Here is a 41,075-nt window from a genome sequence, read left to right on the forward strand (position 1 = left end):
ACATCCTATGGCATGGCAAGGGATAATATAATATTTCCAAAAAGGTATTTTGCGGTAACGCATCCAAAATATAAAACACCTCATAGAATAATAATTTTAATCACAGTATTTGGGTTCTTCTTTGCACTTATAAATGGTCTCATCTTCGGGCCGTTTAACGGCGGTGTCTATCCTTTCATAATGATAGGATTAATGCTAATACTAACACATATGATCAATAATTTCGCACTCATAAGATACGTTAGGGCCAATAAAATAAAAATGAAGATTCTTCAGCACATAATAATACCGGTAATAGGGTCTGCATTTCTAATACTGGCAATATATTATTCATTTGTACCGCTTCCATCTTATCCCTATTCAATATATGCAATAGCTGCAGGTGTATGGATTATACTCGGAATAATATACGCATTAATAAAATCAAGAAATGTGGAGGAAATTGCAACAGTAAATGTTGATTAAAAAATATATTTTTAAAAATAGCATGCTGCATAATTATTAACCTCATTTACATGCCTCCTTTAATTTAAAATTATTATAAAAATATACCCTCAACATCATTTCTTGTATTTATGTTTAAAGACCTTATTACCTTACAAGATAATCTCTTTATTCCAGAGAAGCATTGTATTTATGTATTTTTTATAATACTAAAATATCATATTTTCCATTGATATCTGGATACGCATATGTTGCCATCCAGTTATTAAGAACCAGTGTAACTCATTGAATTATTATACAGATTTTAATAGTTAATATGTCTATGATGGCTATTTTTATGATTATTTGATCTATATAACCATAATGCATTATCTTGGTAACAAATTAACCTTTGATGAGATCATCTGGATAATAAAAAAGAATAGAAATTTTGAAGATGCGATATCTGCCGGTGAAGCTTTTTTGAATATGCCTGGACTGAATTTAGTTGATATAAATCAGGATTTGCTGGCACTTTCAATGGTTATCATGAAACTGTATAAAACCAGTCCAAGAGATTCAATTCATGCAGCAACTGCAATAACACAAAAGGCAAACATCATTATATCTGAAGACTCCGATTTCGATAAAATAAAGGAATTAAAAAGAAAAAGCATAATAGATTTTAAAATGCATTAGGTTATTCATTTAGATTCATTCAAAACAAATTACACCTTTCATTATTTTATATCCAAATTTTGTTGAGTCTTAACTACAATAGTTCAGATAGTTATTTAATGAGCGTTGAATAATTATACTGCTGGATCGTATATTTTAAATGCCATTAAATTTTTTATTTGTATCTATTAAATCAATAATCAATATTGTAAGCCTTATTATTGAATATTATAAATTGTATACCTTATATTTTATCATAAATATTATCCATGAATTTTTTAAATTCTTTCCTAAAATTAATTTTTGCCTATGGATATATTTTATTTGCCTTTGTTTTAAATTTATTTTTTGAATTCCTCTATTCTTAAATTTTTATTTATTATATTATTTTTAGTTTCTCTTTGACTGTCTTTTCTATTATGTCCTCCACATACGATATGTTTATATTGTCATATTCCATATTTTATTACCTCCTTGGTTCAGAAGAGGTATTTCTCCCTGTTATTTAATGATCATTTCATTATTAATAGAGGGTTTATATTTACACAAAATATGGTACACAACTCATAAAATTTCCTGATATATTCAAGGTTTTTTATATTTACCATAAAATCTCTATTTAAAAATATATTTAGAATAAATATTTATTCATTATAAGATAAATAATAAGTTAGAAAATTCAAATTATTAAAAAAATTATTTTATTCAGCAGAAAGCTTATCCCTTAAATCCATGGCTTTCTTCCACGTTTTCTTTCTTATTAGGCCAACATATCCGCCTATGAATACCGCCATGAATATTATTGAGCTGGTGAAACCCACAACAGCGCCATATTTTATAAATAGAACACCCTCTATTATTGAATTGAATGCACCAACAAGGTTTAACATGCCATTATAGAAGCCATATACAGTGCCTGCGGTACCTGATGGTGAAAGGTCTATTGCATTAACAGCCCATGAACCAACTGTGAGGTTCATCATCCCGGCGCCGGCCGCCAGTAAAAGCACTGTTGGAACTAAAAGGTGTGCTGTTCCTGTGAAGTATGATAGGCCTATCATTACAATCATTATGCTCATTGGAAGCAGTGATCCTATTCTTCTGGCATTTACCTTTGAAAATTTCTTTAGGAGCCCATCATTTAAAGGACCGGATCCAAGGAAGCCCGCAATTAGGGCAGTATCAACCGCTGCTGTGTATATTCCGCTGGTGGTTACTGAATGAACAAATGTAGAGAACAGCAGTGTTGGCAGCCAGTATAGGAATGTGTATAAAATATATCCAAATGATAGGAAGATTAAAAGTGTGCCGATGCCTGCCTGTGTTGTAAAAACCATTCTAAGTGTTTTTCTCCATGCATCCTTTGGGCCAACCTTCTTTTCATTGACCTGCTCCTGATTTTTTCCCTCATTTATGTAGTCAAGCTCTGCCTGATTTACACCCTTATGCTCAGCCGGTGTATCCCTAACATAAAAATACCATATAAGTGCAAATACTATGCCAAGTGCACCAAAGAATATGAAAGGTGCGGGCCATCCAAATAATGCGTATATCGCAACGCCGATGGTGGCTGCGACAACCGGTCCAACTGCCTGGCCTGCACCAGCCCATGTATATGCCTTTGACTCATCGTACCTGTTTGTCCATGTTTTCGCACTTTTTGCGTTTACCGGCCAGACAGGTCCCTCTCCTGCACCCATGAAAAGCCTGACAATCAGCATTGAAATAAAATTAAAGGTTGCAGCTGTCAGCACCGTGAAAACAGACCATATGGCATAAAATGTGGCCATGGATTTCCTCAGGCCAAGCTTATCAACAATTGATCCCCCAGGAAAATTAAAGAGTGCATACGCAAGTGACCAGCCAAATAAAATTAATGAATACTCTGATATTCCTGCTCCCGCAACACCGTATGAGGAAATTGACTTCGTCCAGCCGAAGGCGAAGGCATATGCCGGTGCTGTTATTGTCCATATTTCCCTGTCAGCGTAATTGAACATTATTGCAATGAATAGCATTATTGGAATTATCCACCGAACATTGCTTTTTTTCTGTACGTTTACATTCTCTCTTTTGGTTTCTTCTATCATAAAAACACCATCTATATAACATATATAAACTATATATATTATTTAAATTTATTCATAAAGACTTATATAATATAATTATTAATAAAAGAAATCTACTACTTTTTATAAAATATAAAAATACTAATACTTTTTCATAAAATATTCAAACTCGCCGATCATATTATTGTCCCTTTTTTCCTTTTCAATTTCCCTGAGATTATTCCTCCTGATTTTGCCGCTAATTGTTTTTGGGAGGTCATTAACAAACTCTATTATTTCCGGCAATTTATATGATGGCAGCAACTTTTTAACACCATTAAATATGGTTCTGGCAGTCTCCTCATTCTTCTCATGCCCATCCTTTAATACAATAAATGCCTTTACCTTCTGGTATTTAAGCCTATCAGGACTTCCAACAACAGCGGATTCCAAAACAATACCGGTGGCAATTATTGCACTCTCCACCTCAAATGGTCCAATACGGTAGTCTGATGATTTTATAACATCATCTGACCTGCTGACAAAATAAAAGTTCCCATCGTCATCCCTGTATGCCCTGTCGCCGGTAAGATAATAATCTCCTATGAAGACCTCCCTGTTTTTCTCATCATCAGAGTATCCTAAAAATAAACCGTATGTGCCTTTATAATTTTTTACAGCCATGAGGCCGGGCTCGAAGCTTTTGTTAATTTCGTTCATTTCTTCATCAAGCAAAACAATATTGTATGTGGGCAGCGGCCTTCCCATTGATCCTGGAATTACAGATTTTCCGGGGAGGTTTGCAACCATTGCAGTGCTCTCTGTCTGCCCGTAATAATCCCTGACTGTTGTTCCGAATTTCTCACGCCATTTATTTATAATCTCGGCATTTAAAGGTTCACCGGCACTTACAGTTTCCCTTAAATCCTTAAGTTCAATTCCGTCAAGATTTGCAGAGATAAACTGCCTCCAGGCCGTTGGCGGGGCACAGAAGGAATTAACATGGTATGAACCCAGCACCTCAAGGTATTTTCTAACATTCAGCTTACCGGAATAATCTATTGATAACACTGTGGCACCAGCTGTCAGTGGGGAAAAAACAGAACTCCATGAAAATTTTGCCCATCCCGGTGAGCTTAAATTAACATGTATGTAATTCTCCCTGATGCCTATTGCGGTGGCTGTTGATAATTGTCCTATTGGATAAAGCACTGCGCTGTGGTTCACAGTTTTTGGCATTCCGGTCGTTCCCGATGTGAAGTATTTTATAAAGACATCATTAATGAATAATTTCTCGCCTTCAGCTGTGTTATTTTCATTATTTATCTCCTTAATGTTAATGGCATCATCATAGTTTCCTATTGATATCTTCAATGGCCTATTTTTCAATGACCTTGATATCTTTTTCATATTCTCTGAATCGGCAATTATTACATCAGGTACTATGCTTGAGAACCTGAATTTTAGCTCAAATTCTGTAAGATTTGGGGCCAGTGGAATTAATGTGTATCCAGCCTTAAGGGCGGCCAGCATTATGTACCACTGCTCTGTTAATGCTGGTGACATTAAGTAAATTACAGCAGATTTTTTTATGCCATGTTTCCTTAATAAATTAATTAATTTATTATAATTTGAAATCAACCGGTTATATGAAACCTTAATTTCTATTTCATTTTCCATATTGTAGTATATCACTGCATTTTTATCAGAACCATAAAATTTTTCAAAAATTTCTTGAACCCAGTTGAATGGTTCTGGCGGTTTCATATTTCTTAAATCCTCAAGAATCCTATACCTTTCATCATAATTTTTTTTAACTTTTTCATACAATTCAGTAATGTTCATAAAAAAGAATATATATGGTTAAATAAAAAGTTTTTTATATATTCATTTTTCTTCATTATAAAATAAATGTCTTTATAGGGTTATTCATGAATAAAATATTAAAAATAAATATTTATTAAATATAGTCATCTCTTCTTACAATGTTTTTTGGACTTCCATTAAGGAAGTTTTTTATATTCTTGCAGGCATAAATAAACTGCTGTTCAATGTTATCTGACATGCCACCTATATGCGGTGTTATGATCACATTATCAGGTATTTTTTCATTTATTTTTGGTTCATCCCACCAGACATCAGTGAGATAATATGCGCTGCTATTATTTAAAAAATCAATCATGTCACTATGATTCACTATTTCAGCCCTGCCGACATTTATTATTGCATAGCCATTGAACTTTGAAAGCAAACTTTTATCAACAAAATTCCTTGTATATTTATTTAAAGGCAGTGATATTAATACAAAATCGGATAATTTCATTAATTCATCTGGCATCTTAAACTCAGATATATCATCAGGTTTATAGGTTCTTGTATATGCTATTATTTTCATGCCAAATGCATTTGCAAGTCCTGCAACATGTCTTCCAATTCCACCATATCCAAGTATGCCCAGGGTTTTGCCGTTTAAAACAATGTATGATTTATCATCAAGCCTTTTATAAATGCCATTGTGCAGCTCTGTATTTGACTGACAGATTTTTCTGGTAAATGCAAGCAAAAGTGCCATAACATGCTCTGATACCGGCACAGACCATGCATCGGCATTGCTTGCCATCTTTATGTTTTCTGGTATTAATGAGAAATCCACATGGTTCACACCAGCAGATAGGCTCTGCATAAATACTGTTTTCTTTGATGGTTTGGGCTGCCCTATGAAGAGCACTATGTCGGCATCATCAGAATATCCAGAAACGGTTTCGCATCCTGTAATTTTTCTGCATATTTCATTCATTTTTTCTTTTATTGAATTACCCAATATTGGGGTGTTAACCTGTACCGAGATTTTCATTATTGCATAGTTTATTATTGTTTTAAAAGTTTTTGAGGCAGGAAAATATTTTGGGGTTTTTATGGTTAAAGCAGGAAAACATAGCTTAATCCATAGAAAATTCAGATATTATCATGCAATAATTAATGTTTTGTTAATCCCTGTTCAGTGAACATGTCATGCAGTGCGCCCCGCCATACCCGCCGGTAATCTCGCTTAAATCTATTTTAATGACATCTATGCCGGCATCAAAAACCTTTTTGCTGTCCGGAAACATTCTCCCTGAATTCTCCATGTCGTGAATTGCAATATTTTTTGTATAACTGTCAAGGGCATTTGTTTCAATTAATTTTTTTAGAACCTTTCTTGAATCCACGGCAATTATTTTTCTGTCATTCAGTGTTAAAAAATTTGATGAGTATGCAATTTGCTCGCCAACATCAAGGTCTATAACATTAAATTCCTTGGATTTTATGTAATCATATAAATTTGTTTCATGGTCCTTTTTATAACCATCCCCGGTTTTTACATAAACATCTCCATGTGCAAGTTTTGCAAGGTGCACCGATGTTATCGCAAGGCCATCACCGGCAATGTTGAAATACGTATCAAGGTGCATGTTTATCATGACATTGCTGGCATCAGAGAACTCATATGCAGGATTCCTGACAATCATAATCTCATCGAAATCAATAACGCCAGACCCAATGGCCTCAATGGCACCTGTAATGTCCGTTCTATTCCCTGTGCCTATGAGGGCAAAATCGCCGGCAGGGATAAAATCACCACCCTCGAAAAAACCATCATTAATTTTATTTACATTTTCATTGTATATATCCTTAAAGATAAACTCCATAATTTCAGGTTCAGCATCCCTCTGGCGCATTCGCATTCTTCCCATCAATATGCCGCTGGAAACTGCCTGCTGGTCTCTCATAAAATAGAGATTGGCCAGTGGAAGATTGGAATCGACAGTCGGATACTTGAGGGAATTAATATAATTATCCAGATTAATTGAAAATTTCATTAAAATTGCATTAAAAAGTGATTCTGAATCAATATGATCTATGTTTTTTTCCAGATAATTCCTTGCTTCAAGTGCGGCCCGCTGGTTGCCTGAAAAGTTTATTTTAGACAGTGCAATATCCTCCAGTTTTTTCCTGAAATTCTTATCATCCTCTGATTTTTTAATTACAATATCCTTTAAAATGTCCACATGGACACCATTTTCCCTGAGCACATTAACAAGATTCTCATGCTCTCTTACAGCCATTGAATATTTAAAAGGCCTCTCAAAAAGAAAGTGTTTTGGGGCAAAAAGCGCATATGTTACCTCATTGCCCGGGGAGTGCATAACCACATTTTTTAAACGTCCCCATTCCCTGTCTATTTTCATGTGCTAAAATAATATATTGTCTATTAAAATTTTGGTATGAAAAATAATATTTAATAATCTTTTATTTTAAATATGGATTATTTTTTATTTCTCAGGTATGCATCATCCCCTGTTATCCAGTCTGTTCTTATCGGTGAAAATATATCAATATCAAGTGTGTCCTCAATGGCGACTGCCTCGTGCTTAACATTTGAAGGTATTCTTAAAATTTCACCCTCTCCGACGGTAATTTCAGAGCCATTTATCCTGAATTTTAATGCACCCTTCATAATCCATGTCATCTGCTCATTTTCATGGCTGTGTTCAGGCACAACAGCACCCTTTTTTATCTCAAGCCGGGCTATCATTACTTTATCGCCGTAAATCATCTGCCTTGATAACAGGTCGGTAAGGTTTTCCTTTTTAACACCATCCCATGTAAATTTTGTTAATTCAGTCATTATTAATTGTAAACCATATCATTATAAAAACTTTATGAGAAAAACTTTTTCATTTATTTACCAATTTTTGGACTAAATAAAATTATTAATACACCTTATAACATTAAACATCATGATATCTTTAAAAAACAAAAATGGTATAGTATGTGCTGGAAGCAGCGGCATAGGTGCGGGTATTGTATCGGTTCTTGCATCATATGGTGCAAATATAACCACATTTTCAAGAAACACTGATAAATTATTAATGGTAAAGAACGAAATACTTAATAAAACCGGAAATGAGATTAACATAATAAAGGCTGATCTTTCCAGTAAAAATGACTTATTAAATGTTATAAAATCCTCAAGGGAAAGGTATGGAAGCATAGACTTTCTGGTAATGAACTATGGAGACCCAAAGGTGGATGAATTTTTAAATCTTTCTGATGATGACTGGGAATACAATATAAACATGATGTTAATGTCAACGATTAATCTCACAAAATGGGCCCTTGAGGATATGATAAAATCAAAAAATGGCAGGATTATCTATGTTACCTCCATGACAACAAAGAATCCCCTAAAAAATTTTGCCATATCAAACACATTAAGGTCAGGCATAGTTGCACTGGGAAAAACATTATCAATAGAGCTGGCTCCAAAAAATATAACAGTTAATTCAATTTCACAGGGATATTTTTACACTGACAGGCTAAAAAACATTATAAGGAAAAATGCAAGGGATTTAAATATTGATGAAGCTGATGCAGAGAAATCAATACTTGAACAGATACCTGCAGGGCGTTTTGGTAATCCCCAGGAAATAGGCCATCTTGTTGCGTTTTTATTATCCGATGATGCATCGTACATAACTGGAACAAACATACAGATAGATGGCGGGGCGGTGAAATCAATTTAATAAACATATTTTAATTTTAATAATATTAAAATATTATTTTTTAATGTAAATTCATATGATACCAAGGGTAATGACCGTGGCCAGCACGGATTCAGGCGGTGGGGCTGGCATTATGGCGGATTTAAAGACTTTTACCGCAATGAAGGTTTTTGGCACGGCCGTTGTTGTTTCACTAACCGCACAGAACAGTGTTTCCGTTAAATCAATTTATGAACTGCCAGTATCATTTATAAATGATGAGATGGATGAAATTCTTGATGATATTGGCACAGACGCTTCAAAAACCGGCATGCTTTATTCATCAGAAATTATAAACGCCGTTTCTGAAAAATTTAAACAGTACGATGTAAAAAATATTGTTGTTGACCCTGTTATGGTTTCAAAAACCAATGTCAGGCTGCTGAGGGAGGATGCAATAGATGCCATGGTTAATAATCTCATGAAAATATCATATTTAATTACGCCAAACATACCTGAGGCAGAGGTCATATCAGGTCAAAAAATAAACAATGCAATGGATATAAAATCTGCCGCAAGGGTAATTTATGAGAAGATAGGCACCAATGTACTAATTAAGGGCGGCCATTACAATGGATATTACTCAGATGATATTCTCTATGACGGCCATGATTTTTACAGCTTTAAGGGTAAAAGAATAGAAACAAAGAATACACACGGCACCGGTGATACATTATCAGCATCCATAGCATCATATCTGGCAGGCGGCCACAATCTTTATGACTCTGTATCCATGGCCAAAAAATATATAGAGGGTGCGATAAAATACTCATTTCCCATGGGAAAGGGTTATGGTCCGCTTAACCATTTCTGGATGATAAAATGACAGGAAAAATATCCAAAAAATTTTTTGATGAGAATATAATATCAAGACTCGGTTCAGAATCAGATGACATAGTTGTTAGGCCTGAAAATGGTGTGGATGTTGGCATTATAAAATCGGGTGATAATTATATAGCGGTGACAACAGACCCCGTATCCATTAATATAAACTTTGGGCTTGAAAGGGCTGCATGGTTTGCATTCCATATACTTTTATCGGATCTTTACACCGCCGGCATGAGGGGAGGATACATGAGCATAGACCTTAATTTACCCTTAAAGATGACCGATTCAGAATTTAAAATTATCTGGGATGTAATAAACAGGGAATGCGAAAAATATGGAATATCCATTATAGCAGGTCATACAGCAAGATATTCAGGGACAGATTATCCCATGATAGGCGGTGCAACACTTTTTTCCATAGGCAAAAAATACATTACAACAAAAAATGCCAGGCCTGGAGACAAAATAATACTTGCCGGCAGTGCGGCCATGCAGACAGCATGCATGCTTCTTTATGCATTTCCGGAATATTCAAAAAATAAACTTGATGATAACACCATAAATGAAATAAATAATCTATTTTATAAACTTACATGCGTCAATGCCGAGATCATTTCAATTAATTTTGGAATATGTAATAGGGTCACATCAATGCATGACTGCACCGAGGGTGGAATATTAAATGCGGCATATGAGATAGGCATGGCCTCAGGCAATGGAATTTATATAAATGCTGATAAGATTTTAGTATATAATTCTGTTAAAAGAATCTGTGAAATTTTTAATATTAACCCATTAAGGACAATAAGCGAGGGGACACTTCTTATAACTGTCAGGCCGGAATATGCCGATGACCTGATCTCACAGTTAAATAAGGGTGGCATAGATGCATCAATAATTGGTGAGGTTCTTGATAAATCCTCCGGCATTAAAATGGATTGCATGGGCAAAAAAATTGATATAAATCCGGAGGACGATCAGATATGGACAGCGCTTGAAAAATATAGGGAAATGGGGGTAAGATAATGGAAATTAAGGGTTTATATCTGGTAACTCCTGATTATTATAATGATAAAATTTTTGATATAACAGAAAAAGCGCTTAAAAACGGTGCAAATGTATTGCAGTACAGGGATAAAACAAATAATTATAAAATCAGGATGTATGCAGGGAATAAATTTAGAAAACTTGCCGATGATTATGGCATTCCATTCATAGTTGATGATGACCCGGTGTTAATGGAGATTATTAACGCTGATGGCGTTCATATCGGCAAGGATGATGTGCCATTTGAATTTTTAAAGGAAAAATATAGGGATAAAATCATAGGGGTATCAACATACGGTGACATTGACCTTGCATTAAAATACGAAAAGCTTGGTGCAAGCTATGTTGCCTTTGGATCCTTTTTTAACACCACAACAAAAAAGGATGCAACAATGTGTGATATAAATATACTTGAATATGCCAAAAACATTAAAATTCCTGTTTTTGCCATAGGCGGAATCACACTTGATAACGTTGATACGCTTTTAAAGTATTCAATTTCCGGCGTGGCAGTGGTTTCTGCAATATACTCATCAAACGACCCTGCAGCTGCCACCAGGATGTTCATACAAAAATTAAAAGAATACAATAAATTATAATATTATTTATATATTGCCTCTTGGGTGCATATAAATGAAGATTGAGCAGGCCATGATCACGCAGCTGATGGTTCTTTTAAATGTCAAAAATGGGAAGTACCGGCCATCAGAAATATCAAAGGAACTTGGCATAACACTGCAGGGTGTTGTTTACCACATGAAGATCCTAAGGGATAAGGGCTATATAGGAAGTGACAATAAAATTACCAAGGAGGGTTTTGACTTTCTTTACAATGGCCTGAATACAATAGAGGATTTTGTTCACAGCAGCCTTATAAATATAGATGCCTCACTAATCTGGGAGGCAATTCCGGATAGGGACATAATACCCGGGCAGAAGGTGTATTTATACATGCAGGATGGCTATCTTCATGCATCACCAGATTTTAAAACGGGATCATACGGTGTATCATGCACGAGGAGCAATGCTGGAAAATGTGCCGGGATTACAGGGGTTAAGGGGTTAATAGATGTTAAAAAGGCAAAGATAACAATAATGCTTTTAAAAAATATTGAAAAGATAGAAAATCTGTGCGATTATGAAAAAATTATTTTACAAAAAGTGTCCTCTGTGGAATATGACCTTGCCGGGTCCGTGGGGGAACTTGCATACACAGTATTAAGGGACGGTGGAATTAAGAATAACCTTGAATACAATGCCATAGGTGCAGGCTTTGAGGCCGCAAAAAGGGGTTACAGCACTTTAATATTAATATCTGACAGGTTATTCCATTTCACCATAAATGATATAAGGGAGTTGCAGGCAAAAAATCCTGAAATAGAAATAAATTATATACATGTTTAATAAATATAAAAATAAAAATATATTAAATCAATTATTTATATTTTGACCTAGTCCTTTCTATAATTATAATTGCCTAAGAATAAAAATAAAAATTTTCCATTTTAAAAAATATTTAAATATAAGGTTAATATTAACTCTCTTGTTGAGGTGAAAAAATTTATGGAGGACGATGAAAGTGGTAGTAGGGGTGCACATAATTGCGGATTTATACGGTGTAGATGCAGGGTTAATATCTAGCGCTGACAGCATTTCTCCAATTATGGAAAATGCCATAAAAGAGGGGAATTTGACAAAAATCTCATCACAGTACTATCAGTTCAGGCCCATGGGGGCCAGTGGAATAGCGCTTCTGGCTGAATCCCATCTCTCATTTCATACATGGCCTGAATACGGGCTTGTTACCCTTGATATATACACGTGTGGTGATCGGAGTAATGCAGATAAGGCGTTCAATTATCTTTTAAATGTGCTTAAACCCACCAGCATAGAATATAAGAAACTTGAGAGGGGAAATAAAGTAGATGACAATGTTACAATAACGGATCCATCACTAATGCTGTGATTAATTGAAAAAATCCATAATTATATACCTTTTTTCCCTGTTAATTTATGATATCCTTGTTTTATTTTACAGAATAGATATTAGGTTTAAATTTGTCATAATTTTTGCCATATTAATTTCCATAACCGGCATATACCTTTCAAGCGATATATTTACCGATGTTGCCGCCAAAATTGGCAAAAAATTGGAATTCTCCGGAAAAACTGTGGGAATTTTAATTCTGGGCATTGCATCCGTTTTTGATGAGATTGTCATGTCCCTCATGGCCGCCCTTGAGGGTCATGGGGAAATCAGCTTTGGGTCAATCCAGGGATCAAATACACTTGTTATGCTTGCATTTTTCATTATTATACCATTTTATTATATGAAAACCTTGAAAACCTACCGCCTCGATGCAGTATTTATACTTGCATCATCAATAATTATCCTTGCATTCTCATTCATATATGAGGATATACCTGCATACATTGGCATTATTCCCATGATAATATTCATTATCTATTTTTATATTATAAACAGAAAAAATGTAAAAACAAATACGGCACCAGAATTTGAGGATTATCCATATATATACGGATTAATATCGTTACTTGTAATTGTTCTAGGATCCTATGCCATGATAAGCAGCGCAATTGTGATTTCAGACATTTTTAACATTACCAGCTTTTTTGCATCATTTATTCTTCTTGGTGTCTTTGGGTCAATACCTGAAATAACAATGGTTGGCATAAGCTTGCACAGGCACCGCGTGGGTGAATCAACAGGATTGATTACCGGCAGTACTGTTTATAAAAACACACTTGTTTTTGCACTTGCCGCATTTACATCTGAATTAACGCTTAAGAATAGCTATTTTTCAATAATTTTAATGCTTATAATAAGCATAATCTTCCTGATAATTACTGTATTTGCCAGATAATTTATGGATAAAATTTTTTTAAATGCCCTTTCTAAAATCCCCAGAACTGATTTTCCCTGCGCTTAATTTTTATTATCTCATCAAGTGTTTCCTTTATATCATCTGAAAGTTCCTGATTTTTTAACTCCTTTGCAACACTCTCGGGTATGTCAACGTAAATTGGCCTATCCGGAAAAATGTGCCTGTTAAGTATAACGCCGTCTATTGCGCATGAAACCTCCATGCCGGCGTCCGCAAACTGCCTGTTGACATCGCCATCCCTGAGGCTTTTTATTGTGCCTGCATACTTATTATTTTCAGTTATTAATTTATCTCCAACCTTAACACGGCCAGATAGAACCCTAATACCAACAATTACAGGCTTTGCAGCCCTAAAAATGTAATCCGGCATAATGATAAACTTCGATGGTACAGGTCTGGCATTCTTTTTCTCCTCCTCCAGCTCATGTTTTTTGTCTGAAAGCCATTTGCTGGCCTCCTCAATTAATGAGTATATGACATCTCCTGTTATTACCTTAATATCAGATGATTCCATTGCCTCCCTTCCATCCGGTGATATACCGACATTAAAGCCTATGATTATCCTTTCAAGCGGGTCATTCAATGTTGATACGTTTATAATATCCTTTTTTGTGATGTCTCCTATTGATGCCTCCCTTATCTTTATGTTGTTCTGATCAAGCTCGTATGCGACGGCCTCAAGCGATCCAAGAGCCTCGGCCTTTATTGTAACACCATTTTCTGATACATTTATATTTGGCTTTGATTCCCTGGTAAGCTCCTCAAAGGCCTGTTCCGGGTTATCCAGAATTTTTATTATTGACGTACCCGGTGTAACATCCAGCTTATCTGTAATAAGTATCCTGATTCCTGCAGCCGCGGAAACCTTGTCCTTTTCCATAATGCCCTTATTACTGGAATTTACAAGAATGGCCTTCACCTTTGTTGTCTGCGGCCCGTTTGCAGTGTTCAGTGCAATGGTATCACCACGAGCAAGTGTACCCTGATATAATATTGTGTCAAGTGTTGTTCCAAGGGAACCCTCCTTTTTAACCTCTATAACAGTGCCACGCGTTGATTCATCACTAAATTTAATTTCATTTTCAAGGAATTTCTGTGCCAGACCGGTTAAAACCATTAATATATCCGCTATTCCTATATTTAATTTTGCGCTGACCGGCACAATGGCAAATGTTTTTGTAAAATCTGATATTCTATCATAGCGATCTGAGGAGATTCCATGGACATAAAGCTGGTTTATAATATTGTAAATGCGCTTATCAAGTTCTTCCCTGTATTCCGGCCTCTGTATTTTAAATACCTCATAAAATGATTTGTTTTTTGCAGAAATAAAATAGGGTATTAAATCTATTTTATTTGCTGCTATAATAAATGGTGTTTTAAATTTTTTAAGTATATCTATGGATTCTATGGTCTGGGGCATTAACCCCTCGTTTATATCTATGACAAGAATGGCTATATCCGCAAGTGCGCCTCCCCTTGCCCTCATATTTGAGAATGCGACATGCCCCGGTGTATCTATAAATAAAAGTCCGGGTATTTTTATTGAAACGTTCCTGAATGTATTCTTTACTATCTTTTCAAGAAGATTTTTATTTATATCTGTTGCACCTATCTTCTGGGTTATGCCACCGCTTTCCTTCTTTGCAACAGTTGTGCCCCTAATATCATCTAACAACGTTGTTTTGCCATGGTCAACATGACCAAGCACGCATACAATTGGCTCCCTCAAATTATTTTTTGCAGTTTCCATCTCTATTTTACCACAATTTCATTTTCATTAAAGAATATTGGGTACTCATGTTCATATGATTCCTTTGAATCTGAAGCATGCACTATATTTTCCTCTATGTTGAGTGAAAAGTCCCCGCGTATTGTGCCTGGAGCTGCCTTGGAACCATCAGTTGCACCGCATATATTCCTGCATGAAACTATTGCATTATCGCCCTCCCAAATCATTGCAACTATTGGCCCTGAGGTAAGGTATGAGACCAGGTCTGAAAAGAATGGTTTCAGGCTGTGCACACTGTAGTGCATCTCTGCCTGCTGTTTGGTAACTGTCATAAACTTCATTGCCAGCAGCCTGAGGCCTTTATCCTCAAATCTCGATATTATCCGGCCTATTATGTGGCGGGATACGCCATCTGGCTTTATAAGTATCAGTGTGCGTTCCACGCTCATGCCTTTCTCATCTCTTTAATTCTATGATACTCATTTGTCCATTTTGTGTTCCTTGCAGCCCTCTTTAAATCTATCATGTTTACCTTGCATTTCTTGGAACAAAAGTTAAGTATGGCACCATCCTTTCTCACGTATATCATGCCTGCTGCAGGTTCTATATCAGCACCGCAAAAAGTACATTTTCGATTTTCCATTAAAATCACCTAATTGATAGCCTTCTGGCCTCCCTTGCAGTTTCCCTCAGCATGAGTATATCACCAACCGCCACCGGGCCAAGCACATTTCTTGCTATGATTCTTCCCTGATCCTTGCCAGAAAGAACCCTGACCTTTACGGTTGTGGCCTCCCCGGTCATTCCGGTTCTGCCCATAATTTCAACAACCTCTGCTGGTGTAGCATCATCATCCATGCTGATCACTCTTCCTTATTTTCAGATTCTTTTGCCTCTTTGGGCTTTTTTTCTGATTTCTTTTCCTTCTTCTCTTCCTTTGCCTCGGGCTTCTCCTCTGCTTCCTTCTTATCCTCCTTCTTGCCCTCCCTGGCATTGTTTATATCGGAAATCAAGGTTTTATATGCCTCCTCGTTTTTCCCGTAATCCACAACTGCTACGGATGCGGCTGAGGCTATGCCGACCTTTACACCAAGGTCCGCCTTCTTTTTAACATATGTGTATGGCACCTTTCTTTCCTCGCATAATGTTGGAAGATAAAATACAACATCAGCAGGTGAAACGTCCTCGGCTATAACAACAAGCTTTGCCTCTCCCCTTTCTATTGCCTTTACAACCTCATTTGTGCCCTTTTTAATCTTTCCTGACCTGTATGAATTTTCAACAAAATCAAGAGACTCTTTTTCCAGCGATTCGGGAGCTTCAAATTTTACATATGTGTTTTCCATACTAATCCTCCTTCATTTTTTAGAACGTATTATAAACACCAATATAAATATTGCCCGTGCATAAACTGCACCTTTATTAAATTCGTTTCCATTAATGGCAAATAATATATTAAAAAAAAATATACATAATAATGGATGATGAAGAATTTGTTAAAAATACTGCAAGGCGTATTTTAAGCATTCCGGCAGTATCCCCGGAAAACGGTGGCAATGGTGAGTTAAAAAAGGCCGAGGAGATTTTGAATATACTGGATGAAATGGGATACAAAAATTATGAAAAATATTATGTGGATGATAATTTTGGAGTTACAAGGCCGAATTTTGTTATTAAAACCGGCAACTTTGAAAAAACGCTGTGGATAATAGTCCATATGGACACTGTCCCTGCAGGTGATGTAAAATTATGGGCGCATGATCCATATGATGTGCATATAGAAAATGGCAATATATATGCAAGGGGCGCTGAGGACAACGGCCAGGGATTGCTTACTGCACTTTTGCTCCTTAAAAAACTCGATTTAAACAAAATGAGGCTAAATCTTGGAATAGCATTTGTAAGCGATGAGGAAACAGGAAATACATACGGAATAAAATATTTGATTTCAAAAAATATTTTTAAACCGGATGATTTAATAGTTGTTCCTGACGCCGGCACAGAGGATGGAAATATAATAGAAACTGCAGAGAAGAGTGTTTTGTGGCTGAAATTTACTGTAAGGGGCAGGCAGGGACATGCCAGCATGCCACAGGAGGCATTGAATGCATTCCGCCTTTCATCAAAATTTATTACATTTTTTGATGACGAGCTCCATAAAACATTTTCAATAGAAAATAAAATGTTTATACCCAGTGTTTCCACCTTTGAACCAACGAAGCATGAAAAAAATATAGATAATATTAACACAATACCCGGCGAGGATATTTTCTACTATGATTGCCGTATCCTTCCGGGATACAATCTTGAGGAGGCAATAGAGAACATACAAAAAATGGTAACGGATTTTACTAAAAAAAATGGTGGTGAAATAGACATGGATGTCATTGAATCAGAACCATCACCATCATTTAACATGGAAAATTCTGAGATTGTCTTAAAACTTAAGGATGCCATTGAAAAAATCAAGGGTAAAAAGGCAATGACTGTTGGCATCGGCGGATCAACATTTGCAGCATTCTTAAGGGCCAGAAATATTCCTGCCGCAGTGTGGTCAACAACGGTTATTGAAAACGCTCATATGCCCAACGAATTTTGCCGTATCGATGATATAATTGGCGATGTAAAAATTTATGAATACATTTTATATAATTAAATTTCTTAAAAATAATAAAAAATTATTTTAAATTCAATTAAATTAAATAATTTTATTTTTATGCGAAAACTTATAAAAGAAATAGCCTTACTGCTATTATGCCTGATTATTATGTTGATGGAGAGGAGAAATTTGGATTATTAACAACGTCATTTTACTCAATTTTTGCATGGCGCCTTCTGAAAAAGCTGTATAATTTTGCAATTTATGAGTTTGAGGGATTATCACCGGAAACCATCCTTGATATAGGGGCCGGGCCGGGAAGGCTAACAGCCATGGTTGCGAAGAAATTTCCTGATGCACAGGTATATGCAATAGACCCATCAAAATACATGGTTGATGCGGAGCGTAAGCTTTTTAAAAAGGAAAATTTAAGGTGCACATGCGAGCAGGGAAGCAGCAGGGATATTCCATTTAATATAAATTTCGACCTAATATTTTCAAGTCTTTCATTCCACCACTGGAAGGACAGGGAGAAAAGCCTTGAATATATACTTGGCCGTTTAAATAAAGGTGGTGTGTTTATCATTATAGAGTATTATAATGAATATTATAAATCAAATCTATCGGCATATAAACGCCATTCTTTATCAAAAAAATACGCGGAATCACTTAATTACGATGGGTATGAAAAAACTATTGATGTAAGGGGTAATTTAATAGCACTAAAATTTAAAAAAATATGATAAATTATTCCATAAATAAAATCATTTTAAATTAAAAAATTGATTATTAATTCTGTGATGATCCAAGCCTATTTATTAATTCATCTACCTTTTTTTCTATATCTGCATCCATTTTTAATGTTTCCGGCCAGACCCTGTTATAATTCTCCTCCTTTGTTTTTCTTGTGGCATCTATGCCCATCTTTGAACCATAATTAAATATGCGTGCTGGATGATCCAGACTGTCAGTGGGCGTTCCCGGTATGATAAAGACATCACTTGAAGGATCTATTCTTGTTGTCATTGCCCACATTACCTGCTTCATATCATGCACGTCCACATCATCATCAACAACAACCACTATTTTTGTTAATGCCATCTGGCCTGTGCCCCAGATTGCGAACATAACCTTCTTGGCCTGACCTGGATAGCGTTTTTTAATGGAAACAACTATCATGTTGCTGACCACGGTCTCCTCAGGTATGTTCATATCAACTATTTCAGGAATCTGAATCTGAACAAGAGGCAAAAACATCCTCTCTATTGCCTTTCCTATTCTAACATCCTCATGCCATAGTTTGCCGACAATGGTTGTCATATATATTGGATTTTTCTTTTCGATTATCTTCTTAATATGAAAAACGGGAAACTGTTCCTCAAGAGAATAATAACCGGTGTGATCACCAAATGGGCCCTCGACCCTGGTCTCAGACGGGTCTATATAACCCTCAAGAACTATTTCGGAATTTCTAGGATATTCCAAATCAACTGTTTCTCCCTTTATTAGCTCAAGGGATTTTCTTGCCAGTAAGCCCCTGAATGAAAACTCATCAATGCCATTGGGCAGCGGTGCAATTGATGAAAAGAATGTAAGTGGGTCAGTGCCAATGACCACAGCGACATCCATTGTTTTTGATTCCTTCTTATACTCGCTAAAATGTTCTGCTCCACCCTTATGTATATGCCAGTGCATTCCTGTTGTTTCATTATCAAAAACCTGCATTCTATAGGTCCCCACGTTTCTCTGTCCCGTGACCGGATCCTTGGTAATAACCAGCGGCATTGTAATGTATTTTCCCCCGTCCATTGGCCAGTTCTTTGTAATTGGATACCTTCCAAGGTCAACCTTTTCAAGAACGTTAAATTCAGAGGATTTTCTCTGTTCAACCTTTGGCCTGATTCCACCCAGTTCCTTCATCATCTGAAGGCCCCTTGAAATCATGGATTCGGTATCATCCGGAATTCTAACCAGATTCTTCAATCTAAGGCCAACATTATATGGTTTGTCCCCAAGTATATTTTCTATTTTTTGATCTGTTGAAAAGAAATTACCTGCCACAGGTATGTCTGAATTTTTTACGTTCTCAAAAAGCATCGTCCTCTTTTTTCCTATCCTTTCCTCCTCGCTTAATATGTATGTAAGTTCAAGATCAGGGTCAACCTCATCTGTTACATGCACCAGATCATTGTTTTTCTCTTGGAATTTTAAATAATCCCTTAAATCACTGAATACCATAAATATATAATGTTAAAATTAAATATAACCTTATGCCAGTGATTAAGATGATGATTTTTATTAACCATTCTAACAAAAACCCTTGGTAATTATTATCTCTTTGATGCTTAAACTTCCTGGATATAAGCCAATACCATCGAGCCATACTTCTTATTTGGCTTTACAGTATGTCCTATTTTTTATCCATTGCATATCCATATAATGTTTTTTGATATAATTAAAAGATTAATTGCCTCATTTGTTCCTATGATTAATATTCTAATATTAATATATAAATATATTATTTTTAATAACTATACAATGGACTTTCAGCCATATAAATTAAAATCTAAATGAATATCTGCGCGGCCTTATAACCTCATAATAAAAGTCCATAAAAGCCAAAATGATAGCAAATATGCCAGCTATTATAATTGCAATTCCAGCGAGAATCATAAGAATCTCCACCGGTATGGATATACCATGTGGAATAATCATGGTATATGCCGAGATTAAATAGGAGCCACCAGTTATCATGCCAACACCAAATATTAGAATTCCAAGCTCAACACCTGTGCTTCTGAGAAAGTCATTTAAGAGGCTGTTATCCTTAAAAAGAAATGCAAGAACGTAAAATATCTCAAAAATTATAAACGCCTGGGCCCAGAGAGATGAATTAAAATAAAGTGGCATGATAGAGGAGTAGAATCCAAGAGGAAAAGTTTCTATGGAAATGTATATTAGCACTGTTGCAACTATTATTATAACCCTTGAAATTATCTCATCCTTTTTAAAATAATAATATAACACTGCAAGGATGGTTCCAACTATGCCGGTGATTCCGCCTGCAATGCCAATCTTTAATGAGGCATCCATAAATATCTGGGATATAAAAAACACAAAGAACATAATGACAGAAAAAAATATGAGCTTGTCACTTATTTCGAATTTATTTAGCCTAAAAAACATAATGTTATTTATTATATAAAAAAGATATCCCAGAATTATCAACAGAATACCTGCCTTAAAAATTGCATTGTAAGGTTCAAATATATAATAGATAGCATATATAAAACCTGATAATATTACCAAGAATACTGAAATAAGTATAAGGAATTTAGACATCGACATAAGCCTGTTCATCGTTTCATTATCGTAAAAATTTCTGTTATAAAGGTATTTTTTTAACATTAACTGTAAATGTAAATTATATTATATAATCTCATCTTTTTTTATCACACTGTATCTGCCAGTTAACCAGACTGTTAATAGGATTGATCAGGGCATTTCCCTTTTCCGTCAGTTTATAAACAATATTTACCGGATTAATGTTTTTTATGTCCTTTTGTATTATCCCATGGGCCAGTAGTTTTTTTAAAGAATCGGAAAGTGCCTTGGGGGTTATGCCATTAATATTTTTTAATAGTTCATTGAAATGAAATTCACCTGTCTTGAGCATATTTACTATTATTAGGTCCCATTTGCCATTTATTTGATTTATCAGTTCCTGAAACCTTTTATCGGATTCCAAAAATTACACCTCCCTTTCCTGATATCTTAAAATTGTTCCATTACAGTTTATATCCATAGAACCGTAATAAGTCTTTCCCGCACTGGAATATGAAATTTTTAGACTCCATTTTTTCAATCCTGTATAATAAAAAATTTCATTGATCTTTATATCGTCTGCATTGACCATTTTTGCGATTGCACTGGAAATTAATTTTTTAGTTTCCTCAATATTATTTATATTCAGTTCATAGGTCATGGTCTAAAAATATAAAATTGGTTATTTATTTTTTCCATTGGGCATCAAAAATAGTTTATTAGTAAATATTTTATTACACAATATTTATATACTCCTTGATAATCATGTATCTCTATCTGGCGTATTAAATAAAAATTTGGTGTGATGACTATGAATAATGTTAATTATAATAAAAAATATGCCAATTTCGTTTTAATTTTACTTGCAATGATTATCATGGCGGTGATGTACGTTGAGGGCATGCTTACACCTTCACTGCCAAGTATTGCAGAGGGATTTCATATATCTGTGGATCAGGTAAGCCTTGTTCTTTCAACATATCTCCTAACGGGTGTGGCCCTAAGCCCTGTTATTGGGAAACTGGCCGATCTCTGGGGTAAGAAAAAGATGATGTCGGTTGTCATGATTTTATATGCAGGTGCCGTATCTGTTACAGGTTTTTCCCCGAATTTTACATTTATGGTAATATCCAGGGCAGTTCAGGGTATTGGACTAACAATCATGCCACTTGGCATGGCACTGGTGAGGGAGCAGTTTCCACGGGAACTGGTACCCAAGGCCCAGGCATTAATAAGCGGTATGTTTGGTGCCGGTTTTGCGATAAGCCTGCCGCTTGGATCATTAATATCAAATTATTTTGGATGGAGGATGACATACCATACTGCAATACCATTCATCGTTGCACTGGCAATTCTGACAATATATAAGGTTCATGAATCAGATTACAGAAGACCAGAGGTTAAGGTTGATTATATCGGTGCAGCACTTCTCGGTGTCCCACTTGCACTGATAGTTCTTTCAATGTCAGAGGGTTCATCATGGGGATGGAATTCTGCCCTGTTTCTGAGCATGATTATAACAGGTGTAATCCTTTTCATACCCATGTTTATATACGAAAAACATTACGATAATAGGGGTGGGGAGGCCATATTTGACATGAAGTTATTATCTGAAAGAAATGTGCTTACCGCAAATATTGCACTCTCAGTTTCAGGAATGGGCATGTATTTATCCATGCAGTCTCTTTCATACAAATTTGAAACACCAAAGCCCTTTGGGTTTGGGCTATCAATACTTGGAACAGGGCTTTCACTGGTATCATTTGCAATAGGCATGATCGTATTTTCTGTAATCACTGGAAGGATTATATCAAAGTCAGGAATAAAGCCCCTGGCTGTTGCCGGTTCTCTTATCACAGCATTAGGATTTTACTTATTATCAACATCACCTGATTTTATAATGACAATAATTTATGAATTTATTATAGGCTCAGGAATGTCAATAATGAACGCCTCAATAATCAATCTACTTGTGCTGTCTGTTAATCCCAAGGATATGGGGCTCGCAACATCAATGAACAGCACATTCAGATATATAGGCAGCAGTATTGGTGCACCCGTGGCTGGCACAATATTATCACTTTATACTGTTGCTTTTGCAATAAGAACATCCACAGGATTGACAGTTTTTTCATTCCCAGATAAATTTGCATACCACATTGCCTTTATAATAGGTGCGCTGTCATTTCTGGCATCAGCTTTCATAGTCCTTATGGCACATGAGGTTCTCGGCCATCGCACATCCACAGGAGTTAAAAAATCTGAAGAATCAATAAATAATAATGCAACAAATGAACTCACAAAACTATAATTTTAAAAAATCATTAAATATATTTGATTTTAAAAAAATTATTATATGTTTATAATCTATATCTTATTTATATGAAAAATATAAATCTTACAAATAAGGTTGCACTGATAACCGGGGCAAGTGGTGGCATAGGAAGATCCATAGCCATGGCACTTGCAGATGCCGGTGCGTCTGTGGCTGTACATTATTCAAGCAATCTCCAAAATGCACTGGACGTTGTTAATGCCATAAAATCAAATGGTGGCAATGCAAAAGAATTTAATGCCGATGTTTCAAGCCCTGAAAGCGTCGAGAAACTATTCAATGATGTTGATTCAACCTTTGGAAGGCTTGACATCCTTGTTAATTCTGCTGGCATTGACGGTGTAAGGCAGAATATAGGAGATGACGATATTAACAGCTGGCAGAAGGTTATAAATATTAATCTGCTTGGACCATATTACTGCATGAGGCAGGCATTAAAAAGAATGCAAAAAAATAATGGTGGTGTGATCATTAACATAACATCGGACCATGTTGTAATACCATGGTCAGGTTACAGTGCCTATTGCAGCTCAAAGGCTGGCCTTGACATGCTAACAAAAACAGCCGCACAGGAAAATGCTGATAAGGGAATTAGAATAGTCTCTATTGCACCCGGCGCCATTAAAACAAATATAAACAAATCAGTATGGCAGAATCCTGAAACACTTAAGGACCTTAATGGTAAGATAGCAATGGGGTATGCCGGAAGTGCCGATGATGTGGCCAATGCTGTTTTATATCTGGCAAGCGATATGGCATCATATGTTACAGGCATAACATTGACTGTTGATGGCGGAATGCTGATTTATCCAGATTTCAGACATGATGGATAAATATTATTTTTATCCATTTAAAAAAATTAATGTTTTATAATTCTATGTTTTTTTGTGATATATCGAAAATTATCAGGATATAAAAAGCAGGTATCTGTCCTGGGCATTGGTACATGGAAAATGAAGGGCCACAGAAAGGATGCGGTAAATGCCATAAAATATGCAATAGACCATGGAATAAATTTTATAGACACTGCGGAGATGTATGAAACTGAAGATATTGTTGCAGAGGCAATTAAAGATTACAACCGTGATGATATTTTTATTGCCACAAAGATATGGCCTGATCATTTCCATTACAACGATGTAATAAATGCATGCAATGAAAGCCTTGCAAGACTTAAAACAGATCATATAGATTTATATCAGCTTCATTGGCCAAACCATAGCATAGATATAGAAGAAACAATGTCGGCAATGGAAAAATTAAAGGATGATGGAAAAATTGATCTTATTGGTGTTTCCAATTTTAACGCCACTGAATGCCAGGAGGCATCATATGCAATGAAAAGGTATGCAATATCAACAAACCAGCTTAAATATAATGTTTTATCTAAGGAAATTGAATTTGATGGGACCTATGATTACTGCATGCGCCATGATATTTCAATAATAGCATACAGCCCACTAAATAAAGGATTATTATTTAATGATAGAAAAACATTAAAATTTTTGGAGGAAATTTCCATTAAATATGCTGCAACACCTGCACAGATTGCCCTTGCATGGCTTTTATACCATAATAATGTTATGGCAATACCAAAATCCATTAATATTGAACACCTTCAGGAAAATATTAATGCTGTGGATATAAAACTTAAAGCTGAGGATTATCTGGGCATTTCAAAGCTTATTTGAATGAACAATTTACGCCGGGAAATTATAAAACTTTTATTTAAACTTTTTTTCTAGTGATATATATTATCACTGTATCAAGTATATAAATGGATATTTATTAAGATTTGATATTTATACTATATTTTATTTTTGAATGGGAATAAAATAAACGTTTAAATAAGGAAAAAAATTAAAAGCATATGGAAACTCAAAATTTGCCTGATAGTGATCCGATCTTAAATGAAATGAACAGTAAGATCACAACAAAATTCTACTGGGCAGTTACTGTGCTGGCAACAATAGGTGGGTTCCTGTTTGGTTATGATACATCCAATATAGGGACAGATCTGGGATTTATACCATTTGCCAAACACCTTGCCACAACTGCACCATTTGTTTACGGATACTTAATAGCAGGCGCATCACTTGGTGCCGCCGTTGGAGCATTAATAGCAGCAGCACTTACCGACAAATATGGCAGGAAATTCCTGCTTATTACGGATGCCGCCATTTATACAATTGGTGCACTTCTTTCTGCGGCTGCTGTTAACCTTGCAATGCTGCTTATTTCAAGAACCTTCATAGGGCTTGCAGTTGGTGCTGATTCGGCAATAGCAACTGCCTATATAGTTGAATATGCACCAAAGCGCCGCAGGGGCCATCTCTCATTAATGCAGCAGTGGATGATTACATGGGGAATACTTGGTGCCTATCTTGTTGGTATGGGTGTATTTTTCATTGCACCAGGCCTTGCATACGCCGTTGACTGGAGAATTCTTTTAGGTGTTGCTGCCATACCATCTATTATAGGCCTTATTTTTAGATTCTACATGCCAGAATCACCAAGATGGTTAATACTTCATGAAAAATACGATAAGGCAATTTCGGCCCTTAAAAGGTTTAATATAAACGCAACAGAGGATCAGCTAACAAAGACCCATGGCGTTCTCCAGAGCATGGAAACTAAAATGAGGGCAACACCAGGAATAAAAAGGGCATTCGTGGTCGTTGGCCTGTTCATGATGTTCCAGCAAATAACAGGAATAAATGTTCCATTCTATTACGGCCCAACTGTTATAGCAAAATTAAATATCTTTGGATCTGCAGGTGGATCATACCTTTCAAAGGCAGTATTTGGAATAGAGGCATCATCAATTCTGGCAGTAATAAATGTACTGGCCACCCTTATAGGATTTAAGCTTATTGATTCATATGGCAGAAGGTCCCTTGCACTGCTAGGTTATTCCGGAATGGCACTGTTCGATTTTATTGGTACGGTACTATATCTGGATCATATTGCTGTTGGCCTTTTAATAGGATTTGCGGGATTTATAATTTTCTTTGCCTTTGCCGTGGGAGGTACCGGCTGGCTGCTTCAGGGAGAATATTTCCCAACACAGTACAGGGGTTTATATGCATCCCTAATAGCTGTTGTTGACTGGATATCAAATTTTGCCATAATAGAAATATTCCCTGCAATGAACCTGCATATAGGCCTTGGATATACAATGGCAGTCTTCGGGGTTCTTTCTGTAATAGCCGTAATTATATTCTTCTTTATTATGCCTGAAACAAAGGGCATATCTGTTGAGGAGGTCACAGAAATGTTTGAAAACAATACACTATTAAATGTAAAGAACGCATCCGGCACAAGGGAATCCACAGGGTCTGGGGATAAATAATTTTTTATCAAAAAAATTAATTTTTTCCTTGCAAACTTTTAATACAGAAATATAATAAAAGATTATGGATATTCAAAACCTAAAGGATGTAAAAAATGTCTGCCTGCAGAATATTAAGGATATTTATGGTGAAAACATACAGGAGTTCACAATAAACAGCATAGTCAACAATGGAAATACATGGGATGTTTCCACCGAATTCAATTTTGAGGGATATCATTATACTGTATATATATCACTCAACAGCGATGGGGAAATTATAAAATTCAATCAGGTTGGCAAAACAAAAATAGGCTGATATACAAATATATTTTATATTTTTTTATAATTATTGTACATGGATTTGGAAACAAAAAACTATATTTTAAAGAACATATTTGATTTTTTTCAGTATTCAAAGAGATATGATCGTCTGGTATTAACCGGAATCCTTAATTCAATGGATTATCATGATGATTATATCACCTTTAATAAACTCAGATTCAAAATAGGTAGAAATGCAGGAAGGGATAAAATTTTGGGATTTTTTCTGGCAAACCTTCCGGTGCTTATTGAGGGCAGAAGAACTGAAAGGAATGACCTTACACCAAAATTAACAAAATTAAAAAATGATACATTGGAACTTATATCACTGGGAAAATTTAATGAGCTTGCAACACTTGACATGTATCTTCTTCTTGAAATGGGTTTAAGGTGTGCATACTCCATATGGGTTGGAAAAAAGGCCATTATTGAAAGGCCAGGATATGATAAAATAATATTATATGATCAGGATTACAGGAAAATAAAATTATATTTAAGGTTGAATAAAATTGGGCATTATGATGTTCTTGTCAATGGACAGCCATTTCCAAGCTCACAGAATTCACTCCTCCACTGGTCTGAAAAATTTACTGATAGGAATTCTGATCTGTTATTCAGGCTTGCATTAAACATAAGAAATCTTCTTGCACATGGCGAGAATGAATGGGAACTCTATCCCTTTAAGGAAAGTGTTGAATCATCCTCATATGCGGTTGGTAAGGTTCTGGACAGGATTAAATTATAAATTCTTTTTAAAGTTTATAATACCCATGAAAATTTGGATGTTTTTAAACATATATATTTATGAAAAATAAATGAAAATTTTATAAACCATGCTTATATAAATTATTATGTTAAATTTTGATGGGGAGTTCGATGTGAATGCAAGGTCAGAGGATGCATATAACTATGTTTCAGACCCGGACCGCATAGCAAAGCTGGTTCCAGATCTAATAAGCTACACAAAAATAGATGGGAATAACATGAAGTTAACTGCAAAGGCTGGTGTATCATTTATAAAGGGAAAATTTGATCTGGATTTAAAAATAATAAATGATGAAAAAAAGGAGAATCTTAAGCTTGAGGGCCATGGAAAGGGAACCGGTGCATCTGTTGACTTTACCGTTGATTTTAATTTTAAGCAGAATGATGGAATGGCACACATAAAATGGAATGCCGATGTCAATGTTGTTGGGTCGGCAGCCAGCATGGGGGGCAGGATGATTAAAAGCGCAGCAGGGAAATATATTAATAAGCTTATTGATGCATATAAGCAGGCCCTTGAGGCTGGAAATTAAATTTAAAAATTGATATTTTATTAATGATTAAAAAATACAAAACTTTTCCCTGTTTTAACGGAAATTAATCACATTTCATAATTTCCTGACCCACAGGGAATTCTACGCCCGCCCCTGATCAGATTTTAATTGCAGGGTGACACGCCTTATGCTGGATCTGAGGCCCATTAAAAGGCAGGGCATTCTATATGTCCAGCGTCGTCATATGGAATCATGATCATCCATACTTTTTAACCGGACGTTAATATATGCCTTTTTTGTATTAAGTTTTTCTGGAATTATTTTTTAAAAATTAATTTTTATTATAAAAATAGACAGTGCTTATCTTTTTAATTCAAACTTCTTCTGGATAAATTTATATAAAGTTTTATTTTGTACTCACTATGAATTATGATATAATTGTAATTGGTGCCGGTATTACCGGGCTAAGCTCTGCATACCATCTTAAAAAAAGAAATCCTGATGCGAAGATTCTGGTTGTTGATAAGGCCGGAACATATTCACAGGGAAACACGGCAAAGAGTGCAGCAGCATTCAGGGATTTTTTCTCCCTCAGGGAAAACCAGATTATGGCGCAGGCCTCAATAGCATTCTATAAAAACCTTCAGGACAAGCAGGGAATAGATATTGGCATGAAATTCTGCGGATATTTATTTTTATTTGATCATGAAAAGGATGAAAAATTTGTATCAAAATACCCAAATTCCAGAATAATTACCGAGGATTTAAGCAGCATATTTAATGTTAATATAGATTCTGAAACAAGGAAAATTATGAATATAGACTCAATAAAAACGGCCATTCTTGACTCTAATGCAGGAATTATAGAGCCGGATCTGCTGTCTAAATATTTTTATGATCAGATTACATCAATGGGCGTTGATGTGAGGTTTAACACACATGTTAAAAGGCTTGGGCTTGAGCCTGATGTAAGCCTTGATTATCCAGGGGAGCCGTTTAACTGGCAGAAATCATCCATAAAGTACATAGAAACAGACAGGGAAAAAATATACGGTGACTTCTTTATTTTATGCACGGATGTATGGACCACCGCACTTCTTGACCCTGTGGGCATTGACAGCCATTTAAGGCCAAAGAAAAGAATGATATTTCAGGTTACAAGCCCAGGAATAAGGGAAATAATAAACAAAAACATCTTTAATGATTCTGGCGTGTTTCCATTTACCATTTTCCCAACAGGGGTTTATGCCAGGCCATATCCCTCTGCAGGTGCCTTCTGGACAAGCCTCGCAGATGATATAAACCGTGATTTTTCATTTACAGAGCATCCCGAACCTGAACCAGAATTTTATTCCTATAATATTAAGCCAATTTTCGATGCATATTTCCCGGCATTTCAAAATTCTAAAATTACATCCTCATGGGCCGGATATTATTCATACAATACAATAGACTTCATGCCGTATATATTTAATGCACTTAACATGGTTATAGTTTCCGGAACAACCGGTGGTGGAATAATGAAGGGAGATTCCATAGGCAGAATTGTTGCAGCAAGATATAAAAATGAGGCCTATACAACATTATATAATGGTGAAAAAATAGAAAACACATACGATGGATATTACAGAACAACAAAGATAGAGGACATGATACTATAAAGTATAAAACCAATATTTTAATAAAAATTTATAATTATTATTTATGTTTAATGAACTTTATAGAATTCTTTACGATCATTATGGAGATTTAAAATGGTGGCCCTCATCCTCAGACGATGAAACAGTCATAGGATGCATATTAACACAGAATACGTCATGGAAAAATGTGGAAAAATCCATTATTAATCTTAAAAATAATGGGTTATTAAATTTAAATGCTATAAAAAATATGGATGCTGAAATATTAAAAAAATACATAATGCCCTCAGGATTTTATAATCAGAAGGCGGTTTATCTAAAAAATATTGCTGATGCAGTTATTGACTCATATGGCACACTGGATAATATGAAGAATAGGGATATAAAAAATATATCAAATTTTTTAAAGAATATAAAGGGCGTTGGTCAGGAGACACTGGATTCAATAATGCTTTATGCCCTTAACTATCCGGTTTTTGTTGTTGATGCCTACACAAAAAGATTCCTGAAAAGGTACTATAATCAAAATTTTACATTTGATATGATACAAAATTATGCATTAAATGATCTTAAAAAGGATATATCAATGCTAAAAAATCTTCATGCAATGATTGTTGAACTGTCAAAAACTTACTGCAAAAGCACACCACAATGTTCAGAATGTTTTCTCAGAACAGGATGTAAATACCATAATTCAATTAAAAATTCTGATAGGTAAATAATGAGATGACAAAAATTAATAATTGATTATTAACTTCATATTTATGGAATACACAACTCTCGGGTCAACTGATTTAAAAATATCAAAATTATGCCTTGGGGGCATGTCATTCGGAACCTCCCAATGGATGGCTGGCAGGGAAGAATCCATAAAAATAATAAAAAAGGCTATAGATTATGGAATAAATTTTATAGATACAGCAAATATATATTCATATGGCGAATCAGAAAAAATAATTGGAGAGGCCATAAGTGGATACAGGGATGATCTTGTTATATCCACAAAGGGTGCCGGAAAAATGTCAGATTTTTATTACGGTTTTAACAGGAAAAATTTATCACGAGCCATTAGGGAAAGCCTGAAAAGGCTCAATACCGATTATGTGGATATATACTTTCTTCATGCATACTTTGATACAATGGACGTTAATGATACTGTTGAAACAATATCGCAGTTCATACATAATGGCCTGGCCCATTATTGCGGCCTTAGCAATGCCCTTGGGTACCAGCTCGCAGAATTCAATACCGTTGCAGGCCTAAAAGAGAATTTTGGTGTTCAGATAGTGCAGAACCATTACAATGCTGTTTACAGGGAGGATGAGCGTGATGTAATACCATTCTGCAGGAAGAAAAATATTACATACTCTCCATTTAGCCCAATTGCAGCCGGATTTTTATCAGGAAAATACCAAAAAAACAAAAACATTGAGACAGTTAGAACAAAAACATATCCGGTAATGAAGCAGAGATATTTCAGGGAATGCGATTATAATGTTCTTGATAGCGTTATGGAAATAGCATCTGAAAGGGGGGCAACACCAGCACAAATAGCCCTGGCATATACAGTAAAAAAGGGATTTATACCTGTTATAGGTGCAAATAAAATAGAATACCTCGAATCAGATATAAATGCACTGGATATAAAATTAACAGATGATGATGTAAAAATAATAGAAAGCAAATACAGGCCCCATGAAATTATACAGGGGAATGCCGGATATTAATCTATTTTATTATATTTAATGCTATAAGGGCATCAAGGAAATACTGTATTGCAAAGCCTGATAAAAGCAGACCAAAAATCCTTGTGATTGCTGTCATAACCTTATCTCCAAGTATGCTTAAAATTTTGGATGAATAAACAAAAAAGACATATACAAGCGCAAGAACCAGAAATACAGATATAATTGTTAATACTTTTGTGATAAAAGGGCCTTTCATAAGTATAATTACCAGTGAAATGGTTCCAGGCCCTGCAAGTAATGGTGTTGCCAGGGGGACAATGCCCATATTCTTTTCATCGCCTGTTGATGATTCCGGTTTTGCACCCTCACGCACCATTTCAATTCCCATCAAAAGAAGGATTAATCCGCCGGCTATTTCAAGGGCCTCAATGGAGATGCCAAAGAATTCTATTATAAGATCACCAAATATGGCAAATATTAATATTATCAGCCCACCATAAACAATTGCATCCTTTGATATTGATTTTCTTGTCTCACGGTTAAATGATGACGTTAATGAAACAAAAATTACAAGATTTCCAAAGGGGTCAATGACAACAAGCAATGGCATGAAGACTTTAAGAAAATCTATGGCGATGGACATATACCGTTATTTCATACCAAATATTAAATATATCTTATTTAAAAAATATTATAAGGATATGAAACATAATCAACAATGAAGGTTTTAATACTGGGCATAGATGGCTACATTGGTTTCCCGCTTGCATTAAGGCTCATTGATCAGGGGCATGAGGTTTATGGTGCTGATAATTTCTATACCCGGAAAAGGTCAAGAAAGGTTAATGCCGATTCTGCCATAAAAATCGATTCAATGAATGAAAGAATAAAAAAAACAGGGAATAAAATAAAATTTTATTATGGTGATGTGAGCAATCCAAAATTTATTTATGATCTTATTAAAAATACCATGCCCGATGCCATTGTCCATCTTGGAGAGCAGAGATCCGCACCGTATTCAATGATTTCCCTGGATACAGCAAATGAGACATTGATAAAAAATATAAAGAGTACAATGAATATAATATATGCTGTTAAGGATATAAAAAAGGATATACACATAGTTAAGCTTGGTTCCATGGGTGAGTATGGAACGCCAAATATAGATATACCGGAGGGGTTTTTTAATATTGAATACCATGGCAGGTCTGATTATTTACCATTCCCAAGGATGGGGCAGTCGTGGTATCACATGTCAAAGGTGCACGATTCATACAATCTAATGCTTGCTAACAAAATCTGGGGATTAAATATAAGCGATGTTATGCAGGGAGTTGTTTATGGTACCAGAACCGGTGAAATTAATAAGTATAATCTAAATACAAGGTTCGATATAGACGAAATTTATGGCACTGTATTGAACAGATTTGCATCCCAGGCAATTCTTGGGATTCCATTAACAGTTTATGGTCAGGGAAATCAGAAAAGGGCGTTTTTATCCCTGGAGGATAGTATCACATGCCTTAACCTAATATTGAATAACCCACCTCATAATGAGTACCGCGTTTATAACCAGTTTGATGAGTATTATTCCCTTAATTACATCGCCGGCGCAGTTGCCAAAAATTATAAATCATTAACAGGTACCGATATAGAAATCTCACATGTTGATGACCCGCGGATTGAGAGTCAGGACCATTATTACAATCCGGCTAATGAAAATCTTAAGAAGATCGGCTATAGAAGGCAGAGGTCACTGGATGATGAAATTCCTGTAATATTATCTGATCTCGAAAATAATAAAAAAAGGCTTATCAAATTAAAGGATTCAATAATGCCCAAAACAAAATGGAATAAATAAAAAATTATTTTTTTAAAATATTTTCAGAATAATTATACGTTTTCTTTAGTATTTTATAATAATTCTCGCTTCTACCGATGCTCACCCAGTCAGAATTTCTTATCAAATAATAGTAAACATCGTTGCCGGCTTTTATAAAATCATTGATTGCGGGTGTTAATTCATCATATTTCATGTAATTAAAAATACCCCTTTCAAAAATGTAAAAAGCCGGAAGGGCATAATTTGTTTCGGGTTTTTCAGGCTTTTCAACAACACTCAATACCTTTTTTCCGGCAATACTTGCTATACCATATCTTGATGGGTCCTTTACCCTCATTAATGAGATTACACTTTTCTTTCTTATTTTAAAATAATTAATCATTTTAATAATATAATCATCTTTTAGTATGAAGCCATCCCCTGCATTAAGAATAAAATTTGAATTAACATAATCTGATGCAAGTGATACAGCGTATCCGTACCCTTTTGGTTTGTCCTGATAAATTAACTCTATTTTATAATCCAGTGATAATAAATAATCCCTTGTCCCATTATCATTTTTGTCTATTATAACAAAGAATTTATCTATGCCTGCATTTGAGAGTTTATTTATTATTACATCTATAACCGGCCTTAGCACTATTTTATTATCCCTTACAGAATAAACAGGAAGCATTTCCTTTCTCATATTTTTTGGCAGGTTTGCCCTTGTGCCCTTTCCTGCGGCTGTAACAACTGATTCCATGAAAAGATATAAAAAAAGGATATAAATATATAACATTAATTTTTAATAAATATATTTTTAAGACAGATCATAATTATTATAAAATGCAGTGCTCAATTTGCGGGAATAAGGCTGTTTACGAGGTCAAATATAACGGATCATTTTTATGCAAAAAACATTTTATGGATTTTGTTGAAAGGCGTGTTAAAAGGGAGCTTAGATCTCAGACTGCAAGGAAAAACAAGAACATATCAATTTCCGTCGGTATTTCAGGCGGAAAGGATTCATCAGTTACATTATATCTTTTAAATAAGATTTACAAAAATAGAAGGGATGTGAATATAAAGGCGTTTACTGTTGATGAGGGAATAAATGGATACAGAAGCACAGGCCTTGAAAAGGCAAAAAAGCTTTCAGAAGAACTTGGCATAGAGCATGAAATAATATCCTTTAAGGAGAATTTTGGATACACAATGGACGAGATAATGAAAATTGATCCAAAAACAATATCGTGCTCACACTGCGGCCCAATGAGAAGAAATTTAATGAATAAAATATCAATGTATAATAATTCGGATTATGTAGCACTAGGTATAAATCAGGATGACTATGCACAGTCAATAATAATGAATGTTGTCAAGGGTGATGTTCAGAGATATATTAGAATGGCACCGCATGAGTATGTGCGCGATGGCCTTGTTCCAAGAATCCTGCCACTGAGGAAAATACCTGAGAAGGAGGTCGTGCTCTATGCGGTTCTCGCAGGCATAGACTTTGACTCAAGCTGGTGCCCATACTATGCCATGGCCCAGAGAAACATTTTCAGGAAATTAATAGACGATCTTGAGAATGAAACGCCCGGAAGCAAATATGCAATTATTAAATTTTTTGATGAAACCCGGGAGCCTTTAAGAGACTATTTTAAAACTTCAGAAGTGAAGTTAAATAAATGCATAAAATGCGGATCACCAACCACAGGAGAGCTATGTGAGGTATGCCGTGATATTGAATCATTAAGAGAATTGGAGGCAAAACCATAGAAATATTTATTAAATTTCGACTGATTAGGGTGTATCGGGGTTGTAGCTTAGCTTGGTTGGAGCACCCGGCTGATAACCGGGAGGTCACCGGTTCAAATCCGGTCAGCCCCATTTTTAAGATTGGGATATCGATAAGACCAAAAAAGTTAACGTTTTTATCATGTTATTTAATGGCATATTTTGTTTAATAAAAAATTTTAAAATTATATGCAATTTCCAAAATTTTATAAATGGATAAGCATGTTATTAATTGCATGAGAATTTTAAAAATGTTCAACGGCAATGAAGTTTCAGTTCCAGACAAGCTCGAAAGAATAGTATCATTCAGTCCGGCAGTAACAGAGATACTCTTTAACCTTGGGCTTGGCGATAAAATTGTTGCTGACTCAGCCTTCTGCTCAAGACCAGAGGGTGCAAGATATAAAAGAAAGCTGGCAAGTTACTCAACAACCCGAAAGGATATTTTAAAAGAGCTTAACCCAGATATAATACTTACCATTGGCGGATATCAGGAGATTCTTTATAATAATCTTAAGGATGATATGCCTGTTTATATATTTGAGCTTCCATCATCGCTTCCCGGCTTGCTGGATTTAATATCGAAGGTTGGCATAGTTGTAAATAAAAAGGTCGAGGCAAGGAATCTGGAATTAAAACTTATAAAACAGTATAAAAACATTAATACTGATATATTTTTTAAAACATATTTTGAAATGGACCTTGGTGGACCGGTGACCTTCGGTTCCATGAGTTATATAACCGATGCATTGTATGTTATGGGATTTGACACAATTTATGCCAATTTTGATAGGGAATGGATAACTCCAGATTTTGATTTTGTTGCCAGGGCTGATCCCGATGTCATAATATACGAGCATAAAATGTACCGTGAATTTGATTACAGTGATATGGAAAGGCTTATTTTAAAAAGAAAATGGAATAATATCAGTGCAGTAAAAAATGGAAATGTGTTTATAACCCCAGGAAGGCTGGATTTTTTTGCACATCATGGCCCGTCATTTTTTACAGAGGTTATTCCATGGACGATAAATATATATAATAATATAAAAAATAAAATAAAAAATTAGAAAAATTAATATAACAATTTTTTGTTGTCCTATCATGTCCTACAAATTATATGTGGAGCCTGAGGATAAATACAGTAAAATACTTGATTTCATTAAAAAAAGTTCCAAATATCTTTACATTAATTATTATCTTGTTGATGATCAAATCATAATAAACGAGATAAAAAATGCAGTCTCCCGGAGTGTTGATGTAAGAATAATTGTTGATGGCCGTCCATATGGAATAAATGGTGATGATGGAACACACGATGAAATAAAGATACTGAAGGATACCGGGGCAAAGGTTAAAATAGCACCGCCAAGGTTTGAAAGGCCCAATGTTTTCGATCATGCAAAGTACATGGTGACAAGGGGTAAATGCAACATAGGGACGTTAAATTTAACCGAGGCAGCATTCACAAAAAACCGTGAGTACGGTCTCATAATAAAGAATAAAAAAATTAGCAGGGACCTTAAAAAATTATTTCTGGCTGATTGGAAAAACACAGATGCAGGAATAAAAAGCAGGAATTTAATAATATCACCCGGGTCCCAGGAATCCATATTGAATTTCTTAAAAAGGGAGAGGCATATATTAATAGAAAGTGAGGAGGTAGGAGATGATGATGCAATTCTCAATGAGTTCAGGGAGAAGGGTAAAAAATTGAGCATTATAGTACCATCATCTGTGTCAAGTACAGACCTTAAAAATCTTCAAAAGCTCTCAAAATCTGGTGTGAGGGTCAGGTACATGCCTGTATCAAAATTATACATGCATGCCAAGTTAATAATAGGCAGAAATGAATTTTTTATAGGTTCGGAAAATTTTACGAAGGCCAGCCTAAATCATAACAGGGAGGTTGGAATTCTGGCAAGAAAATTTTTTATGGTTTCTGATGTAAAAAAAATCTTTAAAAAGGACTGGAAAAACGCCAGCAAAACATATGAGGCCGCAATAGAATATGAAAAAAAATTAAAAAAATCTGGAGATTATGAAAAAAATAATCACTCAACATCGTATAAATCCTGATAATAAACAGTTTTAATTTCATCTGCCTTTATAATGATTCTATTATTATAAACCTCCATTATATCACCCTCAATTATCCCATCCTTTTTTGTAACTGCCCTTATATGCCCCTCCAGCGGCACCTCCTTGCACTCCCTAAATTCTTCAGGCTCTATAACAGTGGGGGTATACATGGGATTATCATTTCTTGAAAATTTTAATGGGAGATCCATAAATATTGTTCCGTTTGATATGTTTCTTATAAGTCCTGTATATGTCATATTGTTTATTTTTATTAGATAGATTCCATCAAGGTCATTATTTTTATATTCATTTTCAAGTTCTTTAATGCTAAGCACCCTGGCCATGAAATGCAAATTAATTATCATATAATTAGTTTATCTTATGGTAAATATATTTAAAAAAATTTTAATTAAACTTTATATATGCCTGTGACATATTTAATTATGGTAGAAGTAGTAGTTATACATAAATGGAAGGATGAGCAGAAGGATGATGTAATGGGTTTTGCCTCAAAAGTTATGGAAATGGCAAAAGATAAAAAACTCCCCGCAGGTTTAAAACTAAATGAATTGTACCTTGCTGAAAAGAAAAACGAGGCAGTTTGCAGATGGACAGTTGATTCACTGGATCATTTAATGGAAACAGCAAAATCTTTTAAACCAACATGGGAAATAGATGCATTTGAGGTTGACCAGAAGTATAAAAAAGGTTTATTCTAATTTTTTTAATTTTTTTGATTTAATTCCTATTGATGCACCATATTCCTCCAGTTTTTTTATCTGTTCCTTATGAAATCCTAAAAATATTCCCTTGCCCTTTCCGCCAACATATATATTTCCATTAAGCTTTATTAAATTACCAAGGGTTTTATCTATTATTGTTATTAAATGGCCCTTAACCGGTATGTCCACACTTTCTGAGTCCCATGAAATTTCAGGATAGTCACTATGATGCGGTAATATTATTTTTTTTAATTCTGTTGATTCAATATCAACATGTGTAACATGGGCCCTTGAATAGCCCTTAATGTGTATGTATATTCTTGCATCTGGGAGAACATTGCCATCCAGCATAATTATTCCTCTTAACTTTATTTTACCTGCCACCAGTATTTATATCTTTATGTTATAAATTATTTTATAAAATAATATGATATATTTATCAATACAACGTTAAAATTTTATATGGAAAACTGATTAAGGTATGCAGGGCTCGTAGTCTAGTGGTTATGATACCGCCCTTACAAGGCGGTGGTCACCGGTTCAAATCCGGTCGGGCCCATACAGAATAAAGAAATATGGGCAAAACCAAAAAACTTTAAATTATTAAATAATTATATTAAAATTATATTAATCTTAGTATATTAATAATCAGGATTTGAGAAAAATCTGAGGGTTCATGACATGTTTAATTTATCTTAAAATATGTAAACGTTAAAATTTTGCATAATCTTTGCATGCTTGATGTTAGAAGTTTTTCAGATTAATTTTTATCCCTTTGTGTTTATCAATAGCCAAGACAATGCATTTATATCGGAATTTTAAGAATTTAGTATAAGTTAATAGCAATTATTAAGGGATAAAAAATCAGAAACTCATAGATACATGCTTATACAGTTAATTTCTATTTGAATCTATTTGAGGAATTGTTTATTTCCATATCACCAGAAATATATATTTTTAAAATATGTTTATTGGTGTAATATATGATTCAGAAATATCATTTAAAATGCCCAAAGTGCGGACATGAATTCAATATAAATTATGATCCATGGGTCAGCTTTCCTGATCCAGATCTTGGAATAATAATCCGTGAGGGAAAGCATCGATTTGCTGTCAGGTGCCCGGCATGCCACAAGACATCTCATTATCATATGTCTGATGATGGTGAACAGCTCTCTACGTGGTAAGGCAAAATGTGTACTTTGTGGTCACTATAACTGTTTCAAATTTATGGGTAGAAATTAAGAATGTGATAAAATGTCTAAATGACTAATAGGCGTTATAATATATTTAAAATCTGGTTTGTAAGTTCTCTTAAAGATTACATGCAAATTGGTTGATATAATCTACATTAAGGTTTAAATAAAAAAATAAAATTCATACACGTGAAGATTAAAACGCTGGTTATGATTTTATTGGGTTTTATTCTAATTATGGATTCAATTTTATTGTACTCCAAATATTCATATATGTATTATCCAGTTCCCATCAATTACTCAGCATCAGCAAAAACCGCCATTGTGTTTACAGTTTTTACAACAGTTTTAATTATAATTGGCGCCATTCTAATATCCTTAGGAATTTATAAGATTATTCGTGAAAACTATGTAATTCCAAAAATTAACCATTACTGGCTTATTTCTTTAATTTATGGTATAATAATAGCAATAATAGGTGGAATGATACACATAGCTCCATCCGGATTTCATTATCCGCATTATGTTTCTTTTACATATGGCCTTCCGATGTTTGTTCCAAATTTTATGATTTATTATTCAAGAATAATAGGATTATACATGTATCCTCTTCAGCTGCTGTCACTAGTTGCTGTTAGCCTTACCGGTGCGGCAATAATGGGGATATCATTTAAAGGAATAAGGTCAAGAAAAAAGTCTGTTGCGTCAATACTGGGAACAGTTGGGGTTTGCCCTGCCTGTGCTGCCGGAACCCTCTTTGGTTTCGTTATAGGTGCAAGTCCATTTTTAAGCTCATTTTACCTTAACGTATTGTACGGCAATACTCTGGATGAGGTTTTAATAAGCATGCTTTCACTGCTTCTTATGTTTATCTTTCTACTTTACGTGCTTAAACCATACAAAATAAAAACCAAAATAATAAGGTCAGCACCACTAAAAAATTAACTTTTATTTCATTATTTCATTATAATCTATAAAATCCACATTCTTTTTTTGTAAAAAATTTTTAATATCCTGGTCATCAGCTATAATTTTATCCGGTTTCAATAATTCTATTATTTTTTTAATATACCTCTCAAATATATTATTCATTAAAAAGTCCATTGTCACAATCCCGTTAAGTTCAGTTCTTTTAAACATTGCATTAAATGTGTCCCTATTTTCTGGAGATAATGGGAAAAAATCCACAAAATTTAAATTCAAATTTTTTGATTTGCAGTAGGAAATTAGATCATTAAAACGTTCTTCAAAGTAATTTTTATCATCCATGGAATATTCCATGGGAGTAATAAAATTTATAAAAAGAAAACCACCTGTAATTATTTCATTATCAGGGGAATAAACAGTATAATCAGTGGTTGTAAATGTTATTGATGGATCGCTGTATTCAAGGTCCTCATACTCAAGGCCACCAGCACCATACTCAGAATTATGTATATATGTATTGTCTCTTATTATGTCGATATTAAAAACGAAATCGATGGCCACTCTCTTTAATTCATTTAATTCCCTCAATGAAACGCTCATTTGCATCATAATAAATAAATCATTTATTAATATTTTTAAAAACAACCCATGGTATTTAATCGCCGTGAAATAAAACCAGTGAATTTTATATAAATAAATAATAATATAATAAATTTTTATAATTATTTAATTGACCATTCAGTCAATTATATATAGAAGATTGTACTAATCCATTA

General features: G+C 34.7%; 47 protein-coding genes and 2 tRNA genes (1 of these 49 only partly in view). 30 read left to right on the forward strand and 19 right to left on the reverse strand.

Annotated elements, in window-relative coordinates; genetic code table 11:
* Both QXW15_RS02240 and QXW15_RS02245 read left to right on the forward strand, forming a co-directional pair.
* Positions 1 to 465, forward strand: partial view of an APC family permease gene (locus QXW15_RS02240; protein ID WP_342789894.1) — the 3' portion only. It extends 951 nt beyond the left edge of the window; 465 of the gene's 1,416 nt are visible here — the last part of the coding sequence; its start codon lies off the left edge, out of view; it ends in the stop codon at positions 463 to 465.
* A 342-nt stretch (positions 466 to 807) separates the two neighbouring features.
* Complete coding sequence (locus QXW15_RS02245) at positions 808 to 1,122, forward strand: type II toxin-antitoxin system VapC family toxin (protein WP_054964154.1); 315 nt, start codon at positions 808 to 810, stop codon at positions 1,120 to 1,122.
* A gap of 680 nt (positions 1,123 to 1,802) precedes the next feature.
* Here QXW15_RS02245 and QXW15_RS02250 read toward each other — a convergent pair.
* The 5 genes from QXW15_RS02250 to QXW15_RS02270 all read right to left on the reverse strand — a co-directional run bounded on the left by QXW15_RS02250 (position 1,803) and on the right by QXW15_RS02270 (position 7,818).
* Positions 1,803 to 3,191 (reverse strand): MFS transporter, encoded by a 1,389-nt coding sequence (locus QXW15_RS02250; RefSeq protein WP_197065840.1) that lies wholly within the window; start codon positions 3,189 to 3,191, stop codon positions 1,803 to 1,805.
* A gap of 120 nt (positions 3,192 to 3,311) precedes the next feature.
* Positions 3,312 to 4,994 (reverse strand): AMP-binding protein, encoded by a 1,683-nt coding sequence (locus tag QXW15_RS02255; protein ID WP_342789895.1) that lies wholly within the window; start codon positions 4,992 to 4,994, stop codon positions 3,312 to 3,314.
* A 115-nt stretch (positions 4,995 to 5,109) separates the two neighbouring features.
* The gene (locus tag QXW15_RS02260; protein WP_052656669.1) at positions 5,110 to 6,003 is read right to left on the reverse strand and encodes a 2-hydroxyacid dehydrogenase; all 894 of its coding nucleotides are present in this window, start codon (positions 6,001 to 6,003) and stop codon (positions 5,110 to 5,112) included.
* Positions 6,004 to 6,136: 133 nt separating this feature from the next.
* The gene (locus QXW15_RS02265) at positions 6,137 to 7,378 is read right to left on the reverse strand and encodes an arginine deiminase family protein (RefSeq protein WP_048101047.1); all 1,242 of its coding nucleotides are present in this window, start codon (positions 7,376 to 7,378) and stop codon (positions 6,137 to 6,139) included.
* 77 nt (positions 7,379 to 7,455) lie between these two features.
* Positions 7,456 to 7,818: a cupin domain-containing protein gene (locus QXW15_RS02270; RefSeq protein WP_048101048.1), complete on the reverse strand. Its 363-nt coding sequence runs from the start codon at positions 7,816 to 7,818 to the stop codon at positions 7,456 to 7,458.
* A 112-nt stretch (positions 7,819 to 7,930) separates the two neighbouring features.
* Between QXW15_RS02270 and QXW15_RS02275 the strand changes: the two genes are divergently transcribed.
* The 7 genes from QXW15_RS02275 to QXW15_RS02305 all read left to right on the forward strand — a co-directional run bounded on the left by QXW15_RS02275 (position 7,931) and on the right by QXW15_RS02305 (position 13,494).
* Positions 7,931 to 8,716, forward strand: a complete 786-nt coding sequence (locus QXW15_RS02275; protein WP_342789896.1) for an SDR family oxidoreductase — start codon at positions 7,931 to 7,933, stop codon at positions 8,714 to 8,716.
* A gap of 55 nt (positions 8,717 to 8,771) precedes the next feature.
* Positions 8,772 to 9,560 carry a bifunctional hydroxymethylpyrimidine kinase/phosphomethylpyrimidine kinase gene (thiD, locus tag QXW15_RS02280; RefSeq protein ID WP_236689080.1) on the forward strand — a complete coding sequence of 263 codons (789 nt, stop codon included), beginning with the start codon at positions 8,772 to 8,774 and terminating at the stop codon, positions 9,558 to 9,560.
* On the forward strand, positions 9,557 to 10,588 hold the full coding sequence (locus QXW15_RS02285; protein ID WP_054964228.1) for an AIR synthase family protein: 1,032 nt from the start codon (positions 9,557 to 9,559) through the stop codon (positions 10,586 to 10,588). Before thiD ends, QXW15_RS02285 begins: the two co-directional genes overlap by 4 nt.
* The gene (gene thiE / locus QXW15_RS02290) at positions 10,588 to 11,208 is read left to right on the forward strand and encodes a thiamine phosphate synthase (protein WP_054964229.1); all 621 of its coding nucleotides are present in this window, start codon (positions 10,588 to 10,590) and stop codon (positions 11,206 to 11,208) included. The genes QXW15_RS02285 and thiE overlap by 1 nt, the downstream gene beginning before the upstream one ends.
* 34 nt (positions 11,209 to 11,242) lie before the next feature.
* Positions 11,243 to 12,013, forward strand: coding sequence for a transcriptional regulator (locus QXW15_RS02295; RefSeq protein ID WP_054964230.1), 771 nt, complete (start codon positions 11,243 to 11,245; stop codon positions 12,011 to 12,013).
* A 169-nt stretch (positions 12,014 to 12,182) separates the two neighbouring features.
* Complete coding sequence (gene speD, locus QXW15_RS02300) at positions 12,183 to 12,575, forward strand: adenosylmethionine decarboxylase (protein WP_054964231.1); 393 nt, start codon at positions 12,183 to 12,185, stop codon at positions 12,573 to 12,575.
* Positions 12,576 to 12,579: 4 nt separating this feature from the next.
* A complete protein-coding gene (locus QXW15_RS02305; protein ID WP_054964232.1) occupies positions 12,580 to 13,494 on the forward strand; it encodes a hypothetical protein in 915 nt (304 codons plus the stop codon).
* A 31-nt stretch (positions 13,495 to 13,525) separates the two neighbouring features.
* Here QXW15_RS02305 and infB read toward each other — a convergent pair whose 3' ends face one another.
* The 5 genes from infB to rpl7ae are packed head-to-tail and all read right to left on the reverse strand — an operon-like array spanning position 13,526 to position 16,593.
* The gene (infB, locus tag QXW15_RS02310) at positions 13,526 to 15,268 is read right to left on the reverse strand and encodes a translation initiation factor IF-2 (protein WP_054964233.1); all 1,743 of its coding nucleotides are present in this window, start codon (positions 15,266 to 15,268) and stop codon (positions 13,526 to 13,528) included.
* Positions 15,269 to 15,270: 2 nt separating this feature from the next.
* Positions 15,271 to 15,696, reverse strand: coding sequence for a nucleoside-diphosphate kinase (gene ndk, locus QXW15_RS02315; RefSeq protein ID WP_048101057.1), 426 nt, complete (start codon positions 15,694 to 15,696; stop codon positions 15,271 to 15,273).
* Complete coding sequence (locus QXW15_RS02320) at positions 15,693 to 15,890, reverse strand: 50S ribosomal protein L24e (protein ID WP_048101058.1); 198 nt, start codon at positions 15,888 to 15,890, stop codon at positions 15,693 to 15,695. Before QXW15_RS02320 ends, ndk begins: the two co-directional genes overlap by 4 nt.
* A gap of 5 nt (positions 15,891 to 15,895) precedes the next feature.
* Entirely contained in the window at positions 15,896 to 16,105 is a 210-nt protein-coding gene (locus QXW15_RS02325) for a 30S ribosomal protein S28e (protein WP_048101059.1), read from the reverse strand.
* A 5-nt stretch (positions 16,106 to 16,110) separates the two neighbouring features.
* Positions 16,111 to 16,593 carry a 50S ribosomal protein L7Ae gene (rpl7ae, locus tag QXW15_RS02330; protein WP_048101060.1) on the reverse strand — a complete coding sequence of 161 codons (483 nt, stop codon included), beginning with the start codon at positions 16,591 to 16,593 and terminating at the stop codon, positions 16,111 to 16,113.
* A gap of 131 nt (positions 16,594 to 16,724) precedes the next feature.
* Between rpl7ae and QXW15_RS02335 the strand changes: the two genes are divergently transcribed.
* Together QXW15_RS02335 and QXW15_RS02340 are read left to right on the forward strand one after the other, a co-directional pair.
* Entirely contained in the window at positions 16,725 to 17,903 is a 1,179-nt protein-coding gene (locus QXW15_RS02335) for a M20 family metallo-hydrolase (protein WP_048101061.1), read from the forward strand.
* 98 nt (positions 17,904 to 18,001) lie between these two features.
* Positions 18,002 to 18,589: a trans-aconitate 2-methyltransferase gene (locus QXW15_RS02340; RefSeq protein ID WP_048101062.1), complete on the forward strand. Its 588-nt coding sequence runs from the start codon at positions 18,002 to 18,004 to the stop codon at positions 18,587 to 18,589.
* 46 nt (positions 18,590 to 18,635) lie between these two features.
* Here the strand turns inward: QXW15_RS02340 and QXW15_RS02345 are convergent, their stop codons facing one another.
* The 4 genes from QXW15_RS02345 to QXW15_RS02360 all read right to left on the reverse strand — a co-directional run bounded on the left by QXW15_RS02345 (position 18,636) and on the right by QXW15_RS02360 (position 21,831).
* Entirely contained in the window at positions 18,636 to 20,084 is a 1,449-nt protein-coding gene (locus QXW15_RS02345) for a menaquinone biosynthesis decarboxylase (RefSeq protein WP_048101063.1), read from the reverse strand.
* Positions 20,085 to 20,405: 321 nt separating this feature from the next.
* Entirely contained in the window at positions 20,406 to 21,254 is an 849-nt protein-coding gene (locus QXW15_RS02350) for a hypothetical protein (protein ID WP_048101064.1), read from the reverse strand.
* A 31-nt stretch (positions 21,255 to 21,285) separates the two neighbouring features.
* Complete coding sequence (locus QXW15_RS02355) at positions 21,286 to 21,594, reverse strand: helix-turn-helix domain-containing protein (RefSeq protein ID WP_048101065.1); 309 nt, start codon at positions 21,592 to 21,594, stop codon at positions 21,286 to 21,288.
* A 3-nt stretch (positions 21,595 to 21,597) separates the two neighbouring features.
* Positions 21,598 to 21,831: a hypothetical protein gene (locus tag QXW15_RS02360; RefSeq protein ID WP_048101066.1), complete on the reverse strand. Its 234-nt coding sequence runs from the start codon at positions 21,829 to 21,831 to the stop codon at positions 21,598 to 21,600.
* 150 nt (positions 21,832 to 21,981) lie between these two features.
* On the opposite strand from QXW15_RS02360, the gene QXW15_RS02365 reads away from it, so the two are divergent.
* The 10 genes from QXW15_RS02365 (at position 21,982) to QXW15_RS02410 (ending at position 31,786) form a co-directional block, all read left to right on the forward strand.
* Positions 21,982 to 23,481 (forward strand): MFS transporter, encoded by a 1,500-nt coding sequence (locus QXW15_RS02365; protein WP_342789897.1) that lies wholly within the window; start codon positions 21,982 to 21,984, stop codon positions 23,479 to 23,481.
* Positions 23,482 to 23,552: 71 nt separating this feature from the next.
* Positions 23,553 to 24,338 carry a glucose 1-dehydrogenase gene (locus QXW15_RS02370; protein WP_048101068.1) on the forward strand — a complete coding sequence of 262 codons (786 nt, stop codon included), beginning with the start codon at positions 23,553 to 23,555 and terminating at the stop codon, positions 24,336 to 24,338.
* A 54-nt stretch (positions 24,339 to 24,392) separates the two neighbouring features.
* Complete coding sequence (locus QXW15_RS02375) at positions 24,393 to 25,196, forward strand: aldo/keto reductase (RefSeq protein WP_048101069.1); 804 nt, start codon at positions 24,393 to 24,395, stop codon at positions 25,194 to 25,196.
* A 179-nt stretch (positions 25,197 to 25,375) separates the two neighbouring features.
* Positions 25,376 to 26,857, forward strand: a complete 1,482-nt coding sequence (locus QXW15_RS02380) for a sugar porter family MFS transporter (protein ID WP_082180417.1) — start codon at positions 25,376 to 25,378, stop codon at positions 26,855 to 26,857.
* A 64-nt stretch (positions 26,858 to 26,921) separates the two neighbouring features.
* The gene (locus QXW15_RS02385) at positions 26,922 to 27,155 is read left to right on the forward strand and encodes a hypothetical protein (RefSeq protein ID WP_048101070.1); all 234 of its coding nucleotides are present in this window, start codon (positions 26,922 to 26,924) and stop codon (positions 27,153 to 27,155) included.
* Between the two features lie 39 nt (positions 27,156 to 27,194).
* Positions 27,195 to 27,905 (forward strand): hypothetical protein, encoded by a 711-nt coding sequence (locus QXW15_RS02390; protein WP_048101071.1) that lies wholly within the window; start codon positions 27,195 to 27,197, stop codon positions 27,903 to 27,905.
* A 106-nt stretch (positions 27,906 to 28,011) separates the two neighbouring features.
* Positions 28,012 to 28,458: a carbon monoxide dehydrogenase subunit G gene (locus QXW15_RS02395; protein ID WP_048101072.1), complete on the forward strand. Its 447-nt coding sequence runs from the start codon at positions 28,012 to 28,014 to the stop codon at positions 28,456 to 28,458.
* Positions 28,459 to 28,841: 383 nt separating this feature from the next.
* Complete coding sequence (locus QXW15_RS02400; protein WP_054964095.1) at positions 28,842 to 30,080, forward strand: FAD-binding oxidoreductase; 1,239 nt, start codon at positions 28,842 to 28,844, stop codon at positions 30,078 to 30,080.
* A 43-nt stretch (positions 30,081 to 30,123) separates the two neighbouring features.
* Positions 30,124 to 30,777 (forward strand): endonuclease III domain-containing protein, encoded by a 654-nt coding sequence (locus QXW15_RS02405; protein WP_048101074.1) that lies wholly within the window; start codon positions 30,124 to 30,126, stop codon positions 30,775 to 30,777.
* Positions 30,778 to 30,823: 46 nt separating this feature from the next.
* Complete coding sequence (locus QXW15_RS02410) at positions 30,824 to 31,786, forward strand: aldo/keto reductase (RefSeq protein ID WP_048101075.1); 963 nt, start codon at positions 30,824 to 30,826, stop codon at positions 31,784 to 31,786.
* Position 31,787: 1 nt separating this feature from the next.
* Here the strand turns inward: QXW15_RS02410 and QXW15_RS02415 are convergent, their stop codons facing one another.
* Positions 31,788 to 32,390, reverse strand: coding sequence for a MarC family protein (locus QXW15_RS02415; RefSeq protein ID WP_048101076.1), 603 nt, complete (start codon positions 32,388 to 32,390; stop codon positions 31,788 to 31,790).
* Between the two features lie 75 nt (positions 32,391 to 32,465).
* On the opposite strand from QXW15_RS02415, the gene agl3 reads away from it, so the two are divergent.
* Positions 32,466 to 33,608 carry a UDP-sulfoquinovose synthase gene (gene agl3, locus QXW15_RS02420; protein WP_055032364.1) on the forward strand — a complete coding sequence of 381 codons (1,143 nt, stop codon included), beginning with the start codon at positions 32,466 to 32,468 and terminating at the stop codon, positions 33,606 to 33,608.
* Between the two features lie 4 nt (positions 33,609 to 33,612).
* Here the strand turns inward: agl3 and QXW15_RS02425 are convergent, their stop codons facing one another.
* Positions 33,613 to 34,335 (reverse strand): nucleotidyltransferase family protein, encoded by a 723-nt coding sequence (locus QXW15_RS02425; protein WP_054964092.1) that lies wholly within the window; start codon positions 34,333 to 34,335, stop codon positions 33,613 to 33,615.
* 83 nt (positions 34,336 to 34,418) lie between these two features.
* Between QXW15_RS02425 and QXW15_RS02430 the strand changes: the two genes are divergently transcribed.
* From QXW15_RS02430 to QXW15_RS02445, 4 genes are all read left to right on the forward strand, one after another.
* Positions 34,419 to 35,354, forward strand: coding sequence for a TIGR00269 family protein (locus QXW15_RS02430; protein ID WP_054964091.1), 936 nt, complete (start codon positions 34,419 to 34,421; stop codon positions 35,352 to 35,354).
* Positions 35,355 to 35,390: 36 nt separating this feature from the next.
* Positions 35,391 to 35,465 (forward strand) — tRNA-Ile (locus tag QXW15_RS02435).
* A gap of 143 nt (positions 35,466 to 35,608) precedes the next feature.
* Positions 35,609 to 36,442, forward strand: a complete 834-nt coding sequence (locus tag QXW15_RS02440) for an ABC transporter substrate-binding protein (protein ID WP_054964096.1) — start codon at positions 35,609 to 35,611, stop codon at positions 36,440 to 36,442.
* 34 nt (positions 36,443 to 36,476) lie between these two features.
* A complete protein-coding gene (locus QXW15_RS02445) occupies positions 36,477 to 37,451 on the forward strand; it encodes a phosphatidylserine/phosphatidylglycerophosphate/cardiolipin synthase family protein (protein ID WP_054964090.1) in 975 nt (324 codons plus the stop codon).
* Here the strand turns inward: QXW15_RS02445 and QXW15_RS02450 are convergent.
* On the reverse strand, positions 37,427 to 37,798 hold the full coding sequence (locus tag QXW15_RS02450) for a hypothetical protein (protein ID WP_156150277.1): 372 nt from the start codon (positions 37,796 to 37,798) through the stop codon (positions 37,427 to 37,429). The two genes, QXW15_RS02445 and QXW15_RS02450, sit on opposite strands and share 25 nt — an antisense overlap.
* 99 nt (positions 37,799 to 37,897) lie before the next feature.
* On the opposite strand from QXW15_RS02450, the gene QXW15_RS02455 reads away from it, so the two are divergent.
* Positions 37,898 to 38,173, forward strand: a complete 276-nt coding sequence (locus QXW15_RS02455) for a hypothetical protein (protein ID WP_048101351.1) — start codon at positions 37,898 to 37,900, stop codon at positions 38,171 to 38,173.
* Here QXW15_RS02455 and QXW15_RS02460 read toward each other — a convergent pair.
* Entirely contained in the window at positions 38,165 to 38,560 is a 396-nt protein-coding gene (locus tag QXW15_RS02460; RefSeq protein ID WP_054964089.1) for a hypothetical protein, read from the reverse strand. The two genes, QXW15_RS02455 and QXW15_RS02460, sit on opposite strands and share 9 nt — an antisense overlap.
* A 102-nt stretch (positions 38,561 to 38,662) precedes the next feature.
* Here QXW15_RS02460 and QXW15_RS02465 point away from each other — a divergent pair.
* From QXW15_RS02465 to QXW15_RS02470, 3 genes are all read left to right on the forward strand, one after another.
* Positions 38,663 to 38,735 (forward strand) — tRNA-Val (locus QXW15_RS02465).
* A gap of 424 nt (positions 38,736 to 39,159) precedes the next feature.
* A complete protein-coding gene (locus tag QXW15_RS07785) occupies positions 39,160 to 39,363 on the forward strand; it encodes a CpXC domain-containing protein (protein WP_048101085.1) in 204 nt (67 codons plus the stop codon).
* Positions 39,364 to 39,561: 198 nt separating this feature from the next.
* Complete coding sequence (locus QXW15_RS02470; protein ID WP_156324173.1) at positions 39,562 to 40,317, forward strand: hypothetical protein; 756 nt, start codon at positions 39,562 to 39,564, stop codon at positions 40,315 to 40,317.
* Between the two features lie 3 nt (positions 40,318 to 40,320).
* On the opposite strand, the gene QXW15_RS02475 is transcribed toward QXW15_RS02470, so the two are convergent.
* Positions 40,321 to 40,899 carry a hypothetical protein gene (locus QXW15_RS02475; protein ID WP_342789898.1) on the reverse strand — a complete coding sequence of 193 codons (579 nt, stop codon included), beginning with the start codon at positions 40,897 to 40,899 and terminating at the stop codon, positions 40,321 to 40,323.
* Positions 40,900 to 41,075 lie beyond the last annotated feature (176 nt).

It is taken from the genome of Acidiplasma sp. (assembly GCF_038728925.1).
Lineage (GTDB): Archaea > Thermoplasmatota > Thermoplasmata > Thermoplasmatales > Thermoplasmataceae > Acidiplasma > Acidiplasma aeolicum.

Bases quoted from the DNA above. Each gene is read 5' to 3' on its own strand.
- QXW15_RS02440 (WP_054964096.1), top strand. From the start codon at position 35,609: ATGAGAATTTTAAAAATGTTCAACGGCAATGAAGTTTCAGTTCCAGAC.
- QXW15_RS02400 (WP_054964095.1), top strand. From the start codon at position 28,842: ATGAATTATGATATAATTGTAATTGGTGCCGGTATTACCGGGCTAAGC.
- QXW15_RS02405 (WP_048101074.1), top strand. From the start codon at position 30,124: ATGTTTAATGAACTTTATAGAATTCTTTACGATCATTATGGAGATTTA.
- QXW15_RS02445 (WP_054964090.1), top strand. From the start codon at position 36,477: ATGTCCTACAAATTATATGTGGAGCCTGAGGATAAATACAGTAAAATA.
- QXW15_RS02385 (WP_048101070.1), top strand. From the start codon at position 26,922: ATGGATATTCAAAACCTAAAGGATGTAAAAAATGTCTGCCTGCAGAAT.
- QXW15_RS02275 (WP_342789896.1), top strand. From the start codon at position 7,931: ATGATATCTTTAAAAAACAAAAATGGTATAGTATGTGCTGGAAGCAGC.
- QXW15_RS02410 (WP_048101075.1), top strand. From the start codon at position 30,824: ATGGAATACACAACTCTCGGGTCAACTGATTTAAAAATATCAAAATTA.
- agl3 (WP_055032364.1), top strand. From the start codon at position 32,466: ATGAAGGTTTTAATACTGGGCATAGATGGCTACATTGGTTTCCCGCTT.
- QXW15_RS02370 (WP_048101068.1), top strand. From the start codon at position 23,553: ATGAAAAATATAAATCTTACAAATAAGGTTGCACTGATAACCGGGGCA.
- QXW15_RS02285 (WP_054964228.1), top strand. From the start codon at position 9,557: ATGACAGGAAAAATATCCAAAAAATTTTTTGATGAGAATATAATATCA.
- QXW15_RS02260 (WP_052656669.1), bottom strand. From the start codon at position 6,003: ATGAAAATCTCGGTACAGGTTAACACCCCAATATTGGGTAATTCAATA.
- QXW15_RS02350 (WP_048101064.1), bottom strand. From the start codon at position 21,254: ATGTTAAAAAAATACCTTTATAACAGAAATTTTTACGATAATGAAACG.
- QXW15_RS07785 (WP_048101085.1), top strand. From the start codon at position 39,160: ATGATTCAGAAATATCATTTAAAATGCCCAAAGTGCGGACATGAATTC.
- QXW15_RS02380 (WP_082180417.1), top strand. From the start codon at position 25,376: ATGGAAACTCAAAATTTGCCTGATAGTGATCCGATCTTAAATGAAATG.
- QXW15_RS02325 (WP_048101059.1), bottom strand. From the start codon at position 16,105: ATGGATGATGATGCTACACCAGCAGAGGTTGTTGAAATTATGGGCAGA.
- QXW15_RS02455 (WP_048101351.1), top strand. From the start codon at position 37,898: ATGGTAGAAGTAGTAGTTATACATAAATGGAAGGATGAGCAGAAGGAT.
- QXW15_RS02430 (WP_054964091.1), top strand. From the start codon at position 34,419: ATGCAGTGCTCAATTTGCGGGAATAAGGCTGTTTACGAGGTCAAATAT.
- QXW15_RS02415 (WP_048101076.1), bottom strand. From the start codon at position 32,390: ATGTCCATCGCCATAGATTTTCTTAAAGTCTTCATGCCATTGCTTGTT.
- QXW15_RS02250 (WP_197065840.1), bottom strand. From the start codon at position 3,191: ATGATAGAAGAAACCAAAAGAGAGAATGTAAACGTACAGAAAAAAAGC.
- QXW15_RS02475 (WP_342789898.1), bottom strand. From the start codon at position 40,899: ATGAGCGTTTCATTGAGGGAATTAAATGAATTAAAGAGAGTGGCCATC.
- thiE (WP_054964229.1), top strand. From the start codon at position 10,588: ATGGAAATTAAGGGTTTATATCTGGTAACTCCTGATTATTATAATGAT.
- QXW15_RS02360 (WP_048101066.1), bottom strand. From the start codon at position 21,831: ATGACCTATGAACTGAATATAAATAATATTGAGGAAACTAAAAAATTA.
- QXW15_RS02395 (WP_048101072.1), top strand. From the start codon at position 28,012: ATGTTAAATTTTGATGGGGAGTTCGATGTGAATGCAAGGTCAGAGGAT.
- QXW15_RS02450 (WP_156150277.1), bottom strand. From the start codon at position 37,798: ATGGCCAGGGTGCTTAGCATTAAAGAACTTGAAAATGAATATAAAAAT.
- QXW15_RS02320 (WP_048101058.1), bottom strand. From the start codon at position 15,890: ATGGAAAATCGAAAATGTACTTTTTGCGGTGCTGATATAGAACCTGCA.
- infB (WP_054964233.1), bottom strand. From the start codon at position 15,268: ATGGAAACTGCAAAAAATAATTTGAGGGAGCCAATTGTATGCGTGCTT.
- QXW15_RS02340 (WP_048101062.1), top strand. From the start codon at position 18,002: ATGCCTGATTATTATGTTGATGGAGAGGAGAAATTTGGATTATTAACA.
- QXW15_RS02365 (WP_342789897.1), top strand. From the start codon at position 21,982: ATGAATAATGTTAATTATAATAAAAAATATGCCAATTTCGTTTTAATT.
- rpl7ae (WP_048101060.1), bottom strand. From the start codon at position 16,593: ATGGAAAACACATATGTAAAATTTGAAGCTCCCGAATCGCTGGAAAAA.
- QXW15_RS02265 (WP_048101047.1), bottom strand. From the start codon at position 7,378: ATGAAAATAGACAGGGAATGGGGACGTTTAAAAAATGTGGTTATGCAC.
- speD (WP_054964231.1), top strand. From the start codon at position 12,183: ATGAAAGTGGTAGTAGGGGTGCACATAATTGCGGATTTATACGGTGTA.
- QXW15_RS02255 (WP_342789895.1), bottom strand. From the start codon at position 4,994: ATGAACATTACTGAATTGTATGAAAAAGTTAAAAAAAATTATGATGAA.
- thiD (WP_236689080.1), top strand. From the start codon at position 8,772: ATGATACCAAGGGTAATGACCGTGGCCAGCACGGATTCAGGCGGTGGG.
- QXW15_RS02270 (WP_048101048.1), bottom strand. From the start codon at position 7,818: ATGACTGAATTAACAAAATTTACATGGGATGGTGTTAAAAAGGAAAAC.
- QXW15_RS02390 (WP_048101071.1), top strand. From the start codon at position 27,195: ATGGATTTGGAAACAAAAAACTATATTTTAAAGAACATATTTGATTTT.
- ndk (WP_048101057.1), bottom strand. From the start codon at position 15,696: ATGAGCGTGGAACGCACACTGATACTTATAAAGCCAGATGGCGTATCC.
- QXW15_RS02345 (WP_048101063.1), bottom strand. From the start codon at position 20,084: ATGGTATTCAGTGATTTAAGGGATTATTTAAAATTCCAAGAGAAAAAC.
- QXW15_RS02425 (WP_054964092.1), bottom strand. From the start codon at position 34,335: ATGGAATCAGTTGTTACAGCCGCAGGAAAGGGCACAAGGGCAAACCTG.
- QXW15_RS02295 (WP_054964230.1), top strand. From the start codon at position 11,243: ATGAAGATTGAGCAGGCCATGATCACGCAGCTGATGGTTCTTTTAAAT.
- QXW15_RS02335 (WP_048101061.1), top strand. From the start codon at position 16,725: ATGGATGATGAAGAATTTGTTAAAAATACTGCAAGGCGTATTTTAAGC.
- QXW15_RS02245 (WP_054964154.1), top strand. From the start codon at position 808: ATGCATTATCTTGGTAACAAATTAACCTTTGATGAGATCATCTGGATA.